The sequence below is a fragment of the Gordonia sp. UBA7860 genome (assembly GCF_002500165.1).
GTDB lineage: Bacteria > Actinomycetota > Actinomycetes > Mycobacteriales > Mycobacteriaceae > Gordonia > Gordonia sputi.
This window is the reverse complement of the sequence record NZ_DLSO01000206.1, coordinates 1,105-58,775: the sequence shown is the minus strand read 5'-3', so window position 1 is coordinate 58,775 and position 57,671 is coordinate 1,105. Positions and strand designations below refer to the sequence as shown.

General features: G+C 65.2%; 55 protein-coding genes, 1 tRNA gene and 1 riboswitch (1 of these 57 running past the window's edge). Of the genes, 27 read left to right on the top strand and 29 right to left on the bottom strand.

Annotated elements, in window-relative coordinates; all coding sequences use genetic code 11:
* The 6 genes from B3T59_RS24405 to B3T59_RS24380 form a co-directional block, all read left to right on the top strand.
* Positions 1–192, top strand: the 3' portion of a protein-coding gene (locus tag B3T59_RS24405) for a GuaB1 family IMP dehydrogenase-related protein (protein ID WP_287005350.1). 1,248 nt of this gene lie to the left of the window's left edge; 192 of the gene's 1,440 nt are visible here — the last part of the coding sequence; its start codon lies beyond the left edge, outside the window; the stop codon is at positions 190–192.
* Between the two features lie 150 nt (positions 193–342).
* Positions 343–1,749: a hemolysin family protein gene (locus tag B3T59_RS24400; protein WP_251723503.1), complete on the top strand. Its 1,407-nt coding sequence runs from the start codon at positions 343–345 to the stop codon at positions 1,747–1,749.
* Entirely contained in the window at positions 1,742–2,818 is a 1,077-nt protein-coding gene (locus B3T59_RS24395; protein ID WP_251723501.1) for a hemolysin family protein, read from the top strand. Before B3T59_RS24400 ends, B3T59_RS24395 begins: the two co-directional genes overlap by 8 nt.
* On the top strand, positions 2,815–3,780 hold the full coding sequence (locus tag B3T59_RS24390; RefSeq protein ID WP_251723500.1) for a 3-methyladenine DNA glycosylase: 966 nt from the start codon (positions 2,815–2,817) through the stop codon (positions 3,778–3,780). Before B3T59_RS24395 ends, B3T59_RS24390 begins: the two co-directional genes overlap by 4 nt.
* A 141-nt stretch (positions 3,781–3,921) precedes the next feature.
* Positions 3,922–6,138, top strand: a complete 2,217-nt coding sequence (locus tag B3T59_RS24385) for a malate synthase G (RefSeq protein WP_287005349.1) — start codon at positions 3,922–3,924, stop codon at positions 6,136–6,138.
* 67 nt (positions 6,139–6,205) lie between these two features.
* A complete protein-coding gene (locus B3T59_RS24380) occupies positions 6,206–7,405 on the top strand; it encodes a substrate-binding domain-containing protein (RefSeq protein WP_287005348.1) in 1,200 nt (399 codons plus the stop codon).
* 10 nt (positions 7,406–7,415) lie between these two features.
* Here B3T59_RS24380 and gcvP read toward each other — a convergent pair whose 3' ends face one another.
* The 8 genes from gcvP to secA2 all read right to left on the bottom strand — a co-directional run bounded on the left by gcvP (position 7,416) and on the right by secA2 (position 17,059).
* Positions 7,416–10,310: an aminomethyl-transferring glycine dehydrogenase gene (gene gcvP, locus B3T59_RS24375; protein WP_287005347.1), complete on the bottom strand. Its 2,895-nt coding sequence runs from the start codon at positions 10,308–10,310 to the stop codon at positions 7,416–7,418.
* 167 nt (positions 10,311–10,477) lie between these two features.
* Positions 10,478–10,569: riboswitch (glycine riboswitch) on the bottom strand.
* 26 nt (positions 10,570–10,595) lie between these two features.
* Entirely contained in the window at positions 10,596–11,276 is a 681-nt protein-coding gene (locus tag B3T59_RS24370; protein ID WP_287005346.1) for a MerR family transcriptional regulator, read from the bottom strand.
* A gap of 264 nt (positions 11,277–11,540) precedes the next feature.
* The gene (locus B3T59_RS24365) at positions 11,541–12,041 is read right to left on the bottom strand and encodes a bifunctional nuclease family protein (protein ID WP_287005345.1); all 501 of its coding nucleotides are present in this window, start codon (positions 12,039–12,041) and stop codon (positions 11,541–11,543) included.
* 117 nt (positions 12,042–12,158) lie between these two features.
* On the bottom strand, positions 12,159–12,845 hold the full coding sequence (locus B3T59_RS24360; RefSeq protein ID WP_064865221.1) for a MerR family transcriptional regulator: 687 nt from the start codon (positions 12,843–12,845) through the stop codon (positions 12,159–12,161).
* Between the two features lie 43 nt (positions 12,846–12,888).
* Entirely contained in the window at positions 12,889–13,338 is a 450-nt protein-coding gene (garA, locus tag B3T59_RS24355; RefSeq protein ID WP_005206869.1) for a glycogen accumulation regulator GarA, read from the bottom strand.
* Positions 13,339–13,550: 212 nt separating this feature from the next.
* The gene (gcvH, locus tag B3T59_RS24350) at positions 13,551–13,955 is read right to left on the bottom strand and encodes a glycine cleavage system protein GcvH (RefSeq protein WP_251723492.1); all 405 of its coding nucleotides are present in this window, start codon (positions 13,953–13,955) and stop codon (positions 13,551–13,553) included.
* Positions 13,956–13,983: 28 nt separating this feature from the next.
* Positions 13,984–14,574 (bottom strand): CDP-alcohol phosphatidyltransferase family protein, encoded by a 591-nt coding sequence (locus B3T59_RS24345; RefSeq protein ID WP_251723517.1) that lies wholly within the window; start codon positions 14,572–14,574, stop codon positions 13,984–13,986.
* 31 nt (positions 14,575–14,605) lie between these two features.
* Positions 14,606–17,059 (bottom strand): accessory Sec system translocase SecA2, encoded by a 2,454-nt coding sequence (secA2, locus tag B3T59_RS24340; protein WP_287005344.1) that lies wholly within the window; start codon positions 17,057–17,059, stop codon positions 14,606–14,608.
* A 131-nt stretch (positions 17,060–17,190) separates the two neighbouring features.
* Here secA2 and B3T59_RS24335 point away from each other — a divergent pair, with 131 nt between their 5' ends.
* The 4 genes from B3T59_RS24335 to B3T59_RS24320 all read left to right on the top strand — a co-directional run bounded on the left by B3T59_RS24335 (position 17,191) and on the right by B3T59_RS24320 (position 20,052).
* Complete coding sequence (locus tag B3T59_RS24335; RefSeq protein ID WP_287005343.1) at positions 17,191–17,685, top strand: META domain-containing protein; 495 nt, start codon at positions 17,191–17,193, stop codon at positions 17,683–17,685.
* A gap of 95 nt (positions 17,686–17,780) precedes the next feature.
* Positions 17,781–18,767 carry a malate dehydrogenase gene (locus B3T59_RS24330; protein ID WP_287005342.1) on the top strand — a complete coding sequence of 329 codons (987 nt, stop codon included), beginning with the start codon at positions 17,781–17,783 and terminating at the stop codon, positions 18,765–18,767.
* 94 nt (positions 18,768–18,861) lie between these two features.
* Entirely contained in the window at positions 18,862–19,716 is an 855-nt protein-coding gene (ppk2, locus tag B3T59_RS24325; protein ID WP_251723486.1) for a polyphosphate kinase 2, read from the top strand.
* Between the two features lie 39 nt (positions 19,717–19,755).
* A complete protein-coding gene (locus B3T59_RS24320) occupies positions 19,756–20,052 on the top strand; it encodes a DUF503 domain-containing protein (protein ID WP_251723485.1) in 297 nt (98 codons plus the stop codon).
* Positions 20,053–20,121: 69 nt separating this feature from the next.
* On the opposite strand, the gene mug is transcribed toward B3T59_RS24320, so the two are convergent.
* Positions 20,122–20,691, bottom strand: coding sequence for a G/U mismatch-specific DNA glycosylase (mug, locus tag B3T59_RS24315; RefSeq protein ID WP_251723483.1), 570 nt, complete (start codon positions 20,689–20,691; stop codon positions 20,122–20,124).
* A gap of 56 nt (positions 20,692–20,747) precedes the next feature.
* On the opposite strand from mug, the gene B3T59_RS24310 reads away from it, so the two are divergent.
* The 3 genes from B3T59_RS24310 (at position 20,748) to poxB (ending at position 24,224) form a co-directional block, all read left to right on the top strand.
* Complete coding sequence (locus tag B3T59_RS24310) at positions 20,748–21,125, top strand: hypothetical protein (protein WP_251723481.1); 378 nt, start codon at positions 20,748–20,750, stop codon at positions 21,123–21,125.
* A gap of 92 nt (positions 21,126–21,217) precedes the next feature.
* Entirely contained in the window at positions 21,218–22,354 is a 1,137-nt protein-coding gene (locus B3T59_RS24305; protein ID WP_287005341.1) for a hypothetical protein, read from the top strand.
* 136 nt (positions 22,355–22,490) lie between these two features.
* Positions 22,491–24,224: a ubiquinone-dependent pyruvate dehydrogenase gene (gene poxB / locus B3T59_RS24300; RefSeq protein ID WP_251723478.1), complete on the top strand. Its 1,734-nt coding sequence runs from the start codon at positions 22,491–22,493 to the stop codon at positions 24,222–24,224.
* A 12-nt stretch (positions 24,225–24,236) separates the two neighbouring features.
* On the opposite strand, the gene B3T59_RS24295 is transcribed toward poxB, so the two are convergent.
* Together B3T59_RS24295 and B3T59_RS24290 are read right to left on the bottom strand one after the other, a co-directional pair.
* Positions 24,237–25,604, bottom strand: coding sequence for a DUF4185 domain-containing protein (locus tag B3T59_RS24295; protein WP_251723477.1), 1,368 nt, complete (start codon positions 25,602–25,604; stop codon positions 24,237–24,239).
* Positions 25,605–25,737: 133 nt separating this feature from the next.
* A complete protein-coding gene (locus B3T59_RS24290; RefSeq protein WP_251723475.1) occupies positions 25,738–26,550 on the bottom strand; it encodes a shikimate 5-dehydrogenase in 813 nt (270 codons plus the stop codon).
* Between the two features lie 118 nt (positions 26,551–26,668).
* On the opposite strand from B3T59_RS24290, the gene B3T59_RS24285 reads away from it, so the two are divergent.
* Positions 26,669–27,472 carry an SGNH/GDSL hydrolase family protein gene (locus B3T59_RS24285; RefSeq protein ID WP_251723473.1) on the top strand — a complete coding sequence of 268 codons (804 nt, stop codon included), beginning with the start codon at positions 26,669–26,671 and terminating at the stop codon, positions 27,470–27,472.
* Here the strand turns inward: B3T59_RS24285 and B3T59_RS24280 are convergent.
* The gene (locus B3T59_RS24280) at positions 27,444–27,860 is read right to left on the bottom strand and encodes an NUDIX hydrolase (protein WP_251723471.1); all 417 of its coding nucleotides are present in this window, start codon (positions 27,858–27,860) and stop codon (positions 27,444–27,446) included. The genes B3T59_RS24285 and B3T59_RS24280 overlap by 29 nt on opposite strands.
* Positions 27,861–27,946: 86 nt before the next feature.
* Positions 27,947–30,415 (bottom strand): Tex family protein, encoded by a 2,469-nt coding sequence (locus B3T59_RS24275; RefSeq protein WP_251723469.1) that lies wholly within the window; start codon positions 30,413–30,415, stop codon positions 27,947–27,949.
* 175 nt (positions 30,416–30,590) lie between these two features.
* Here B3T59_RS24275 and B3T59_RS24270 point away from each other — a divergent pair, with 175 nt between their 5' ends.
* Positions 30,591–32,483, top strand: a complete 1,893-nt coding sequence (locus B3T59_RS24270) for an acyl-CoA thioester hydrolase/BAAT C-terminal domain-containing protein (RefSeq protein ID WP_287005340.1) — start codon at positions 30,591–30,593, stop codon at positions 32,481–32,483.
* A 59-nt stretch (positions 32,484–32,542) separates the two neighbouring features.
* On the opposite strand, the gene B3T59_RS24265 is transcribed toward B3T59_RS24270, so the two are convergent.
* Positions 32,543–33,574, bottom strand: coding sequence for an LLM class flavin-dependent oxidoreductase (locus tag B3T59_RS24265; RefSeq protein WP_287005339.1), 1,032 nt, complete (start codon positions 33,572–33,574; stop codon positions 32,543–32,545).
* A gap of 178 nt (positions 33,575–33,752) precedes the next feature.
* Between B3T59_RS24265 and B3T59_RS24260 the strand changes: the two genes are divergently transcribed.
* The 6 genes from B3T59_RS24260 (at position 33,753) to B3T59_RS24235 (ending at position 41,100) form a co-directional block, all read left to right on the top strand.
* Positions 33,753–35,711, top strand: a complete 1,959-nt coding sequence (locus B3T59_RS24260; RefSeq protein WP_287005338.1) for a sphingolipid ceramide N-deacylase — start codon at positions 33,753–33,755, stop codon at positions 35,709–35,711.
* On the top strand, positions 35,704–37,092 hold the full coding sequence (locus B3T59_RS24255; RefSeq protein ID WP_251723462.1) for an MFS transporter: 1,389 nt from the start codon (positions 35,704–35,706) through the stop codon (positions 37,090–37,092). Before B3T59_RS24260 ends, B3T59_RS24255 begins: the two co-directional genes overlap by 8 nt.
* 18 nt (positions 37,093–37,110) lie before the next feature.
* Complete coding sequence (locus tag B3T59_RS24250) at positions 37,111–38,640, top strand: pyridoxal phosphate-dependent decarboxylase family protein (protein ID WP_251723460.1); 1,530 nt, start codon at positions 37,111–37,113, stop codon at positions 38,638–38,640.
* A 37-nt stretch (positions 38,641–38,677) separates the two neighbouring features.
* Entirely contained in the window at positions 38,678–39,754 is a 1,077-nt protein-coding gene (locus B3T59_RS24245; protein ID WP_287005337.1) for a threonine aldolase family protein, read from the top strand.
* Positions 39,755–39,896: 142 nt separating this feature from the next.
* Positions 39,897–40,751, top strand: a complete 855-nt coding sequence (locus B3T59_RS24240) for a sigma-70 family RNA polymerase sigma factor (RefSeq protein ID WP_251723457.1) — start codon at positions 39,897–39,899, stop codon at positions 40,749–40,751.
* A gap of 112 nt (positions 40,752–40,863) precedes the next feature.
* Positions 40,864–41,100 (top strand): hypothetical protein, encoded by a 237-nt coding sequence (locus B3T59_RS24235; protein ID WP_005206920.1) that lies wholly within the window; start codon positions 40,864–40,866, stop codon positions 41,098–41,100.
* On the opposite strand, the gene B3T59_RS24230 is transcribed toward B3T59_RS24235, so the two are convergent.
* Positions 41,101–41,598, bottom strand: a complete 498-nt coding sequence (locus B3T59_RS24230; RefSeq protein ID WP_251723455.1) for a flavin reductase family protein — start codon at positions 41,596–41,598, stop codon at positions 41,101–41,103.
* A gap of 80 nt (positions 41,599–41,678) precedes the next feature.
* Positions 41,679–42,101, bottom strand: a complete 423-nt coding sequence (locus tag B3T59_RS24225; protein ID WP_005206924.1) for a nitroreductase family deazaflavin-dependent oxidoreductase — start codon at positions 42,099–42,101, stop codon at positions 41,679–41,681.
* A 104-nt stretch (positions 42,102–42,205) separates the two neighbouring features.
* Between B3T59_RS24225 and B3T59_RS24220 the strand changes: the two genes are divergently transcribed.
* Positions 42,206–43,579: an NADP-dependent succinic semialdehyde dehydrogenase gene (locus B3T59_RS24220; protein ID WP_251723453.1), complete on the top strand. Its 1,374-nt coding sequence runs from the start codon at positions 42,206–42,208 to the stop codon at positions 43,577–43,579.
* Between the two features lie 106 nt (positions 43,580–43,685).
* Positions 43,686–44,498, top strand: coding sequence for a bifunctional hydroxymethylpyrimidine kinase/phosphomethylpyrimidine kinase (gene thiD / locus B3T59_RS24215; protein WP_251723452.1), 813 nt, complete (start codon positions 43,686–43,688; stop codon positions 44,496–44,498).
* A 5-nt stretch (positions 44,499–44,503) separates the two neighbouring features.
* Here the strand turns inward: thiD and B3T59_RS24210 are convergent, their stop codons facing one another.
* Entirely contained in the window at positions 44,504–45,262 is a 759-nt protein-coding gene (locus B3T59_RS24210) for a ferritin-like domain-containing protein (protein WP_287005336.1), read from the bottom strand.
* Between the two features lie 195 nt (positions 45,263–45,457).
* Between B3T59_RS24210 and B3T59_RS24205 the strand changes: the two genes are divergently transcribed.
* Positions 45,458–46,276, top strand: a complete 819-nt coding sequence (locus tag B3T59_RS24205) for a DUF1684 domain-containing protein (protein ID WP_251723449.1) — start codon at positions 45,458–45,460, stop codon at positions 46,274–46,276.
* Here B3T59_RS24205 and B3T59_RS24200 read toward each other — a convergent pair.
* The 3 genes from B3T59_RS24200 to B3T59_RS24190 are packed head-to-tail and all read right to left on the bottom strand — an operon-like array spanning position 46,270 to position 48,744.
* Positions 46,270–46,878 carry an MSMEG_1061 family FMN-dependent PPOX-type flavoprotein gene (locus tag B3T59_RS24200; RefSeq protein ID WP_251723448.1) on the bottom strand — a complete coding sequence of 203 codons (609 nt, stop codon included), beginning with the start codon at positions 46,876–46,878 and terminating at the stop codon, positions 46,270–46,272. The genes B3T59_RS24205 and B3T59_RS24200 overlap by 7 nt on opposite strands.
* 34 nt (positions 46,879–46,912) lie before the next feature.
* Entirely contained in the window at positions 46,913–48,055 is a 1,143-nt protein-coding gene (locus B3T59_RS24195; protein WP_251723447.1) for a sensor histidine kinase, read from the bottom strand.
* The gene (locus tag B3T59_RS24190; RefSeq protein ID WP_005206937.1) at positions 48,055–48,744 is read right to left on the bottom strand and encodes a response regulator transcription factor; all 690 of its coding nucleotides are present in this window, start codon (positions 48,742–48,744) and stop codon (positions 48,055–48,057) included. Before B3T59_RS24190 ends, B3T59_RS24195 begins: the two co-directional genes overlap by 1 nt.
* A gap of 177 nt (positions 48,745–48,921) precedes the next feature.
* Here B3T59_RS24190 and B3T59_RS24185 point away from each other — a divergent pair, with 177 nt between their 5' ends.
* Both B3T59_RS24185 and B3T59_RS24180 read left to right on the top strand, forming a co-directional pair.
* Positions 48,922–49,386 carry a DM13 domain-containing protein gene (locus B3T59_RS24185; RefSeq protein WP_251723446.1) on the top strand — a complete coding sequence of 155 codons (465 nt, stop codon included), beginning with the start codon at positions 48,922–48,924 and terminating at the stop codon, positions 49,384–49,386.
* Between the two features lie 68 nt (positions 49,387–49,454).
* Positions 49,455–49,943, top strand: a complete 489-nt coding sequence (locus tag B3T59_RS24180) for a hypothetical protein (RefSeq protein ID WP_251723445.1) — start codon at positions 49,455–49,457, stop codon at positions 49,941–49,943.
* On the opposite strand, the gene B3T59_RS24175 is transcribed toward B3T59_RS24180, so the two are convergent.
* Genes B3T59_RS24175 through B3T59_RS24160 form a run of 4 tightly spaced genes read right to left on the bottom strand, consistent with a single transcriptional unit; the run spans position 49,908 to position 52,219 of the window.
* On the bottom strand, positions 49,908–50,801 hold the full coding sequence (locus B3T59_RS24175) for an exodeoxyribonuclease III (protein WP_251723444.1): 894 nt from the start codon (positions 50,799–50,801) through the stop codon (positions 49,908–49,910). The genes B3T59_RS24180 and B3T59_RS24175 overlap by 36 nt on opposite strands.
* A complete protein-coding gene (locus B3T59_RS24170) occupies positions 50,798–51,145 on the bottom strand; it encodes a VOC family protein (RefSeq protein ID WP_251723443.1) in 348 nt (115 codons plus the stop codon). The genes B3T59_RS24175 and B3T59_RS24170 overlap by 4 nt, the downstream gene beginning before the upstream one ends.
* Positions 51,146–51,192: 47 nt before the next feature.
* Positions 51,193–51,774 (bottom strand): dihydrofolate reductase family protein, encoded by a 582-nt coding sequence (locus B3T59_RS24165; protein WP_251723442.1) that lies wholly within the window; start codon positions 51,772–51,774, stop codon positions 51,193–51,195.
* Positions 51,775–51,823: 49 nt separating this feature from the next.
* Positions 51,824–52,219 carry a tautomerase family protein gene (locus B3T59_RS24160; protein WP_251723441.1) on the bottom strand — a complete coding sequence of 132 codons (396 nt, stop codon included), beginning with the start codon at positions 52,217–52,219 and terminating at the stop codon, positions 51,824–51,826.
* A gap of 76 nt (positions 52,220–52,295) precedes the next feature.
* Here B3T59_RS24160 and B3T59_RS24155 point away from each other — a divergent pair, with 76 nt between their 5' ends.
* Entirely contained in the window at positions 52,296–53,960 is a 1,665-nt protein-coding gene (locus B3T59_RS24155) for an ABC-F family ATP-binding cassette domain-containing protein (RefSeq protein ID WP_251723440.1), read from the top strand.
* A 167-nt stretch (positions 53,961–54,127) separates the two neighbouring features.
* Here B3T59_RS24155 and B3T59_RS24150 read toward each other — a convergent pair.
* From B3T59_RS24150 to B3T59_RS24130, 5 genes are all read right to left on the bottom strand, one after another.
* Positions 54,128–54,201 (bottom strand) — tRNA-Pro (locus B3T59_RS24150).
* 87 nt (positions 54,202–54,288) lie between these two features.
* On the bottom strand, positions 54,289–54,555 hold the full coding sequence (locus tag B3T59_RS24145; protein ID WP_064863775.1) for a GlsB/YeaQ/YmgE family stress response membrane protein: 267 nt from the start codon (positions 54,553–54,555) through the stop codon (positions 54,289–54,291).
* A gap of 143 nt (positions 54,556–54,698) precedes the next feature.
* A complete protein-coding gene (gene der / locus B3T59_RS24140; protein ID WP_251724019.1) occupies positions 54,699–56,147 on the bottom strand; it encodes a ribosome biogenesis GTPase Der in 1,449 nt (482 codons plus the stop codon).
* Positions 56,144–56,827, bottom strand: a complete 684-nt coding sequence (gene cmk, locus B3T59_RS24135; RefSeq protein ID WP_064863785.1) for a (d)CMP kinase — start codon at positions 56,825–56,827, stop codon at positions 56,144–56,146. Before cmk ends, der begins: the two co-directional genes overlap by 4 nt.
* 11 nt (positions 56,828–56,838) lie before the next feature.
* Positions 56,839–57,671: pseudouridine synthase (locus tag B3T59_RS24130; RefSeq protein WP_287005333.1), on the bottom strand; the 833-nt coding region annotated here is incomplete at its 5' end.

Below are 57,671 nucleotides of genomic sequence, written 5' to 3'. Positions count from 1 at the left end.
AGTTCGCGGATCAAGCTCGACGCCGAGCGCCCGAGCGTCGAGGACCTCATCGACCACATCTGTTCGGGTGTGCGCAGCACGGCGACCTACACCGGCGCGCGATCTCTCGGCGAACTGCGCGAGCGCGTTGTTCTCGGAGTGCAGTCGCCCGCAGGCTTCGCCGAGGGCAAACCGCTACCGACAGGTTGGTGAGCCCTCGCCGTCGACGCGGCACCTAGAATGGTCTGCATTGCCCACGGAGCGCACCGACTCCGTGGCGCTGTCCCCAGCCACTCGGTGCGTCATGGAGGGATCGCCTGTGCCACAGGCACCGGACGCTCTGTCTCGACACGAAGGTGACACGTGCAGGCGCTGATCATCGTCGCCAGCCTGATCGGGTTCATCGCGCTGACCCTCGGTACCGCGATCTTCGTCGCAGCCGAGTTCTCCCTCACCGCGCTTGAACGGTCAGCCGTCGAATCCGAGGTCGCCACGCGTGGCGACCGTCGTTCACGCATCGTGCAGCGCGCGCACCGGACGCTGTCGTTCCAGCTCTCGGGCGCACAGCTCGGTATCACGATCACGACGCTGATCACCGGCTACATCGCCGAGCCGGTGCTGGCACAGATCCTCGGCCCCGTGTTCCGCGCGATGGGTGTGAGCGAATCGGTCGCGTCGGTCCTCTCACTCGTTTTCGCGCTGCTCATCGCGACGTCGCTGTCGATGGTGCTCGGCGAGCTGGTCCCCAAGAACATCGCCATCGCGCGCCCGATGGCGGTGGCACGCGCCACCGCGGCCCCTCTCGCCTACTTCTCGCTGGCGTTCCGCTGGGTCATTCGAGGTCTCAACGGTGCCGCAAACTGGATCGTCCGTCGGATGGGTATCGAACCCGCCGAGGAACTACGGTCAGCGCGGTCACCATCGGAGTTCGGTTCGCTCGTACGCAACTCGGCCAAGCAGGGGTCGATCGACCCGGAGACGGCGATGCTCGTCGATCGGTCACTCAAGTTCGGTGAACTCACCGCAGAAGATCTGATGACACCGCGCGTCACGGTCGAATACCTCGACCGCGACGACACGATTCGCGACCTCGTCATGGCGACGTCGCGGACCGGACACTCACGCTTCCCGATCGTCAACGACGGCGATCTCGACGACATGATCGGGGTCGTCCACATCAAACAGGCGTTCACCGTCGCCCCGGAAGAACAACTCTCGACGTCCCTCTCGTCGATAGCACGCTCGGTGCCCACCGTCCCGACGACTCTCGACGGCGACGCGCTGATGGAGCAGATCCGCGCCGACGGCATGGAGGTCTGCGTGGTGATCGACGAGTACGGCGGCACTGCCGGAATCGTGACGACCGAGGACCTCATCGAAGAGATTCTCGGCGACGTCACCGACGAGCACGACGACGAGCGCGCCGACGTCCAGGTCGACGCCAACGGATACCTGCTGTCGGGACTGCTCCGCATCGACGAGGTCGCAGACGCCACCGGCTACCGCGCTCCCGATGGCCCGTATGACACGCTCGGCGGGCTGGTCATGAACGAACTCGGTCGCATCCCGGCAGCAGGCGACTCCGTCGACCTCCCGTTGGTGGTGTCTCTGCGCGACGACGACGAAGACGAATCCGACGAGGAGTTCGACACCACCCCGTGGAATGCGACCGTCGTCGCGATGGACGGTCGACGCGTCGACGTCGTGCGACTGACACCCACTACCTCCGACGACGCAACGAGCGACAGCCCGGGAGTTCACGGTGAGTGACGCATGGGCAATCGTTCTCACCGTGGTGTTGCTCGCGGGCAACGCATTTTTCGTCGGCGCTGAATTCTCCCTCATCTCGGCACGTCGCGACCGACTGGAAGCGCTCGCCGAGAGTGGAAAATCACGGGCCCGCACGGTGATCCGCGCGAGCGAGCATCTCTCGCTGATGCTGGCAGGCGCCCAATTGGGCATCACGATCTGTTCGATCCTGCTCGGCCGGGTCGGCGAGCCGGCCGTCGCACACATCCTCGAGCTACCACTCGAGGTCGCACACGTGCCCGATTCCCTGCTGCACCCGATCTCGTTCGCCGTGGCACTCGGACTCGTTGCGGTGCTGCACATCCTGCTCGGTGAGATGGTGCCCAAGAACATCGCGCTCGCCGGTCCGGAACGCGCAGCCATGCTGCTCGTCCCCGTTCACCTCGGCTTCATCAAGATCGTCCGCCCGCTCATCGCGTTCTACAACTGGCTGGCGAACATCACGCTTCGCGCATTGCGCGTCGAGCCGAAGGACGAGCTCGATTCGACGGTCTCGCCCGTCGAACTCGCGCAGATGCTCGGCGAGTCCCGTGAGGAAGGCCTGATCGACGCGGAGGAGCACGAGCGTCTGACCCGCGCACTACGGTCGGTCGCCCGCACGGTGTCTGAGGTGATGATCCCGCTCGATCGGATGCGCAGCGTCGACGTCGAGGTCGATCCGGTGACCGGTGGCGTCGGCCCCACCCTCGGGTCGGTCGAGCGAGCGGTCAGCGACACCGGTTTCTCCCGGTTCCCGGTGCGCGGCCTCGATGGCACCTTCACCGGTTACCTCCACCTGAAGGACGTGCTCGACGACATCCTCGACGACAACGTCGGTCAAGAGACGATCATCGGCGTCGACAAGATCCGTCCACTTCCGGTGATCGGCATCGACACCCCACTCGACGACGCGACGCGCGCCCTGCGCCGCACCAGCTCGCACCTCGGTGCGGTGGTCGACGATTCGGGACGCACCGTCGGCATCGTGGCGCTCGCCGACCTCGTGGAGGAGTTCGTCGGCACCGTCCGCGACGAGACGCATCGGGTATGACCGTGGCGCACGCGACTCCCGGCCGCCACGTCGAGCTCTCGAACCCTGTCCTCTCCCCCGACGTCTTATCCCCTGACGTCTTATCTCCCGACGTCTGGCAGGCGCGTCGCGCCGAACACGAGTCGCGCGTCGAAGATCTCGCCGGGCCCTACCTGCGGTCGAGGGCGCAGGGCGAAAAGCACCCCGTCCTCGACTTCTTGTTCACCTACTACTCGGCACGGCCCTCACACATACGCCGTTGGCATCCCGGCTACGGCGTCGTGCTGGCGGCGCCGGGTCTTACGGGCGACCGCGGCCAAGCGCGCGTCCTCGACGAACTGTCGACCCTTCGCGGCTACACCCGAACTCCCGACGGTGGCGTGACCGTCGACCCCGCATTCTTGAACGAGCGTCGCGGCGCGCTGCTCGCCACCTGTGCACTTCTCGACGCCACTGCATCCCGCCCCGCCCGCCTGGGGTGCTTCGGTCTGCACGAGTGGGCGATGGTCTACCGCACCGACGCTCCCCGACATTCCGTCCCGCTGCGGCTCGGACCGGCCGCCACCGACGCCGTCGTCGAATCGATGCCGTTGCGGTGCACACACTTCGACGCTTTCCGCTTCTTCACCGACGCGGCTCGTCCACGAAACGAGTCGCCGTTGTCGCGGCAGACGCAGATCGAGCATGAACAACCCGGCTGTCTGCACGCGACCATGGACCTGTACCGCGCCTGCATCAACCTCGCACCGCTGATGCCCGCGGAGCTGACCCTCGAGGCGTTCGAGCTCGCACTCACCGCCCGCGAGCTCGACATGCGAGCGAGCCCCTACGACCTGCGAGACCTCGGCTACGCGCCAGTCGAGATCGAGACGCCCGCGGGGCGCGCCGAGTACGTACGCGAGCAGTCGGCCATCGCCGATCGTGGCGCCGAGCTGCGTGGCACGCTGCGTTCTCACCTCGGCGTGCTGCTCGACGCCTGCTGACGACGCGATTTACCTCGCGGGTAACATGGAGCGCGTTCACGATCGCCCCTGTTGTCCCGATGAGGGCTGATGACGTGCGCGGATTCGACACCGAAGCCGCAACGCCACCGGCTTCCGGGCCACCGGAGAAGGAAGGCTCTTATGTCGGACCAGACCCCTGCCGTTGACTCCACCGCCCGCACGAATGTGGAGGGCCTTCAGGTCGCCACCGTCCTCTACGACTTCATCAACAACGAGGCGCTTCCGGGCTCGGGTGTCGACAAGGACGCCTTCTGGAAGGGCGCCGCTGCCGTCATCAACGACCTCGCACCCCGCAACCGTGAGCTGCTCGCAGTGCGTGACGACCTGCAGAGCAAGATCGACGAGTGGCACCGCGACCACAAGGGCGTCGACTTCTCCGACCCCGCGGTGTTCGGCGAGTACAAGCAGTTCCTCACCGATGTCGGCTACCTCGCCGAGGTGCCCGCCGACTTCCAGATCGGCACCACCAACGTCGACCGTGAGATCTCCGAGACGGCCGGACCTCAGCTCGTCGTGCCGATCCTCAACGCGCGATTCGCGCTGAACGCGTCCAACGCACGCTGGGGCTCGCTCTACGACGCCCTGTACGGCACCGACGTCATCAGCGACGAGGGCGGCGCCGAGAAGGGCAAGGGCTACAACAAGGTTCGCGGCGACAAGGTCATCGCGTACGCAAAGGGCTTCCTGGACAAGGCTGTTCCGCTCGAGCAGTGCAGCTACACCGACGTCACCAAGATCGCCGTGGTCGACGGTGCCGTCCAGGTGACGCTCGCCGACGGCACGACGTCGACCCTCACAGATCCCTCAGCGTTCGCCGGCTACACCGGCGACGCGGCGTCGCCCGCGTCGGTCCTGTTGCGCCACAACGGCTTGTACCTCGACATCGAGATCGACCCGTCGTCGCCGATCGGGCAGACCGACCCGGCAGGCATCAAGGACGTCGTGATGGAGTCGGCGATCACCACGATCATGGACTTCGAGGACTCGGTCGCCGCAGTCGACGCCGACGACAAGGTCCTCGGCTACCGCAACTGGCTCGGACTCAACAAGGGCGACCTATCCGAAGAGGTCAGCAAGGGCGGCAAGACGTTCACCCGCGTACTCAACCCCAACCGGACCTACACCGCGCCCGACGGTACGGGCTTCGACCTGCACGGTCGTTCGCTGCTGTTCGTGCGCAACGTCGGCCACCTGATGACCAACCCCGCTGTTCTCGACGCCGAGGGCAATGAAGTGCCCGAGGGTATCCTCGACGCTCTGGTCACCTCGCTCGCGGGCATTCACGGATTGAGCGAAGACGGTCTGCAGAACTCGCGCACGGGTTCGATCTACATCGTCAAGCCCAAGATGCACGGACCCGACGAGGCCGCATTCACCGTCGAGTTGTTCGGCCGCGTGGAGAAGGTTCTCGGCCTGCCGGAGAACACCCTCAAGGTCGGCATCATGGACGAGGAGCGCCGTACCTCGGTCAACCTCAAGGCCTCGATCAAGGCCGCAGAAGACCGTGTGGTGTTCATCAACACCGGCTTCCTCGACCGCACCGGCGACGAGATCCACACCTCCATGGAGGCGGGTGCGATGATCCGCAAGGGCGAGATGAAGAAGGCCAAGTGGATGGTCACCTACGAGGACTCCAACGTCGACATCGGTCTGCATGCCGGTCTTCAGCACAAGGCGCAGATCGGTAAGGGCATGTGGGCCATGACCGACCTGATGGCCGACATGGTCGAGCAGAAGATCGCGCAGCCCGAGGCCGGCGCGAGCACCGCGTGGGTGCCCTCACCCACCGGCGCCACACTGCACGCAATGCACTACCACCTCGTCGATGTGTTCGAGCGCCAGGACGAGATCGCCAAGCGCGACCCGGCATCGGTCGACGACATCCTGACCATTCCGTTGGCACCGAAGACCGACTGGTCCGATGCGGAGAAGAAGGAAGAGCTCGACAACAACTGCCAGTCGATCCTGGGCTACGTGGTGCGCTGGATCGACCACGGCGTCGGCTGTTCCAAGGTTCCCGACATCCACGACGTCGCGCTCATGGAAGACCGCGCAACGCTGCGCATCTCCAGCCAGCTCCTCGCCAACTGGATTCATCACGGGATCGTCACCGCCGACGACGTCGTCGCTGCCCTCGAGCGGATGGCCCCGGTGGTCGATCGGCAGAACGCGGACGATCCGACCTATTCGCCGATGGCTCCGGATTTCGACACGAATATCGCATTCCAGGCCGCCAAGGAACTTATCCTCGAGGGAGCGAAGCAGCCGAGCGGCTACACCGAGCCGATCCTGCATCGCAAGCGCCGCGAGTACAAGGCTGCCGCGGCCAAGGCGTGAACACGCGTGAGGTCCCGGACGGACGCCCTGTCTGTCCGGGACCTCGCACGCGACAACGGAGGCGGTAGTGGCGCATCATCGGGTAACCGGTGGCGGAAGCGGAATCAGGCAGCGTGGGGTCAGCCGCGGGCTGGTGTTCGTATTACTCGCTCTCGTGCTGATAGCCGCCGTGATCGTGGCATGGCAGCAACTCGGCGACCACCTCGACAAGCAGGCTGATTCTGCCGCTGCCTCGTGCATCGAGGGGCCCGCGACAGTCGATGTCGTAGCCGACCCCGACGTCGCTCCGGCACTGATCGCGATCGCTCGCGAGTTCGGTGCGAGCAAACCCGTCGTCCGCGACCACTGCATCACCGTCGCCGTACGTGCGGGCGACGCGAAGACCACCCTGGACGGACTGGCCGGAAACTGGGATGCCGCGTCGATGGGAGCGTTTCCCGCCGCGTGGATTCCGCAGTCGTCGGTATGGGCCGCAGAGTTGGCTCAGGCAAAACCGTCGGCACTCGAGGGCACACCGACATCGTTGGTGACCTCACCGGTGGTTCTCGCGACGTCAGCAGAACTGGGCAGCAAGATCGATGGCAAGATCGACTGGGGCCAGGTCCCGACGCTGCAGCAACGCGACGACAGCCTCCGCGACTTCGACATCACGGGCTGGGGTTCACTGCGCATGGCGATGCCGCTCGGCACGCAGTCCGACGCCTCCTCGCTCGCCGCACAGGCGGTGGCCATGCGCGTCATGCGCACCACCGGGCCACTGACCAACGACGACGCCGCATCCGATCGCGTCGCGTCGAGCGTCGGTGCGATGCTCGGCGGCGCGCCCCAATCACCCGACGGCAGTCCCGTCGGCGCGGCGACGGTCATGCGCGACGCCACCGACGCGAAAACCTCGCCCATTCACGCTGTTCCGATCACCGAGCAGCAGCTCTACAAACTCACCCGCGAGGATTCGACGGCCCGTCTCGCCGAGATCGTGCCGAGCGGCCCGACTCCGTTTGCCGATTTCCCGATCATCCGGCTCGCCGCTGATCAGGTCACGCCCGTGGCGAGCGCCGCGATCGCCGACTTCTTCCGCTTCGCCCAGGACCAGAAGCACCTGTCGTTACTGACGTCGCAGGGATTCCGCGGCAACGCACCACTTCCGCCCGCGACCAAGACCGTCGGATTCCCGATCACCAAGGAGCCGATGCCGCAGCCCGAGAACTCGGCCATCGTGACGATCAACAAACTCGTCTACGGACGCGACTTCGGCCCCTCCGCCTGAACCAAGGCGGTCAGTCCGCGAACGCCTCGATCGGCGGGCACGAGCAGACGAGGTTGCGGTCTCCGTAGGTGCCGTCGATACGTCGCACCGCCGGGAAGACCTTGGCCCGCGCACCCGCGGACGGCAATCCCTGGGGATAAACCGCTTCTTCGCGTGAGTACGCGTGATCCCACTCGGCGACAAGGCATTCCGCGGTGTGCGGTGCTCCGCGCAGCGGGTTGTCGTCGACCGTCCAGGTGCCGTCGCCCACCTTGTCGATCTCGGCACGAATGGCGATCATCGCGTCGCAGAAGGCGTCGATCTCGTCGAGATTCTCACTCTCGGTCGGCTCGACCATCAGGGTGCCCGCCACCGGGAAGCTCATCGTCGGCGCGTGGAACCCGTAGTCGGCCAATCGCTTTGCGACGTCGTCGACGGTCACGCCGGTTTCCTTCGTCAGCCCGCGAAGATCCAGGATGCACTCGTGCGCGACCCATCCACCGTCGCCGGTGTAGAGCACCGGGTAGTGATCACCGAGGCGTCGGGCGATGTAGTTTGCCGACGCAATCGCGGTCAGGGTGGCGCGACGCAGCCCCTCGGCGCCCATCATGGCGATGTAGGCGTAGGTGATCGGCAGGATCGACGCCGAGCCGTACGGCGCCGCCGAAATAGTTGCCGCACCCGGCAGTTCGTCGGCCAGGGGATGTCCGGGCAGGAACGGTGCCAGGTGTGAGCGCACCGCGATCGGCCCGACGCCCGGACCACCGCCACCGTGCGGAATGCAGAAGGTCTTGTGCAGATTCAGGTGACTGACATCGCCGCCGAACCGACCCGGCCGCGCAACACCCACCAGCGCGTTGAGGTTTGCGCCGTCGATGTAGACCTGACCGCCTGCATCGTGGACTGCCGCGCAGATGTCGCGGATGTCGTGCTCGAACACACCGTGGGTCGACGGGTAGGTGATCATGATCGCGGCCAGCGACTCGCCATGAGCGTCGATCTTGGCGCGCAGGTCATCAACGTCGACATCACCGTTCTCGCGGCATGCGACGACCACGACGCGCATGCCCGCCATCACCGCGGATGCCGCGTTGGTGCCGTGCGCGCTCGACGGGATCAAGCAGATGTCACGAGCGGCGTCGTCCCGGCTGAGGTGATACTGGCGAATCGCGAGCAGGCCGGCGAACTCACCCTGCGAACCTGCGTTCGGCTGAAGGCTCACGCTGTCGTAGCCGGTGATCGTCACCAGCCACTGTTCGAGGTTGGCGATCAGTTCTCGAATGCCTGCGCCGTCGCTGCCCGGCGCGAAGGGGTGCAGCCGGGTGAATTCGGGCCAGGTGATGGGTTCCATCTCGGTGGTGGCATTGAGCTTCATAGTGCATGATCCGAGTGGAATCATGCTGCGGTCGAGCGCGATGTCCTTGTCCGACAGGGCGCGAAGGTAGCGCAACATCGACGTCTCTGTGCGGTACCTGTTGAATGCCGGATGCGTCAGGAACTCGCTCGTCCGAGTCTCGATCGACTGCGCGAAGCCGCGGGGCATCACACCTGCCACCTCGAACACCTCCAGCACCCCGTCGACGTCTGCGGCCGAGGTGGTCTCGTCGCACGCGATCGACACCGTGTCGGCATCAACCCTGCGCAGATTGATTCCGGCGCGGTGGGCATCGGCGACGATCGCGTCTGCACGACCGTCCACGCGGACCTGCACCGTGTCGAAGAAGGTCGCGTGTTCGACGCTGAATCCGGCAGCGCTCAGACTGTCGGCCAGCGTCACGGCATGTGCGTGTACCCGACGTGCGATGGCGCGCAAGCCTTCTGGTCCGTGGTACGCGGCATACATCGCGGCCACGATGGCCAGCAGCACCTGCGCGGTGCAGATGTTGCTTGTCGCCTTCTCGCGGCGGATGTGCTGCTCACGCGTCTGCAGCGCCAATCGGTATGCGAGGTTGTCGTCGGCGTCCTTGGAGACACCGACGAGACGCCCGGGGAGCTGACGAGAAAGCTTGGCGCGCACCGACAAGTAGCCTGCGTGCGGTCCACCGAAGCCCATCGGAACGCCGAATCGCTGGGTGGTCCCGAAGCACACGTCGGCACCCTGCTCTCCGGGTGGCGTGATGAGGGTCAGTGCGAGGAGATCGGCCCCGACCGTGACCAGTGCACCGGCCTCGTGCGCGGCGTCGATGATCGGCGCGACGTCGAGGATTCGACCCGACGCTCCCGGCGTCTGGAGGATGACACCGAAATAGTCGCCGTCGGGCAGCCCACATCCCGGCAGCCCCGGATTCAGCGTCGCCTCGACGACCTCGATACCGAGCGGCAGTGCGCGGGTGTCGATGACAGCCCTGGTCTGCGGGAAGAGATCGGAGTCGACGACGAGCCGATTCGACTTCGACTTTCCGGCGCGCCGCATAAGTGTCATGGCTTCGGCGGCGGCGGTGGCCTCGTCGAGCATCGACGCGTTCGCCACCTCCATGGCCGTGAGGTCGGAGACCATCGTCTGGAAGTTCAGCAGTGCCTCGAGCCTGCCCTGGCTGATCTCCGGCTGGTAGGGCGTGTACGCGGTGTACCAGGCCGGATTCTCGACGACGTTGCGCAGGATCACGCCGGGCGTGATGGTGTCGTAGTAGCCGAGACCGATCATCGACCGGTTGACGGTGTTCTTCGATGCCAGCGCCGACAGACGCTCGAGCGCCTCCTGCTCGGTCAGCGGGGCGTCGAGTGCCGACAGCCCGTTGTCCGACGGATCGTCGAGGATCAGCGACGGCACGACCTGCCGAGCGAGCTCGTCGAGTGACTCGACGCCGAGGAGCGCGAGGATTCTGGCGGTCTCGTCCGCATCCGGCCCCACGTGGCGGTCGACGAAGGCAGCAGACGTGAACTCGGAGCCGCGGATCTCAGGGGTTGAGGCATCGACGGATGTCATGGGGGTGGAACCTCTCGCGCGCACCGGTCGTACCGGCGGGTCGGCCCTCCCCCTCTGTCATGCCGCGGGGCGGCGCCTGAGAGATTCAGTCATCGTGTCAGCGATGACACGAGACCTTTCACCGTGGGCGGGTAACGGCTTGGCCGTCACCACTTTCCAGAGACGCCGTCGACAGTACGGTCCGGGTGCCTGAGAGTTTGACGAGGAGGTGTTGCTCCTTCGGCGGCCATTCGAGATGACGCTCTCCCGTACTGCAGCGACGCGTTCCTCAGTCTACCCGTACGCTCATCCGGTTCGGCGAGTGCGGTTCTTGCGACGCGCTGCGAGTTCGTCTTCGGGGGCCGACTCGGTGACCCCACCGTCGGCTCGCTCGCCGGGGAAATCGGCGATGGCGCCGGTCAGCTCTCGCATGGCACCGTTCACCGCGATGCCGAACACACCCTGTCCGCCCTGCAGCAGGTCGACGACCTCTTCGGCAGACGTGCACTCATAGACGGTGGTGCCGTCGGAGAACAGGGTGATTCCGGCGAGATCCTCGACGCCACGCTGGCGCAGGTGATCGACGGCGACGCGGATGTTCTGCAGCGAGATACCCGTGTCGAGCAGACGCTTGACGATCTTGAGGACGAGGATGTCCTTGAAGGAGTACAAACGCTGACTGCCCGAGCCCGCCGCACCGCGGATGGAGGGCACGACAAGCGATGTGCGTGCCCAGTAATCGAGTTGTCGGTAGGTGATTCCGGCGATCTGGCACGCGCTCGGCACCCGGTAGCCGACGAGTTCGTCGGGAACGGTGTCGTTGGGGAAGAGTCCCGGCGCAATGTCGTCGAGACTGCCCTGGGTAGCCCTGCGACGCGGGGTCGGGTTGTCCGACGGGTGCTCGGCTTCCACGCCGACGCTGCCGTCGGTCGCCGTCTCGCTGTCTGACGGCTGACCATCTTCACCGTCGAACGGCATATCGCCCACTGCAGACTCCCTCGCCACGCTCGGATCGGACCGGTGCGGACCTGCAACCACGATACGCCGCCGAACCCGATCTGCTCTCCACCATCGGGTGTGTCCCCGACGATCACGTGCGTGACCGTATGTCGCGGCGATGCGCCGAATCAATGCGACGCGCCCTAAGACTCAACCTCAACTTGAGATCGAGACAAACGGTGATCTTCAGGATACGGAACCGTGACGTGTCGCTGCAGCGCTATACAGAAAGGTACGAAACCGTCCGCCGAGTCAGGCTCCGCCGCTGGCCTTGAAGTCGTCGGGCGAAACGTTGTCGAGAAATTCGCGGAACTTCTCCACCTCGTCCTCTTTCGCCTCGGGACCGTCTTCGAATTCTTCGTCGGGAATCAACAGGCCCGCCTCGGCGAGGACTTCCTCATCGGCGATGATCGGCACCTCGGCGCGCATCGCGACCGCGATCGAATCCGACGGTCTCGCCGACACCCGCACATCGCCGGAGAAGACCATCTCGGCGTAGAACGTGCCCTCCTGCATGTCGACGATGCGCACCTCGACGAGTGTCTGCCCGAACTCTTCGATGAGGTTCACGATGAGGTCATGGGTGAGCGGCCGGGGCGGCTCGATCCCTTTTTGGCGCAACGCGATCGACGCCGCCTCGCTCTGCCCGATCCAGATGGGCAGGTAGCGCTCGCCGTCTACTTCACGCAGAAGCAGAACCGGCTGACTCTGCGGCGGCTCGACTCGAATGCCCACCACACGCATCTCGCTCATCTCGCACCTCCCGAGCCGTCAATGATTGCCATCGACGCTACACCGACTGGACCCGCAGCGGCGTCGTGGCGAGATACACAGCACCGGCGCGCCGTGTCGCAATCGTCGAGAAGGACGTCAATCGAGCACGCCGCGCACGGCCTGCTTGACCAGTTGCGTGTGCAGGGTCACCGAGAGTGCGGCGATTTCGCGGATGAGTTCCTCGGCACGGTCACGGGCACCGGTGCCCTTGCCCTTCGCGATCGGGTTGGCGATCTGAGCGACGAGTCCTGCCTCACGATCCGCGGACACCTTGAACGCGCGCAGATGTCTGGTCTCCACGCCGTAGTTGGCGAGGGCCGCTGCGGCTTCGACGAGCCGTACCGCGTCCTCGTCGAAGAATCCTGCAGGTCCGGATGTCAGTAGACCGTTGCGCTGGAGTTCGGTCACGAACGCCGAATCGACTCCGGTTCGCTCGATGAGAGTCTCGCGGGAGACGCGACCACCACGCGCCGAGAAGTCGGTGGCCGGTGCGACGACGCTGCGCGCCGTCGACAGTGCAGGTGTGCCACCTGCGCCGAATCCCCCGTCGCCGTGGTCGATGGCGTCGAGTTGCTCTTTGATGACCTTGAGCGGCAGGTAGCGATCGCGCTGTGCCGTGAGCACGAAACGCAGGCGCTCACAGTCGGACTGACTGAATCGCCGGTAGCCCGACGGCGCGCGTTCGGGCGTGACAAGCCCTTCGGCTTCGAGGAAACGAATCTTTGAGATCGTCACATCGGGAAAGTCCTCGCGCAGCAGCGCGAGGACCGACCCGATGGACATCGATCCCCCGCCGCGCGCGTCCGCAGTCGAGGCCGGCACGGTGTCAGGCGCCGGAACCGTCGCGCGGACCACTCAGGAAGACCAACCGGAACTTTCCGATCTGGACCTCGTCACCATTGCTGAGAGCCGCGCTGTCGACGGGCTCGCGATTGACGTAGGTGCCGTTGAGGCTGCCGACGTCGACAACCTGGAACTCGTTGTCTCCCAACCGGAATTCGGCATGTCGACGGCTCACCGTGACGTCGTCGAGGAAGATGTCGCTGTCGGGGTGCCGCCCCGCCGATGTGGTCGGCTGGTCGAGCAGGAAGCGAGAACCGGCGTTCGGGCCACGCTTCACGACGAGCAATGCGGTACCGGGCGACAACCGCTCGACACCCGTGTCGGCCGGCTCGCTCGAGGTCGCCGCGCCCGCGTCGAGTTCATTGATGAACTCTTCGCGAAACACCGATGTGGTTTCCACCGGCGCCTCGTAGCCGTTGTCGTTATCGCTCACCGCTTCTCCTTCGTCCTCATCCGTTCGTCACCTTGAGTGCACTCACCGTCGGCGTCCGCGCTCACGCGCTGCGAGGTCTCGCACCAGGCCACCCGACGCCGCAGATGCGACGTCGATTTCCGTTGGCTAAACCGTACCGCCTGTGCCGAACGCAACCACGTGCGACTCGGCCACGACAACGACGATCATACTTTCCCATACCCCGGGAATGGTCAGCCTTCGATCACGGCCCGGTAGCCATCTGCATCGAGCATGTCGGCCAGTTGCGCGTCGAGGACCGATGCGTCGTCGAGGCTGATCTCGACGAGCCAACCGGAGTCGTAGGGCTCCGAGTTGACCAGGTCGGGCGACGAGTCGAGTTCGTCGTTGACCTTCGAGATCGTCCCGTTGAGCGGCCCGAAGATATCCGAGACGCTCTTGGTCGATTCGACCTCGGCAAACGACTCGCCCACCTCGACCTCACTGTCGATCTCCGGGAGCTGCACGAACACGACGTCGCCGAGCTGCCCCTGCGCGTAGTCGGTGATCCCCACTCGGACCGTGGTCGGATCGACCTTGCGCACCCACTCGTGTTCGGGGGTGTAGCTCAGTTCAGCCGGCACATTGGTATCGGTCACGTCGACCCCTTTCTAGTCCACCGAGACTTTAGGCCATGTCCCTGCCGGTCGGCACGCCAGCACGCGGCATCTTCGTTACCACTGCAATCGTCTGCGCCCAGTACAGCAGGAATGACCACACGTACAGCGCTACGCCCCAGATCAGGAACGCCCAACCGATCGGATAACAGATCGTGCCGATCACCGAATCCAATTGTCCCGCAAGCAACCACGGGAACGCACTCATCAACGCGAATGTCGCTGCCTTGCCGATGTAGAGCACCGGTAAAGCCAGCAGTCCCCGACTGCGCAGCAGCGGACCGGACGCGAACAGCAGCACGTCACGCGCCACGATGATGCCGATGATCCACCACGGGATGATCCCCCTGATCGCAAAGGCGACCGGAATGATCACGATGTAGAGCCGGTCGGCCAGCGGATCGAGCAGTTCACCGAGACGCGACGACTGATTGAGCAGGCGAGCCAGCTTGCCGTCGGCCCAGTCGGTGAAGCCCGACAACATGAGTACCCAGAACGCCCAGGCATCGGCCTTGACGTCGAGCAACAGCCACAGGAACACCGGGATGAGCGCCAGACGCAGCACGCTCAGCACGTTCGGAACCGTGACGATCCGCGACATCGAGCTCACGGACTCGGGGTGGTCGTCCACGTCAGCGGAAGATGCCGATGACGCCCTGCAGGGTCTTGGCCCCGCCCGACGCGAACAGGTTGTCGTGGACCATGTAGGTCCACGTCGTCGTCGATCGGTGGAGGTCGGCGGAACCGAGGTCGACGCCGTCAGCGGTGATCGCAACGTCACGGAACGTTGTACGCGCATTCTCGACGGCCTCGTTCGGCAGTTCGCCGAACTCGGCGAGGATCAGCCGATGGAACTCGTCGAGCGGGCTCTCCTTGCCGATCGCCCGCAGGTGGATGCTTGCGCGCACATCCGAGACGAAGGCGAGGTGATCGGCCCAGGCGCGGTCGAGGTGGTAGAGCATGATCTCGCGGGCCGCCTGGACGAGAACATCGCGGTCGACCGGCTCGACGGGTGTCGCGGGGGTGGATTCAGCCTCGTCGGTCGTGTCGGCCACCGCGTCGTCCGGGTCCTTGTCAGCCGCCGACTCTTTCGCCGCCGCCTTGTCGGGCTTGTCTGCCTTGTCTGCCGTGTCTTCGCGGTCTGCCGACGGGCTCGCGGTCCCGGTCAGTTCGGCGTAGCGCTCCGGCTCGAGTTCGGCGAGCTCCTCGAGGGCGGTGTCCGTCGTGAGCAGCTTCATCCGACGTGCGACGACGATCTCACGCTGCTGATTGACCAGCTTGTTGTAGCGCCAGGTGTTGGCGTGGAGTTCGAGCATCACGCCCTCGGCGACACGCTGAGCCTGCTCGATCAGGTCGATACCCTTCTGTCCCATCGATCCGTCGGGTTCCGACGAGACCGGGTCCCGCTTGAACGCCAGGTTCTTGGTGACGACCGGATCCTCGAGACTGCTGAAGAACACCGCAGAACCCGGGTCTCCCTGACGGCCTGCACGGCCGCGGAGCTGATTGTCGAGCCGTTCGGTGTCGTGACGGCCGGTTCCCACCACACACAGGCCGCCGAGTTCGACGACCTCCTCACGTGCCGCCGGATCGTCGTCGGAACCGCCGAGCCTGATGTCGGTGCCTCGGCCTGCCATCTGGGTCGACACGGTGACCGCGCCCTTCACACCCGCCTCCGCGATGATCTTCGCCTCCTCGACGTCGTTCTTCGCGTTGAGGACGACGCTCGGGACACCTGCTTTCTCGAGGAAGTAGGCCAGCTCCTCCGATTCGGCGACGTCGTGGGTTCCGATCAGCACCGGTTGCCCGGTCTCGTGGATCTCCTTGACGTAGTTGACCACCGCTTCGACCTTGTTGGCCTTCGTGTCGTACACACGATCGGGAAGGTCGGTACGGATGTTGGCGGTGTTCGGCGGGATCTGCGAGACGCGCAATTCGTAGAACTGGCGCAACTGCTCGCCTGCGGCGAGCGCTGTACCGGTCATGCCGCACACTCGCGGGTAGCGGCCGATGAGCGCCTGCACGGTGAGCGTGTCGATGACCTCGCCCGAATCCGTCTGTGCGAGTCCTTCTTTGATCTCGACCGCGGCCTGCACGCCGTCGGGCCACCGCTGCAACTGCGCGACGCGACCACGCGAGGCGTTGATGAGATGGACACCGCCGTCGCGAACGATGTAGTGGACGTCGCGCTCGAGCAGGTAGTGCGCGTGCATCGCGATGTTCACGTGGACGAGCGTGGTGCCGACGTGTTCTTCGTCGTAGAGGTTGATGCTGCCGAGTTCCTCTTCGACGAAGGCAGCACCCTCGTCGGTGAGAGTCACGTTCCGGCCTTCGGCGTCGATGTCGTAGTGCTTGTTCTTCAACCGCCCGACGACCTCGTGGATCGCCTGATCGGGAACCTCGGCCTCGGTCGAGCCTGCGAGCACCAGCGGAATGAGCGCCTCGTCGACCAGCACGGAGTCGGCCTCGTCGATGATTGCGACGTCGGGCGTCGGCGAGACCAGATCATCCTCTGACTGTGCGAGCTGGTCGCGCAGCACGTCGAACCCGATCTCGTTGACCGATCCGTAGGTGATGTCGCCCGCGTAGGCCCGCTTGCGTTCTTCGCGAGTCGAGTTCTCCGACACCGCGCCTGCGACGATTCCGAACGAATCGAACAGCGGTTTCATCCACTCCGCGTCACGAGTGGCCAGGTAGTCGTTGACCGAGATGACGTGCACCTGATGGCCGTCGAGGACATAGCCGACGGCAGCGATCGCGCCGGCGAGGGTCTTGCCCTCACCCGTACCCATCTCGATGACGTCGCCCTCGAGCAGACGTAGCGCGCCCTGGAGCTGGACGTCGAACGGCCTCAGGCCCAGTGTGCGATCGGCAGCCTCCCGAGCCAACGCGAGAAACTTGGCTCGGTCCTTCTCGTGGGCACTGATCTCGAGTTTCTCGGCCTCTTCACGGAAGTGCTCGGTGTCCAAGCCCGCGGCCCAGTCGGTGTAGTTGTCAGCCTCTTTGATCAACCCGACCGACTTGGACTGGTTACGTGAGGACTGGGCTCCCAGCAACCGCCACATGCTGTTCGTCAGCTTTCCCACCGAACGATTCTCCTACCTCGTCGTTTCATCCGAACTCCGACGTCACGGCCCGGATCGACAACCACGGTACGCGGCCACGCGGCCGCGAATTACGACGCATCCAACAGACGCTTTCGACTACCGTGAATCACGTGAGCATCCGACGCCGGGGTTCGACGTGTCAGTACCGACCAGCACCGTCTCGTTCACCGGTGGGACTGCCCGTCGCGTCGTTGGGCGCTGCATGTGTCCTCATCCTCGCCGCCTGTGGTGGGAGCACGGACTCGGCATCACGAGAGGTCGACCCTGGCGTGCTGGTGGGCAAGAACTACTCGTCGACGTCGGTGACCGGTGCACCGATTCCCGGCGACGGGCCGATGCAGGTCTCGTTCCCCGAAACCGGGCGAATTTCGGCAACGGCCGGCTGCAATCGCCACAATGGTGCGCTGACCTTCGTCGACAACACGTTCCGAACCGACAAGCTTGCCACCACGATGATGGCGTGTCCCCCGCCGCGTGACGGCGCAGACAAGTGGCTGACCGACTTCCTCTCCGATTCGGTCACCTGGGATCTGCAGGGTAATACGTTGACCCTCACCCACGGCGACACGAAAGTCGTTCTGAACGAGGGTTATCCACAGACCTGACGTATTCGCGCAGATCTGACCCTCCCCACAGACCTGACCGGCGACGCCTCGAGTACACATCGACACGTCACCTACAACGAGACAGGAAATCGAAGATGACAGACACCACCCCCGTGGTCGTCACCGTGACCGGTGCCGCCGGCAGCATCGGGTACGCAGCCGTGTTCCGGATCGCAGCAGGCGACATGCTCGGGCCCGACCGCCCGATCAAGCTCCGGCTCCTCGAACTCCCCCAGGCGGTCTCCGCGGCACACGGCACGGCCATGGAGTTGCAGGACGGAGCATTTCCGCTGCTGACCTCCGTCGACATCTTCGACGACGCGCGTGCGGCCTTCGACGGCACCGACTTCGGGCTCCTCGTCGGCGCGAAGCCGCGCTCCAAAGGTATGGAACGTGCGGATCTACTGTCGGCGAACTCGGCCATCTTCGCCGAGCAGGGTGCTGTCATCAACGACGTCGCGGCCGACGACATCCGCGTCATCGTTGTCGGCAATCCGGCGAACACCAATGCGGCGGTCGCGGCGGCGAGCGGCCCCGACGTTCCCGCCGAACGATTCACTGCACTGACACGTCTCGACCACAACAGGGCCATCGCGCAACTCGCGGCACACACCGGAGCACCCGTGCGCGACATCAGTAGGGTGAGCATCTGGGGTAATCACTCGGCGACGCAATACCCCGACATCTTCCACGCGCGCGTCGGAGATCGCAGTGGAGCCGACGTCGCCGCGGACACCGACTGGCTCGTCGACGACTTCATCCCGACGGTCGCCGCGCGAGGCACCGCCATCATCGAGGCTCGGGGCGCGTCGTCCGCGGCGTCGGCCGCCAATGCGGCAATCGATCACGTACGCGATTGGGTCCTGGGTACTCCCGCCGACGACTGGACGTCGGCCGCGGTCAGTTCGCCGGGTGCGTATGGAGTTCCCGAAGGCCTGATGTGCTCGTTCCCCGTCCGATCGGTCGACGGCGCGTGGCAGATCGTCGACGGACTCGAGATCAATGAGTTCTCGCGAGCCCGCATCGACGCGTCGGTGGCCGAATTGCAGTCAGAACTCGACGCGGTCGCCGCACGGCGCTGAGGCGGGGGCCGCTGAGTACAACGCCGGGTACCACTAGGTCTCCTGTTGGTCACTCTTGACCACCCAATCGTTCACGGCAGCTTAAACTTCCGACATGTCAAAGAAGTCGACGTCGAAAAAGTCGCAGTCGGTCGAGCTTAAGCAGAAGAAGATCTCCAACAAGGTGTATGAGGCCGAGCTCTTCCGGCTGCAGACCGAAATGGTCAAGCTGCAGGAGTGGGTACGCGAGACGGGTGCTCGCGTGGTCGTCGTCTTCGAGGGCCGCGACGCCGCAGGTAAAGGCGGCACCATCAAGCGCATCACCGAGTACCTCAGCCCTCGGATCGCGCGCGTGGCCGCTCTGCCCGCCCCCACCGATCGTGAACGCGGCCAGTGGTATTACCAGCGCTACGTGGCTCAGCTGCCCGCTCCCGGCGAGATCGTTCTGTTCGACAGGTCCTGGTACAACCGTGCAGGAGTCGAAAAGGTGATGGGCTTCTGCACTCCCGAAGAACACACCCGCTTCCTCCGACAGACTCCGATCTTCGAACAGATGCTGATCGACGACGGCATCCTGCTGCGCAAGTACTGGTTCTCTGTGTCCGACGACGAACAGCTCCGACGATTCCGTGCGCGGATGAACGACCCTGTGCGGCAATGGAAGTTGAGTCCCATGGACCTCGAGTCGGTCTATCGGTGGGAGGAGTACTCCCGCGCCAAGGACGAAATGATGGTGCACACCGACACCGCGCTGAGTCCCTGGTATGTAGTCGAGTCCGACATCAAGAAGCATGCTCGACTCAACATGATGTCGCACCTGCTCTCCACGATCGACTACCACGAGGTGCCGCGGCCCCAGGTGTCATTGCCGAAGAAGCCGGTCGAGAGCGGAAACTATCACCGCCCGCCGCGGTCATTGTCGAAATACGTTCCCGACCACGTCGCAGAACTCCTGACCCACGACGACTGATCTTTCTCTCCGCCTGCGGCGGCGGTAGCATGACCCGCGATGTGGATCGGTATCGCTGAATTCGAGTTCCTGCTCGGTGATGTGCACTCCCTGAAATCCAAACGGTCGCTTGTCCGGCCAATCGTTGCCGAATGCCGTCGGCGATTCGGCGTCTCCGTGGCCGAGGTCGACCACCTCGACGTGCACCGTCGCACGACGGTGGGAGTGAGTCTCGTGGCACCCGACCGTGCGCATCTCGTCGAGGTCCTCGACTCGGTGGAGCGGTTTGCCGCGGCGCGCCCTGAGGTCGAGTTGCTGTCTGTGCGTCGACGCGAACTGTCATCGACCGACATCTGACGGGTCCCGACATTCGAGAGGTCAGGCGTCGCTGCCCGACCGGCGCCCCCGTGCGAACCGGACATCCCGTCAGTCGTCGACGATCCCTGCCGCACCGGCCACTTCACGGTAGGCGGCGGCGAGTGTGTCGACAGTCTCGTGCGCGTTGAGCCCGCTCGGGTTGGGCACGACCCACACCCTTGCGTCGCCCCATCGGTCGGGTTGCTCACCCGGAGTTGCACGCCGCTCGCCGAATGCACTGCGGTAGGCGGTGATTCCGGCGACCGCCACGACGACGGGACCGATCCTCTCCACGCGGTCGCGCAGTTGCACACCGCCTGCCGCGAGTTCGGCGACGCTCAGTTCCGCGGCCGTCGCCGTCGCCCTGGCGACCACATTGGTGATGCCCACCCCGCGGCCGATCAGGTAGTCCTGGTCGGCGTCACTCATTCCCGACGACGCGTCGACGAGATGGTCGGTGATACCTGCTCGATAAAGCGCCGGCCAGAATCGGTTTCCCGGGCGGGCGAAGTGGGCGCCGGTCGCCGCACTCCACAAACCCGGATTGATGCCGACGAACAGCAACCTGCAATTCGGCCCCAGCAGGTCGGAAACCAGGCGGTCGCTGCACGCAGCCAACTCAGCTCGGGTGAAACGCATCCGTCACACGGTACCCGCGGTTGACACGCGCGACTATGAGCCCATTCGATAGACACGTGAGTGCAGACGACATACCGCTGCTGGTGATCGATGCCGCCAACGTCGTCGGTTCGGTTCCCGACGGATGGTGGCGTGATCGACGGGCCGCCACCGAGCGGCTCCTCGACAGCATCGTGGAGCTGCCCGCTACGGGGCTAACCGACCTACCCGGCCCCCTTGATGTCTCCGTTGTCGTCGAGGGCGCGGCCCGCGGCGTGTCCCCGCGGGAGGGCATCCGTGTCATCGAGGCGCCCGGATCGGGTGACGACACGATCGTCGAGGTGGTGTCCGACAATATCGGTAAAGCTGTCACCGTCGTCACCTCTGACCGTGAATTGCGTTCACGCGTAGCAGATCTGGGCGCCGACTCGATGGGGCCGCACACCATCCGCTGAGCGTGGTCGACTCTGGCGATCCGGCGGTTTCCGCCGACAACGTGCATAGGATGGTCACCAGAGGGGACGCTGGGGGCGACGAGAGGATGACAATGGCCCGTTATGACCTGCCCACGCTGGAGGACCTTCGTGAGCTCGGGACGCGACGAGAGAACGCGATCACGATCTACGCCGAGACCTCACCTGCACCGGATGCACGCGAAGGCAGCTACCTCAAGGCGAAGAGCGCGTTCGATCGCGCGATCCGCGAGCTCCGCGAGGAGGGCATCCGGCACGCGACCGAGACCGCGCTGCGCGATCAGTGGGAGAAGGTTCGCACGGACGAGGCGTGGACGCGCCTGTCGAGTTCAGTGGCCATCTTCCTCTCACCTGACCAACTGCAGCTGTTCGTCCTGCCCAATCGGCTCGAGAACCAGATGCAGACCGGCGGGCACTTCGACCTGGGGCAGATCGTTCGTGCGGTGACCACACCCCAGAGTGCGTTCGCGTTGACACTGTCGGCGAACGGCTGGAATCTCTGGCAGGCGACGCCGACGACAGTGGCGACCGAGCTGGAGCTCCAGGGCGATCACGGCACGGATGTGGCCGACGCCACCAACAGGGCGACCATCCGCGACCGCGGTCACGTCCGCAGACTCGTCGGAGACGAGGGCAAGAAGGTTCTGCTCGAGCAGTACGCCAATCGTGTTGCCGAAGCGGTGCGCGCCGAACTTGCATTGGTCGACCGCAACGCAGAGCGCCCACTGTTCCTCTTCGCCACCGACCCGCTACTCGACATGTTCCAGGCCGCGTACACCGACCGCACGGTGGTGACGGTGCCCGGCGCACCCGACGAGCTGCGCGCCGACGAGATCGACACCGCGATCCGGGCCGAGCTGCCTGCGCTGAACGCCGCGCAGAACAATGCTGTCGTCGCGCGTCTGTCCGACGGAGTGAATCGCGGCTTGGTCGCCACCGACCTCGCCGAGATCAGCAAGGCTGCCTCCGCCGGCGCCGTGGCGACACTCGTCTACGACTTCACTCGCGACATCCCCGGCGACATCGACTCGGAGACAGGCGAATTGACCTATGACGACAACGGATACGACGTCATGTCGTCGATCGTGGTCACCGTGCTCGACCGCGGCGGAGAAGTGATCGCCGTCCGAGCCGACGAAATCGACTCGCCGCTGTGGAACGACACGGCCATCGCTGGCCTGCGATTCTCGCTGATCGACACCGCACAGTAGGTAGTAGTTCCACCGACGCCGTCGCACGGCCTGTAGAGCACACTGCAGATTTGTTCCGTGCGGCGGGCGTCGCCCGCATCGCCGCCGTACCACGCGCGTGAGGTTGGACGCGTGTGCCGAACAAGGAGTGTGCACCATGGCACGAACCGTGGCCGACAACATCATCGAAACGCTCGATCGATCCGGAGTGCAGAGGGTCTACGGCATCCCCGGCGACTCGTTGAACGGATTCACCGATGCGTTACGCAAGGATCAGCGGATCGAGTGGGTCCACGCACGCCACGAGGAAGGTGCCGCATTCGCCGCCTCCGCGGAGGCGGCACTCACCGGCGAACTCGCGGTGTGCGTCGGAAGCTGCGGGCCGGGAAATCTGCACCTGATCAACGGTTTGTTCGACGCGCAGCGCAGTCGCGTTCCGGTGCTCGCGATCGCTGCTCATATACCGGCCGCGGAGATCGGCAGCGGGTACTTCCAGGAGACGCACCCCGAGCAGTTGTTCGTCGAGTGCAGCGACTTTTGTGAAATGGTCAGCACCCCAGCACAATTGCCCCGCCTGCTCGACATCGCGATCCGCACCGCCGTCGAACGACGCGGTGTTGCCGTGCTCGTGATCCCCGGTGAGAACTTCCTCGAGAAGGAGCATCAGCGTCGGGGTGGCGCGGCGATCCGCGCCATCGACAGGATCGTCCGCCCCACCGACGCCCAATTACACGACGTCGCGGCCGCGCTGAATGCTGCCGAGAAGGTCACCATCCTGGGAGGCGCAGGCACTGCGGGCGCCCACGACGCCGTCGTCGAATTGGCAGGAGCTCTCCAGGCACCTGTTGTCCACGCACTGCGCGGCAAGGAGTTTCTGGAGTACGACAACCCGTACGACGTGGGGATGACCGGACTGCTCGGCTTCAGCTCGGGGTATCGCGCCATCGAGAAGTGCGACACGTTGTTGATGCTGGGCACCGACTTTCCGTATCAACAGTTCTTCCCCTCCAAGGCGACGATCATCCAACTCGACATCCGCGGCGAGCAGATCGGTCGACGCACACCGGTCGACGTCGGGCTCGTCGGGTCCGTCGCCGATACGATCCCTGCCCTGCTCCCCCTCATCGACCGGAACCGCAGCTCAGAACATCTACGTTCGTCGCGTGAGCACTACATCAAGGCGCGCGCGTCGCTGAACGACCTCGCCGTGAACGATGGCAAGACGCCGATCCATCCGCAGTATCTGGCCAGACTGCTCTCCGACCACGCCACCGACGACGCAGTGTTCATCCCGGACGTCGGCTCGCCGGTCGTCTGGGCGGCGCGATACCTCGAGATGAACGGGAAACGGCGACTGATCGGCTCGTTCACGCACGGGTCGATGGCGAACGCGGTGTCTCAGGGAGTCGGTGCACAGGCGAGCTACCCGGGTAGGCAAGTCATCGCCATGGCGGGCGACGGCGGGCTCGCCATGTTGCTCGGCGAGTTGCTGACGCTCACGCAGAACGCCCTGCCGGTGAAGATCGTCGTCTTCAACAATTCGTCGCTGAACTTCGTCGAGTTGGAGATGAAGGCCGCGGGGTTCGTGAACTTCGGTACCGACCTGGAGAACCCCGACTTCGCCGCACTGGCGCGTGCGATCGGGATCAAGGGCGACCGCGTCGAGAATCCCGGCGACCTCGATTCCGCGGTACGCGAGTTCCTCGCTCACGACGGGCCTGCGCTGCTCGATGTCGTCACTGCGCGACAGGAGTTGTCGATCCCGCCAACGGTATCGGCAGCGCAGGCGAAGGGATTCACGCTGTATGCGATTCGGACCGTTCTCTCCGGACGCGGCGACGAACTGATGGACCTGGCCGAAACGAACGTCTTCCGCAGGCTCTTCGACTGAGGCCCGCAGCGCTCAGTGCGGCACCTTGCTGAGGTCGGCGCGCAGCAGCATCACGTTGTAGTCGCTCCAGCGCGAGGCGTTGAAGAACAGTTCGGGCGATGACCCGACGACTGCGGGCGAGTGCGGTTGGATCATGGGTCCGTACAGGACGACGGCACCCTTCTCCACGAGGTAGGTCGGCGCGCTCCACGGACCTTCTGGTCGATCCGCTGTGCGGATGCGAATCCCGTTGTCGCCGTCGAGCATCATGTACTTGTTCAGGTACGGACTCCACGCCACCGACAGTTCCGTGACGGGAGCTGGCACGACGATCGCCGATCCGTCGTCGGGAACGTCGGCGATGTTGTCGACCCACTTGCGATCGCGACCTGCCCAGTACTGGTACTTGGTCACGTCAAGGATGTCGGTCGGCTTGAACCGTGCGAGGAAGCCCGCGCCGAATCGTCCGTTGGGCGTACCGAATTGGTACACATAGTCGCTCTGCGCACCGTGCCCGCGTACGTAGGCGTTCTGCTGAAACTTTCCGTTGTTGGGTTCCGCAGGCGGCAGATCGAACGGAAGGGCTGCGGCCACAGGCGAGTTCACCAGGATGGTGTCGCGATCGACCGTCCAGTTCTGTCCGTCGTCGTCAGAGTGCGCGACGGCTGAATAGTTGGTCACCCAGTGACCGGCGGAGCCCCATGACCGTACCGACATGAAGTTGATGAACTGCCGGTACCCCGTTCCCCAGGGCAGCGATATGGCAGCGGTGGGGATGGTGGTCGTCTCGATGGGACTGACACCGAGTGCCGGGATCAGTTCGCGCGCAAAGGTGGGACGGGCAGCGTCGACGGGACTGCCTGACTGCACGTCGCCGGGCACGCCGGGCGGGACGCTCACGCCGTCGTCGAACTTGGTGTCGCGTGTCCGCATGAGCGTGTTGTGTCGCCACTCCTGACCGGCTGCGTTGCAGTCGCCGAAGGTGTCGCCGAACGCCATCAGAGTCTGCCCGGAGCCGTTGTCCCAGGAGATGCCGAGGTCGGTCCCACTGATCGTGAACCGACTGAACGTGCGGTTGATGCTGCGTGGCCCGGTCAGCCACGACACCGTCCGGGCGCGTGGGGTGATGTAGATCGGCAGGGGGCCTTGGGTTCCGAGGCCAGGTCGCGCACCCGACGAGCCAGAACCCAGGGAACCCGACCCCAATGACCCGGTTCCCAGAGAGCCCGTCCCACCCAGCGACCCGGATGCGCTGCCGAGATCGGGAAGCGAGCCGTTACTCGCATTCGCGCAGGGTGCCGCAGTCGCGCGTCCCTCACCAGCGACGAGAAAAGCGCCCACGGAGGTCGCCACGAGCGCCGCGACAACGAGTCTGCGTGCACCTGCTCGTATTCGGAGCATGGTCGATGGTCCTCTCGATGAACGGTCCGACTGCGGGTCGGCTGCAGCACATCTGTCACGTGTGTGGCAGATGTGATTCAAGAGGCCATTGTGGCGTATGGGTATTACCGTCCACACATGGGAACGGTCACGATCACGTTTCGGAGCGCGAGAACTCTGACGCTCGGGCGACCTGATCCGCAGTCAGTACCCTGCCGGTGTACTTCTCGAACTGCGCCGCCGCCTGCAGTGCGATCACCTGCGCACCGGTGACCACCGGTGTCCCCGCTGCCGAGGACGCGCGGATCAGGGGCGTCTGTGCCGGCAGCGCGACGACGTCGAATACGAGATCAGCAGCGGCGATCGCGTCGTCGTCGAACGACTGCACGTTCTCGTCGGCGCCCTGCATGCCCAGCGGGGTCACGTTGACCAGGATCTGCGTTCCCGGGGCTTGCGCGCTATCGATGGCTCGGTAGCCGTACTTCGACGCCAACTCCTCGCCCGCAGTAGCGTTACGAGCCCACACTGTCAGATCGTCGAAACCTGCGCCACGAAACGCGGCCACCACGGCTTTCGCCATTCCACCAGATCCCCGCACCACGACCGACGACGCGGGATCGATGTCGGCGATGAGCGTGGCCACCGCCTCGTAGTCGGTGTTCGACGCCCTGAGATAGCCGTCGTCGTTGACGATCGTGTTCACCGAGTCGATCGCCGCCGCAGACTTCTCCACCTCGTCGACGAGGTCGATCACAGCCTCTTTGAACGGCATCGACACCGAACACCCACGAATGCCGAGCGCGCGAACACCGGCAATCGCGCCGTGGATGTCGGTGGTGGTGAATGCCTTGTAGATGTAGTTCAGACCGAGCTCGTCGTAGAGATAGTTGTGAAACCGCGTGCCGATGTTCGACGGCCGCGCGGCGAGCGAGATGCACAGGGTCATGTCCTTGTTGAGAATCGGCATGCGCGCCACGCTACTGCCCGCATCGCCACTTCGATCGACAGAACGACGATGTGACAGCACGACGAGTCGCGTCGTAGCCTCGTCGTTGGTCGCACCGAGACTTCAGGAGGTCGATTCTGTGGGCTGGAACACATATGTGGCACTTGGTGATTCGTTCACGGAGGGGGTCGGCGATACGGATCCCACCCGCCCCAACGGGTTACGCGGATGGGCCGATCGTGTCGCGGAACAGCTCGCCGTCGATAACCCCGCGCTGCGCTACGCCAACCTTGCGATCCGTGGCCGCCTGCTCGATCAGGTGCTCGACGAGCAGATCGACCGCGCCTTATCGCTGCAACCCGATCTGATCACCATCTACGCGGGTGGGAATGATCTGATGCGTGGCTCGATCGACCTCGACGCCATGATGTCCCGCTACGAGAAGGCTTTGGCCCGACTGCGCTCGACGGGTGCAACGGTCATCGTGTTCACCGCGTACGACGCCGGCTGGGCTCCCATTTTCCGGCTCACGCGAGGTCGGAGCGCCATCTACAACGAGCTGCTGCGGGCGATTGCTGAGCGCCAAGGCGCCCGCATCCTCGACTTCTGGCGGCTCGCCGGATACGACGACTACCGGATGTGGGACACCGACCGACTGCACATGTCGTCGCTCGGACACGCGCGCATGGCATGCGAGGTACTCGACCTGATCGGCGCACCGCACACTATCGACGTACCCTCACTGGCCCCGCCACCAGTGCAGACACGTGAGCAACGGCGACGCGACAACGTCGAGTGGGCGCGCACATTTCTCTATCCCTGGATCGTGCGTCGCGTGCGTGGGGTGTCGTCGGGTGACAGCATCAGTCCGCGGTGGCCTGAGCCGGTCGTCGCTGCCGACGCGCTCGGTGAAGTCAGCGCCGAGCCAGCAACAGCGGGATGATGTGGTCGGCGAGCAGCGGCGCCAGCGGGACATCCGCCGACCCGACGTCGATCCACTGAAGTTCCGCGATCTCGGCGGCAGGCGCGTCGACGCGGACGTACGGGTGCTCGAACACCGTGGCTTCGACGAGATGACCGACCTCGTTGGCGGCGTCGGCGCGGAACACACCCAGTTCGACGAGGTCGTCGGCGCGTAGCTCGACCGCCAGTTCCTCTCGGGACTCGCGCAGCGCCGTACGTCGACGATTCTCCCCCGGTTCGGGCTTACCGCCGGGCAGCATGAATCTGACGGCCCCCTTTTTCCGGACCGTCAGCAACCGGCCGTCGTCGTCGCGGATGGCGACCGCGGCAACCATGATGACCGGGGCGGGCCCGCCGGGCGACGTCATCGGCTCGCTGCGCTCATGTGTGACCACTCACGGTGCGACGTAAGCGAAGTCGTTCCCCGAGCTCGCGTCATGTCCACACACCCGCGTCATTTTCCGAAGCCCGCGTCGCGCAGCGCCTGGGCCATCGATCCGTTGATCGGCTGGGCCTCTCGTCGGTCCCGTCCCTTGCCGTCACGTCCCTTCCCCCCGCGCGGTTGACCGCCACGAGCCTGCCCGTTTCCGGCGCGGCCTCGATCGGCGCGGCCGTCGTTTCCGCCGCGTCCGTTCGCTGCCCCGCCACGAGGGGCTTGGCGCGAATCCTGACCCGTGCGGGCGTCGTTGCGGCGCGCGCCACGATCGCCGCGCGGAGTACGTACCTCATCGTCGAGCCGAAGGCTCAGTCCGATCCGCTGTCGATCGACGTCGACCTCGACGACCTTCACCTTGACCACCTGGCCGGACTTGACCACCTCGTGGGGGTCGGAGACGAACCGAGTCGACATGGCGGACACGTGGACCAGCCCGTCCTGATGCACGCCGACATCGACGAACGCGCCGAACGCGGCGACGTTGGTGACGACACCTTCGAGGACCATGCCGGGCTGGAGGTCGGAGACCTTCTCGACGCCCGCGGCGAAGGTCGCGGTGGTGAAGGCGGGACGCGGATCGCGTCCCGGCTTCTCGAGCTCGCCGAGGATGTCGGTGACCGTCGGCACGCCGAACCTCTCGTCGGCGAATTCTGCGGGCTTCAACGACTTCAGTGAGCGCTCGTCGCCGATGAGTTCTGCGAGTTCGAGGCCTGTGCGGTCGAGGATGCGACGCACCACGGGATACGCCTCAGGGTGCACGCCGGACGCGTCGAGCGGGTCGTCGCCATCGGTGATCCGCAGGAATCCCGCACACTGCTCAAATGCCTTGGGCCCCAATCGAGGAACCTCGAGCAGTGCCGCTCGACTGCGGAATCGGCCCGCGGCATCCCGATGTCCGACGATGGCCTCGGCGAGTGTCGGTGTCACACCCGACACCCGGGCCAGCAGCGGCACCGACGCGGTGTTGAGGTCGACGCCGACGGCGTTCACCGCGTCCTCGACCACTGCGTCGAGGCTGCGTGCGAGAGTGCCCGGCGTGACGTCGTGTTGATACTGACCGACACCGATCGACTTCGGGTCGATCTTCACCAGTTCTGCGAGCGGGTCCTGAAGGCGGCGCGCGATCGACACCGCGCCACGGATCGAGACGTCGAGGTCGGGTAGCTCACCCGACGCGTACTCCGACGCCGAGTAGACCGATGCTCCCGCTTCGCTCACCGTCGCCTTGATCGGCGGCCGTGCCCCCGACGCCGAGATATCCGAGATGAGTTCGGCGGCAAGTGAATCCGTCTCCCTCGACGCCGTGCCGTTTCCGATTGCGATCAATTCGACGCCATGGCGCGCCACCAACGCGGCCAACGTCGCCTTCGCCGTGTCCCACTGTTTTTGCGGCTGATGCGGAAAGATCGCGCACGTGTCGAGCACCTTTCCGGTTCCGTCGACCACGGCGACCTTGACGCCTGTCCGGAACCCCGGGTCGAGGCCCAGAGTGGTGCGGTTGCCCGCGGGTGCTGCGAGGAGCAGGTCTTTCAGGTTCTTGGCGAACACCGCGACGGCGTCGTCCTCGGCGCGCTGACGCAGACGGACCCGAGCGTCGACGGCCGTAGAGATCATGAGTTTGGTACGCCATGCCCAGCGCACGGTGGTGGCCAGCCAGGTCGACGCCGCGCCCTTCCCGGACAGGTCGACGCCGAGGCTCGCCGCGACCATCGCCTGATAGCCCTCGTCGTCGCCTCCGGTGAGGTCGACGGCGAGGACGCCCTCCTTCTCACCGCGCAACACGGCGAGCACTCGGTGCGACGGCATCTCGTCGAGCGGTTCCGCGAAGTCGAAGTAGTCGCGGAACTTCTGTCCCGCAGCGCTTTTCGCAATCTCCTCCGAGCGCGGGGCGCTGACGCACGACCCCTGTCGCCAGAACGTCTCGCGCACCTCGCCGACGAGTTGTGCATCTTCACTGGCCCGCTCGATGAGGATGTGTCGGGCACCCTCGAGTGCCGCAGCGGCGTCGGTCACCGCGTCGGAGACGAATTCGGCTCCGATGGCAGCGGGATCGAGCGATGGGTCGCTGAGCAATCGGTCGGCGAGTGGTTCGAGGCCTGCCTCGCGCGCGATCTGCGCCTTGGTTCGACGCTTGGGCTTGTACGGCAGGTAGATGTCCTCGACGCGCGACTTGGTCTCCGCCGTCAGCAGAGCGTTCCGCAACTCGTCGGTGAGTTTGCCCTGTTCCTCGATCGACGCGAGTACAGCGGCCCGTCGTTCATCGAGTTCGCGCAGGTAACGCAGCCGTTCGTCGAGAAGCCGCAGTTGCGCGTCGTCGAGCGAGCCGGTCACCTCCTTGCGGTAGCGCGCGATGAACGGAACCGTCGAACCCTCGTCGAGGAGTCTGACCGCCGCAGCCACCTGATGCTCGCCGACCTGGAGTTCGTCCGCCAGGCGTGCGTTGACCGACTTGATTCCGGAAACCGTCTCGGATGCACTCGAAGTCACCCGGAGCACCCTACCGAAGCGCGCCGACAACGATCCGTGCGGTGGATGTGCGTGTCGCCGACGGCATCGTCGCGGATGCCGCACGCGATTCCGTCCCGCACCTCCGAGACCAGCCGTAAGATCGGCCGGTGGGGGTCACCACCATTGGGTCCGCTATCCGAGAATCGAGTGCCACATGGGATTCCTGATCGGCTTCTCCCCCTGGATCATCTACTGGATTCTGGTCGGCAACACCTCGTTTCGCGTCGCCGTGATCGTCGCCCTCTGCCTGGCCGTGCTCGCTGTCGCGGTGCAGCGGCTGCGTCGACAGCCCTGGCACACACTCGAGGCCGGTGCTGTGTTGGTTTTCGCGATGTTCACCGTCCTCGCATTCACCGTCAGCGACTCGTTTCTGGAGCGCTGGCTACAACCACTGGGCAACGCCGCGATCTTCCTCATCGCCCTCGTCGGCATGGTGATCGGTCGACCGTTCGTCCGCGAGTACGCGCGTGCGTCCGTCACTGATGACGTCGCGCGGAGCGACGGATTCCGCGTGATCACCTCTGCGATGACGTGGATGTGGATCGCGGTCTTCGGTGTGATGACCGTGGTGTCGCTGATCCCGCCCCTCGTACAGGGCGACGCGACGATCCGCGACGGCGCGTCGACATTGTCGATTGTCTGCTACTGGGTTGTGCCGTTCACGCTCCTGGGTGTCGCGGGCACCGTCTCCGGGGTCTTCCCCGCGTGGTTCTCGTCGCACACCGATGCGATCAGCAAGCGACAGGACGCGACGCGCCCGGGTGATCCGGTCGCCCAACCCGACGCTCCTGCCGACGATCAGGACCCCCGCGTCGTCGTACGCGCGCCGTCGACCAGCCGCCACGACGAACCGTTCTCCATCGGCGTCGACGCCCCCGGCATCCCCGACATCGCGGTGTCGGTGTCCGGCCAAGATCTCTACGGCCGACTCTGGCGGTGGCAGGGCCGCCTGGCCGGCACCGGGCAATCCGTCGACGACATCCTCTGGGCAATGGCATTCACCGGCGAACCCGACCGCGCTGACTTGTTCATTCCTCCCGCGGAACCGTGGCAGCTTCGTATCGAGGCCAGCGGAGGCCAGCATCGCTCCGTCGTCACGCGGCTCCGGTCCGCAACAGCTCTCGGCGTTCGCGTCAGCGAGGTCGACGTCGACGGCAGACCCGGCCTCCTCGCACTGCCGGCCGATGGCCATGCCCGACGCGCCGTGGTCTGTTTCGGTGGTTCGGAGGGCGGATACGACTCCCAGCGGGCGACGATCTGCGCACTGGCATCGCGCGGCATCGTCGCCCTTGCCTATGACTGGCTCGACGCCGACCCGGAAGCAGTTCCGGTCGCAGGCATTCCACTCGAGCGCTTCGCCACCGCGATCTCGTGGCTGTCGCGGCGGCCAGAGGTTGATTCGACCACGGTTGCCGCGCTGGGCATCTCCCGTGGAGCCGAAGGCGTGGCGGCCACCCTCGCGCGCGAACCCGACCTTCCCGTCGGAGCCCTTGTCTTGTTGAGTCCGAGTTCGGTGACCTGGCAGGCGATCGGCGACGGCGGCGAGATACCCGACACCTCGTCGTGGAGTTACCGGGGCCAATCGTGCTCGTACGCGCCGCTGCCGAGCGGAGTCCTCATGCCCCAATTGATCAGCAACGCATGGCATCTCTCGCGAGATGTCGCGCGCAACAAGCCGAGGTTGCTGAGGTTGGCACCCGCATACAGTGCGGGCCTCGACACCGTGTCACGAAACCGCTCGCAGACGGCAGATGCGGTCATCGCGTCGGAGAAGATCGCGTGCCCGATCCTGTGTGTGAGCGGCTCCGACGATCACCTGTGGCCATCGGAGCAGATGGCTGACGCGCTGCTCGGCCGCCGACAGTCGAAGTCCGATACTCATATCCGCTACGACGGCGCGGGGCACCTCCTGCGTCCGGGTCTCTACCCGTCGCAGGTCCAGGTGGTCGGCGGCATCGATCTCGGTGGCCAACCACGAGAACACGGCATGGCCTGCTTGGCGCTGACAGACGAGATCACCGCGTTCCTCGACTCCGCCCTGGCGTGAACCCGACTGCCCATGGCCCCCAACTACCTACGGCCCCCGACTGCCTATGACCCGACCGCCTATGACTCGGTGGTCTTGGGTGTCCAACCCAGCGCTGGTCCGAGACGCTGCGCCATGTCGGTGATGATCTGCTCGTAGTCTGCGGCGTCGAAGGTGAAGGGCAGCGCGAACGCCACCTCGGTCGCTCGTTGAAAGCCCTTGTGTGAGAACAGCTTCTCAGCCAACTCAGCGGAACTTCCGACGTAGTCCGGCGAGAACATCATTCCGCGCGGACCCTGCGGGCTGCGCGTCCGCTCGAAGCGAGACCGTGCGTATGCCTCGTATTTGCGTACCTGGTCGGGTGTCGCGGAGTCCGTCGGGATGACCACGAGCCCTTGTGACACCCGCGCCGACGACGGATCGGGATGGTTCGCCCGATAGGCGTCGATGTGTTCGGCCTGAATCGTCGCGAAGTCCCGCGACGTCGTGCCCTCGATGCTGACCACCGAGGAGGTCAGGTAGTTCAGTCCGTGCTGAGCGGCCCACTTCGCCGATTCGAGTCCGCCGCCGTACCAGACGCGGCCGGCAAGGCCCGGTGACTGCGGCTGAACGCTTCGGGAGAAGGTCTCGATCCCGACGGTGCCTTCGAACTCACTCACCGGTTCACCCCGCAGATGCGACAGCAGCCGCAGCACCCGGTTCTTGGAGAAGTCCTCACGGTCGTAGGTGTCCGGATAAAGCGCGGTCTTGAAATCGTCGTATCTCATCGGAGTACCCACGGACACACCGGGATTGATACGACCGCCGGAGAGAAGATCGACTGTGGCGAGGTCTTCGGCGAGGCGGAACGGATTCTCGAGTCCGAGCGGTATCACCGCCGTACCGAGTTCGATCCGCGTCGTCCGCATCGACGCCGCCGCCAGCATCGCGACCGGCGACGAGATGCCGTGCTGCAGGTGCCGGTCACGCAACCACACGCTGTCGAAGCCAAGCTCTTCTGCCGCCTCTATCGTGCGCAGCGTCTCGAGGTGACCAGCCCTCGGGTCGGACTCGTCGAACCGACCTATCGTGAGGAACCCCATCTTCTGTAGTGATTCGCCTTCGCGCGGCATCACATCTCCCGTCGTGATTCTGCTCTCCTGTCAGTGATACCCCGTCCATCCCTGCCGCGCGTCACGGAGCGTCGTCGCAGGAAACGCACGTCGGTGCGAGGACCTGACCACGTCCGAGTTTGGCTCAGCGGTATCGAAAAGTCGGCGCGTACAAGCGCGCTCGGTTACCGTGCCGGGAATGACCAGAACGGCGACGCCTCGCCTATACAACCGCGTTCGCGTCGCACCGACCGCATTCATCCTCGCGTGCTGCCTCGCCGTCGGCACCCTCACCGTCCTTCGCCCTGCACGTGCGGGTGCGGTCACGGGCGACGTCTACGGCCTGGCTAACACCTGCGTGCAGATCACCGATCGAGGTGGGAAGAACGCGGGCGGGCAGTCAGGGCCGTTCACCGCCAAGGCTGCCGGCCTCGGCAGCTATCTGTTCTCCGGTAGGGACAGACGTCTACTCACCGCGACTGCGGGCACGCCGACACTCACGGCCACCGTCAGCCCCCGCGCCCAGTGGACTGTGACAGGCGGCGGTCGCGACTTCACACTGACACCCGCCGTCGCAGGAAGTGGCGGACCTCGAGAAGTGCATCTCACTCCTGCGACGGGATGTCGACCGTTTCCCGAACCGGAGATCGACGTGACCGGTCCCGTCATGCGTGGCACCGACGCCCAGGGCAACCTCCGCGGCTTCGTCGACTCGCACGCGCATCTGCTTTCCGAACAGTTCCTCGGCGGAGAACTGCACTGCGGCAAGCCTTTTGATCCGCTGGGTGTGACCGTTGCGTTGCGCGACTGCCCCGACCACGAGCCCGACGGCATTCCCGCGGTGTCCGAGCAGGTGCTGTCGCGGCCCGGCCCGCACGCCACCGACGGCTGGCCGACGTTCTCGCAGTGGCCGAGGTGGGATTCACTGACGCACGAGCAGACCTACTACCGCTGGATCGAACGTTCCTGGCGATCAGGACTGCGCATGATCCAGAACTACTACGTGCAGAACCGCGTGCTGTGCGAGAAGTACTGGCGCGGCGATCAGCCGTGCAACGAGATGGAATCGGTGCGCATCCAACATCGGCTGTTACACCAGCTCGTCGACTACGTCGACGCCCAAAATGGTGGCCCCGGAAAGGGGTTCCTGCGCATCGTGTCCTCGGCGGCAGACGCCCGTCGAGTCATCGCAGACGGCAAGGTGGCCGTGACTCTCGGCATCGAGATCTCCGAGCCGTTCGGGTGCCGCGAGGTCTCCGGTCGTTCACTGTGCTCGCGCACCGATATCGATCGAGGACTCGACGAACTGAAGTCGATGGGTATTCGCCAGGTGATCCTCACGCACAAATTCGACAACGCACTCGGCGGAACGCGATTCGACCAGGGCGTCACCGGAACCGCCGTCAACACCGGCGAGCAGTTGTCCAACGGGCATCCGTGGCAGGTCGAGAAGTGCCAGACCGACGAGAAGGACAACCCGGTCCTTGGCTACCCGCGCGGGCAGCGGTGCAACGTTCGCGGGCTGACGACGTTGGGCGTGTACGCGGTCAACGGACTCATCGACCGCAACATGGCCATCGACATCGACCACTTCAGCGCCAAATCGGCCGAAGCCGTCCTCGACATCATCTCCAGGCGTCACTATCCAGGAGTGATCTCGTCGCACACGTGGACCGATCCGCGCAACTATGGCCGCATCCTCTCCGCCGGCGGCATCGTCGGATTGTTCGCGACACCTGCCGAGGGGAAACCGGGTGAGAAGGGGCGACACGGCGACCTGCCACCCGACTACCTCTCCGCGTGGCGTGTGCTGCGCGAGCAGCGCAGTCCCGACTATTTCTTCGGCGTCGGGTTCGGCCCTGACATGGGTGGTCTCGGCGCCCAGGCACACCCGCGACCGTCAGCGAGTCGCAACCCGGTGAGATATCCGTTCCGCGGAGCCGACGGTGTCACCGAGATCAGCAGGCAGGTCTCCGGGAAACGCGTCTTCGACGTGAACGTCGACGGCACAGCACATTACGGACTTCTGCCGGACTGGATCGAGAGCCTTCGCGTCCAGGCGGGGCCGGTCGACGGCCCCCGCGTCGTCGACGACCTGTTCGCCGCCGCGGAGGCGTACACCCGAATGTGGGAACGGGTCGAGGTATACCGTGGCTGACCGGCCCGCGCCACCTGCAGCCGTGCTCGGACGTCGAACGCTGCTGTCGTACGCCGCGGGCAGTGTCGGTACGGGTGGTTTCGGCACGCTGCCCGGATTGGTACTGGCGTACTACCTCACCGACACGCTTGCGGTTGCGGCGACGGTTGCCTCGATAGTCGTGGTCGCACCGAAGATCATCGACGTCGTGGTCAACCCGATCATCGGCGCCCGCTCGGACGCACGCGCAGCCCGCACCGGGAGCCGACGCTCCTTCATGGTCTTCGGGGCGCTGGCACTCGTCCCGTTGTTCGTACTCACGTTCCTCGTCCCACCGAGCGCGTCCCCTGCGCTGGCCGCCACCTGGGTGTTCGTGTTCTTCACGTTGACGGCTATCGCCTACGGCTTCTTCCAGGTGCCCTACGTCGCGTTACCCGCAGAGATCACGCACGACTATCACCAACGGACCCGCCTCATCACCACACGAATCGCGGTACTGGCGCTCGCTATTCTGCTGGTCGGCGCGGGCGGTCCGGCGATTCGCGACGCGGCGGGCGGCGGCCACGTGGGGTACGCGGTCATGGCTGTCGTGGCAGCACTGGTCCTGGGCACCGGGATGCTCATCGCGACGTTCGGCGCAGCGCCCCGATCCGCTGCGCCGTCACGAGTCGTCGAACCGCCCAGAACCCGCCTGCGCGATGGTGTCGCAGCGCTGACACAGGTACGCAACTTCCGACTTCTCGTCGCACTCTTCGTGATTCAGGCACTCGCGAGCGCGGTCATGCTCGGTGGCGCGCAATACGTAGCGACGTATCTCCTCGGCAACAAGTCGGCGCTGACCTACATGTTCGTCGCGCTGGTCGGACCCGCGCTGATCGTGATGCCGCTCTGGTATCGACTCGGACACCGATTCGGGAAGGTGGCCGGGCTGGTCCTGGCGTCAGTGCTGTTCATCGCCGCAACGGCGTCGTTGCTGGTGGCAGCGTGGGCCCCTGGCTGGTGGATGCTGGCTTCTGTGGCGGTCGCAGGCGTCGGATATGCGGGGATGCAGGCATTCCCGCTCGCGATGCTGCCCGACATCATCGAATCGGATCGCCGCACCACCGGCCACGACCGGGGCGGTGCCATGTCCGGGGTGTGGACCGCCTGTGAGACGGTTGGCCTCGCTCTCGGACCGGGGGTGTTCCTGCTGATTCTGGCGATCGGCGGGTTCGTGTCTTCGAGCGGCGATACCGCAGTCGGACAACCGGATTCGGCGCTCACCGCTATCGCACTCGCCTTCTCGCTGGTACCGGCGCTACTCGTCGCATTCAGTCTGCTCTTCCTCCGCGGCTACCGCGACGACGCCGGCGTCGACGCTCTGTCAGCTCACCCCAGCCCGACGGGGCACCCCACTCAGTGACCCGAAAGGACGATGTCGATGACCGCTCCCGAACCCGAGGCAACCGACCCGGTGGCTCCACGAGCTCAGGAACCACCGAACCTGAAGGATCGAGCCGACGCGGCTCTGCAGGTGCTGGCTGACTATCGATCGGCGGATGCTCCGACCCACGGCGGACATGTGCTGTCGTACGTCTACGATTCCGGACTCGGGGTGCTCGACGAGGTCGCGGCATCGGCAGCACGAATGGTGCAGTCGGTCAACGGACTCGACCCGACGGTCTTCGGCTCCGTGGCGGCAATGGAACGCGATCTGATCGAGTTCGGCCGCACTACTTTCCACGGTCCGGACGCCGTCGGGTCGGTCACCTCCGGTGGCACCGAGAGCTGCCTGCTCGCCGTGAAGGCTGCCCGCGATCGCGCGGGCGCCGCACCCGGGCAGTCGTCGATGGTCGTGCCGACGACCGCACACGCAGCGTTCCTCAAAGCCGCCGCGTTGTTCGGTGTCGAGGCGATTCGGGTGCCCGTGCCGACGGCATCGACTGCGGTGCGCGCCAACGACATCGCCGATGCCATTCGGGACGACACGATTCTCGTTGTGGCCTCGGCACCCAACTACCCGACGGGAGCGCTCGATCCGATCGCCGAGATCGCCGAGATCACCCGGTCGCGCGATCTCGCCTTCCACGTCGACGCCTGCCTCGGCGGTTTCGCACTGGCGTGGTGGGATGGTCTGCCTCCCTGGGATTTTCGAGTAGACGGAGTCACCAGCCTCTCCGCCGACCTGCACAAGTACGGCTACGCGCCAAAAGGCTCGTCGCTTCTGCTGCACCGCGACCGCGACCGACACCGCGCCCAGTTCTTCTCCATCACCGACTGGCCCGGCTACCCGATCGTCAATCCGACGCTGCTCGGCTCGCGCTCCGCCGCGGGACTCGCCTCGGCATGGGCGGTCAGCCGAACCCTGGGTGCCGACGGGTACGCCGCATTGACGCGACGAATCCGACACGCCTTCGATGACGTCGTCACAGCCATAGATGGGATCGACGGGCTATGCGTCGTCGGCGCGCCGTCGGGACCGGTTCTCGCCGTACGCACCGACCCTGAGGCATCCGAACCCGTCGACACCCACCTGTGGGGCTCCGCGGTGTCGGCCCGCGGATTCGCACTACAGGCTCAGCCCGCCTTCACGCAGCCGGACGGCACAGTCCTGCCTGCCACCACACACCTGACGATCACACCGGTTACCGATTCCGTCGTCGACGAACTCGTCGAGGTGCTCGCGCTCGCGGCAGAAGAGGTCCGCGGCGCGCCCGCCCGGCCGGCGCCCGAGGCCCTACGTGAAGTGGCCGGAGCATTCGACAGCGGCGCCGTCACTCTCGACCAGGCGCTCGCATTGCCCAGTGCGGCAGCGGAAGAGGTTCTGATTGCTGCCGGGATCGACCCGCGTCGGCATGGTGGCGCGTCAGACCTGGACATGCCCGCGATCATCGCGGCCGTCGAGTCATTGCCACGCCCCGTCACCGCCCGCCTGCTGGCCGAGTTCCTCGCCGCGTATTGCAGCCCGTAGATTGAGCCGGCTCGCCGAGAGTGACAACGTGGACAGCGTGACCATCTCTTCGCTACACGACGACAACCACCGCTCCTTCGCCAGCGACAACTACGCGGGAATCCATCCCGACGTGCTCGCAGCGCTCGCAGCCGCCAACGGCGGACACCAGTCTCCGTATGGCGCAGACGAGTACACGCGCAGTCTCCGCGACGTGGTCCGTGGTCAGTTCGGCGATCGTGCCGAGGTCTACCCACTCTTCAACGGCACGGGCGCGAACGTCGTCGCACTCTCGGCACTTCTTCCACGGTGGGGTGCTGTCATCGCGCCATCCAGCGCACACATCAACACCTCTGAAGGCGCTGCGCCCGAGCGTCTTTCGGGCATCAAGGTGATCGGCATGAGCACCGGCGACGGCAAGCTCACTCCGTCGCAGATCGAAGCAGGAGCTGACGCGCTCGGCGATGAGCAGCTCGCACAGCCTCTGGCGGTCAGCATCACACAGGTCACCGAACTCGGAACCCTGTACACCGCAGCAGAAATCGCCGACCTCAGTGAGACGGCACACCGATTCGGAATGGCGGTCCACGTCGACGGGTCGCGGCTCTGGAACGCCGCCGCCGCTCTGCGGCAACCGTTTCGAGAGTTCCTCACCGACGCCGGTGTCGACATCGTGAGCCTCGGCGGGACGAAGAACGGAACCATGGCCGCCGAGGCGGTCGTGGTGATCGACCCCGACCGCGCTCCCGGCGCCGGATTCCTCCGCAAATCGACCACCCAACTGTCGAGCAAGATGCGGTTCACCTCCGCACAGCTGCTCGCGCTGTTCGACGACGACCTCGGTCTCCGAAACGCCGCGCACGCCAACGCCCTGGCGGCCCGGCTGCGCGCCGAGCTGGAGAAGGGCATCGACGACGGCTCACTCGCCGGGCTCACGTTGACCCAGAAGACTGAGTCCAACACCGTCTTCGCCCGACTGCCGGTCGACATCGCCGACCGCATCCGCGAACGCGTGCACTTCTACGACTGGGACCGAAGCGTCGGCGAGGTGCGCTGGATGACCGCCTGGGACACGACCACCGACGATGTCGACCGCTTCGTCGACGCGATCCGCTGGGGATTCGCGACGACGTGACCCGTCCTCGCCGCGGAGCTGTCACATCTGCGTGCTGTCACATCTGCGTGCTGTGAACCGTCAACAAGGTGTGAGTCAACAACAAGACACTGGGACTGGACACAACGGGCTGGGACAAGCCAGCCAGAGACGAGGTGGTGACATGGTTCTGAACTCGGATGATCGCGCCCACCAATTCGACGCGGAGCGCCCACGCCTGATCCGCGTGGCCGGCCGCATTCTGGGCGACGACGCCGAAGCCCAGGATGTTGTGCAGCAGGCCTGGCTGCGAATGAACGCGACCGAGACCGACATCGAAGATCTGCCGGCTTGGCTGACCACCGTCACCAGCAGGCTGTGTCTCGACCGACTGCGGGCCCGAATCCCCGAGGCCGCAGAACCCGCGATCGACGAACACTCCGAGGATCCCGATCCCGCTGACGTGATCGCGCTGTCGGATTCAGTGGGGATCGCGCTCACCGTGGTTCTCGACCGCCTGTCACCCGCCGAACGCGTCGCGTTCGTCATGCATGACACCTTCGGTTTCGACTTCGCGACCATCGCGTCAGCACTCGACATCACGCCCACGGCCGCACGCAAACTCGCCTCGAGGGCCAGGGCAAAAGTACGCCAACCCGCGGCCGACCACACCCTCGCCGACTGGGAGGTCGTCGACGCGTTCATGGCTGCAGCCCGCGACGGTGACTTCGAGCGTCTTCTCGAGCTCCTGGCTCCCGACGCCCAGGTCAGAGCCGACGACGTTGCGATAGCCACCGGCACCCCCGCCCAGATCGACGGCCGACGCAGCATCGCCGATTTCTTCAACGGGAGCGCCAAGGGCGCGCTGGCGGTCTTCGTCGACGACCGCCCGGCGTCGGCGTGGTTCCATCGCGGCGCCGCGATGGTCCTGTTCGACTTCGACGTGGTCGACGGCATGGTCGCCCGGATCACGTTCCGCGCCGATCAGGACGTTCTCGGCCGTGTTGTCCGACGCGAGAAGAACGAGTACCGCGCCTGACCTCGTTCGGTCACATTCGAGGCCGCCGATTCGTCATCCCTGTGCAGCACCAAGAAATCTATGACCAAGAACCGCCCGTGCACAAAGCACGGCCCTTTATTGAGGAGATCCGATGAAAACCATGACCTGCACGCAACTCGGCGGCCCCTGCGAACTGGCGCACCACGGCGCGACCGCCGACGAGATCATCAAAGCGCAGGACCAGCATCTCAAGGATGCCGAAAAAGCCGGTGACACGACACATCAGGACGCGCGCGACGCGATGAAGGGTCGCTGGCGTCACCCTCGTCAGTCGATAGGTTGGTACAAGGGCGTCAAGCAGACGTTCGCAGGGCTGCCCGAGGACTGATCAGGTGAGCCTGTGGAAAGCGCGGTCGCGGTAGACCATCGGCGGTTGCGTCGACGAACCGAGCCGCGTCTCGAGTACCTCGGCAACGACGAGGGTCGACGATCCCACCGCAATCGTTTCGACGACGACACACCGCAGCGCAGCGGTTGCATCACGCAGGACCGGCTCGCCCGACTCGAAACTGGTCCAGCCCTGATTCGTCGTGAATCTGGGTGCCCCTGGACGGGCAAAGGCGTCGGCAACGTCGACGTGTCGGGCGTCGAGCAAACTGATTCCGATGGTGTCGGCGCCGAGCACCGCGCCGGCGCTCCCTCGCGAACTGGTCACAGAGAACGAGACGGCGAGCGGGTCGACGGACACCGACGCCAGGCTCGAGACCGTCAGACCCGCGAGACCCCCAGAGGTCTCGGCGGCGACAATGGCAACTCCCGCGGGGTGAAGACGAAACGCGGTGGTGAAGGCAGTGCGCGCATCCACCGCGTCAGAAAGCGACTGCATACCGTCGACGATAAAACCTCAACAGCACTTCAAGTCCATGAGATGGGAGGCAAATCACCCCGCGGGAGCTGCCGATATCGTCATTCGAGCACGAACACCGGGATCTGACGATCGGTCTTGGTCTGGTATTCGGCGTAGGGCGGGTATGCGGCCACCGCAAGCTCCCACCAGTGCTCACGCTCATCGCCCTCGACCTCGCGGGCGGTGAGTTCGTACACCTTGTCGCCGTCCTGGACTGTGATCTGCGGATTCGCCTTGACGTTGAAGTACCACGCCGGATGTTCGGGAGCGCCACCCTTCGACGCGACCATGGCGTACTTGCCGTTCTCCTCGACGCGCATCAATGGTGTGTAGCGCTTCTTCCCCGACTTGGCACCCGTCGTGGTGAACAGCACGACGGGACGATCGGCAACCAGCACACCGTCGGTCGTCCCCTGCTCGAGGATCTTCTTGGTCTGATCACGTACCCAGTCGCTCGGGCTCAATTCCGGTTGTTCGCTCATGGGTCGCACAACGCCCTCCGCGCCGCGCTGATTCCGCATCGACGCAACGTTTCGATCACGAGTGGTAGGCATGAGAGGGGACCCGACGCGGAAGGACCAGCGACATGGCCATTGCCACCACCAATCCGGCGACCGGAGAGATCGTCCGGGAGTTCGATTCCCTGACAGAAGACCAAGTCGACGAGGCGCTCGACCGAGCGGTCAGTGGTTTCGCGAGCTATCGCACCACCTCGTTCGAGCAGCGCGCGACCTGGCTGCGCGCCACCGCCGACCTACTCGAAGCCGAAGCCGACGGCGTCGCAGCCATGATGACCGAGGAGATGGGCAAGACCCTCGCCTCAGCCAAGGCAGAAACACTGAAGTGCGCGAAGGGCTTTCGCTACTACGCCGACCACGGCGCCGCCATGCTCGCCGACGAGCAGGCCGACGCCGAAGCTGTTGGCGCCAGTCGCGCATATATGCGCTATCAACCACTCGGCGTCGTACTGGCGATCATGCCGTGGAACTTCCCGCTCTGGCAGGCGGTGCGCTTCGCGGCACCCGCGCTGATGGCGGGCAACGTCGGCATTCTCAAGCACGCCTCCAACGTTCCGCAATCAGCCCTGTATCTCGAAGACGTCCTGCATCGAGCCGGTTTTCCGGAGGGCTGCTTCCAGACGCTCCTGATCGGTTCGGGAATGATCGAGTCGATCCTGCGTGATCCACGGGTCGCCGCGGCGACACTGACCGGAAGCGAACCCGCGGGTCGGTCGGTGGCCGCGATCGCGGGAGACGAGGTCAAGCACACCGTGCTCGAACTCGGAGGGAGCGACCCCTTCATCGTCATGCCCAGCGCCGACATCGCGGCCGCCGCGAAGACCGCCGTCACGGCACGAGTGCAGAACAACGGCCAATCCTGTATCGCCGCAAAACGATTCATCATCCACGCCGACGTGTACGACCAGTTCGTCGACCATTTCACCGAGGGATTCCGCGGCCTCGTCATCGGAGATCCCACCGACGACGCCACCGACGTCGGACCGCTCGCCACCGAACAGGGGCGCACCGATCTCGAAGAACTTGTCGACGACGCTGTCGGCAAGGGCGCGAAGGTACTCATCGGTGGCAGCAGAGTCGAGCGGCCCGGATGGTTCTACGAACCGACGATCCTCGCCGACATCACCGACGACATGGAGATCTACTCCGCCGAAGCGTTCGGTCCGGTAGCAGCGCTGTACCGCGTCGAGGACATCGACGAGGCGATTGCGATCGCCAACGACACCACCTTCGGCCTCGGCGGAAACGCCTGGACCACCGACGAGGCCGAACAGGATCAGTTCATCGACCGGATCGATTCGGGCCAGGTGTTCATCAACGGCATGACCACCTCGTATCCCGAACTGGGATTCGGCGGGATCAAGCGATCAGGCAATGGCCGCGAACTGACCTCCCACGGCATCCACGAGTTCTGCAACATCAAGACGGTATGGATTGCCTGATCGGAGCCTGATCGTCAAACAAGTCGACGGCCTCGCGCTCGAGCTTCACTGCCGCCTCGTGAAAGGCGACTCCAGGCCCCACTTCATCGAGTCGTAGGCTTGATGTGTGGTTGATTTTGCATATGTCATCGCCGGTTCGGAAGCGACTGGCGGCGCCGGGATTCAAGTCGATCTGAAGACCTTCCAGGAGCTGGGTGTCTACGGAGTCGGCACCATCACCTGCATCGTCTCGTTCGATCCGAAGAACGGGTGGGCGCACCGGTTCGTCCCCGTCGAACCGGACGTCATCGCCGACCAGATCGAGGCGGCCACAGCGACCCACGACCTCGACGTGGTCAAGGTCGGCATGCTCGGGACTCCCGCGACCATCGACGTCGTCGCCGACGCTCTTGCCGCGCGACAGTGGCGGCATGTCGTCGTCGATCCCGTCCTCATCTGCAAGGGCCAAGAGCCGGGCGCCGCACTCGACACCGATACGGCGTTGCGCGAGAAGGTCATTCCGCTCGCGACGGTGGTCACCCCGAATCTCTTCGAGGCGCAGACCCTGTCCGGCATGGACGAGATCACCAGCGTCGACGATCTCGCTGAGGCCGCGCGCCGCATCGCCGATCTCGGGCCGAAGTACGTCATCGCGAAGGGCGGCGTCGAACTTCCCGGGGACGACGCCGTCGACGTGCTGTTCGACGGGTCCGACGTGACAGTCCTTGCCGCGCCGAAAGTCGGGTCCGAGCGAGTCTCCGGGGCCGGATGCACGCTCGCCGCCGCCATCACGGCCGAGTTGGCGAAGGGCGCCGAGATCGGTGAGGCTGTGGCATTCGCCAAGGAATTCACCACGGCGGGCATCAACGGCCGCGTGTCGGGGCACACCCCGTTCGACACGGTGTGGCAGGGCGCTTTCGTGGACGCGCTCGAGGCCTGATCGCTTCAGCCCGCGTGGACCCCGGCGGGTTGTCTGGACGTCGGCAAGCCGTCGCCCGCGAGTTCGCGGGCCTGACCGAACGCCGCGTCGGATGCGTCGGCGAACAACCGTCGGGTCTCGAGGACGAACCGCCATTTCCCGACACCCAGGTCCCTGAGCGCACCACCGTGGTCGACGGCGACAAGCGCAGAGACCGCCAGCGCCAGCCCACGCCAGGCCGCAGCGATACCGGCGCGCTGCCACGTCGGAGTGCGCGCAAATGCCACGCGCAGGCGGTGGCACTGAAACGGCACGTGGCGCACCTCGTCGGCGAGAATCCGCTCGGCAACCTCGGTGAGAAGAGCGTCGTCCCCCTCCGCGAGCGCACGGTAGTAGCGCAGCGCGATCACCTCGGCGATCGCGAGGATCATGATCTCCATCCGCAGCCCCATCGAGCGTCGGAGTCGCACGAACACGGCATCCGACCAGTGTTGATCGATTGGAACAGCGCCAGCGGCACATAGCAGTTCCTCGAGCATTCGCGCGTGATCGCGCTCCTCTGCGACGAAAAGCCGCACCGCGTGTGCGTAATCCGTGTCGCCGGTCGAGTCCGCTTTGGCAATCAGGTGCGCACCGTCACCGCTTTCCCCGACCTGGAACTTCTGCAGACTCTTGACCACCGAGCGCGGCAGTTTCGAACCGCGGCCCCAGTCGGGTTCGCCTGCGCGCACGCGTCGTGGGATGGCATCGTCGAAGTCGTTACGCCAGTATCGGGACGGGTTCATCCGGCCGGGCTAGCGTCTGCTGTCCGATGCTCATTCGGACAAACGATGCCAGCCCGGTGAGCGCGTGCACGAGGGGCTGCAGGGGCGGCCGACGCCGAGTCAAGGATTGGACCCAGCGGGCGTCTGTGGGCACGACGGTCTACTCCTCGTCGTTGCAGTGGACGTCAGTAACGCGAACGATCCAGGGAGCATCGAATGACCCGAACAGTGTCCACATCGGCAACGTCTGCCGAGGATGGCTTCGCTGAGGAATGGCAGCAGTGGCACGCCGCACGCGAGCGTGATCTCGCGGCTCCGCTCGGTTGGCTGTCGATCAACCGCCTCGAATGGCTCGACACCGAACCGTCGCGTTTCGAGGGGCTGCCGGGAACCTGGTGGTTCGACGGCCCGACCGCCCACCTTCGACCGGGCGACGGCGAGTCCTTCGACACCCGCGATTTCGACCTCGAACCGACCGGGCCGGGTGAGGTCGTGGACATCGAAAACGTACACATCGAAGTAGCACGACGCGGCGACGGCTATCTGATCCGCGTGCACGACGAGAACGCACCCACGGTGCGCAATTTTCGTGGCGTTCCGGCTTATGACGCCGATCCCGCGTGGGTCGTCGAAGCGCGGTTCGAGCCGTACGAACAGCCGCGGCCGGTGACCGTCGGCGCCGTCGCGGAGGGTTTGGCCCACGTGTACGTCTCCCCCGGTGAGCTGGTCTTTGACCACGACGGGCAGCAGCGTCGACTCATTGCCTTCAACGGCAAGCAGGGCGGGCTGAGCGTGCTGTTCACAGATACAACCTCGGGAATCACCACGTATGCGGCGAATCGAAGCCTGGCCGTCGACGCCGCCGACGAGGTGCTGCGCAACGGCGGACGTGTGGTGCTCGACTTCAATCGCGCGACCAATCTGCCGTGCGCGTTCATCGACTTCGCCACGTGCCCGCTACCGCCCGCGGGCAATCACCTCGATGTCGAGGTCACCGCAGGCGAGAAGACGCCGTACGAGCGCTCATCTCAGTAGAGCCACGGTCGGTACGCTTCGTCGCCGAACTCCTCGTCCGGAATGTCGTCGAGGCCCGCCATCACCTGTTTGGCGAGCTTCGCGGTGCTCGGCACCTTGGTGGGGTCCCACGTTTCCGGCTTCCAGAGTTCGGCCCGCATGAACGCCTTCGAGCAGTGGAAAAACACCTCCTCGACGTCGACCTCGACGGCGAGGATGGGTCGCTTGCCGCGGACCGCGAGCTGGTCGAAGTACCGACCATCGTCGACGATGCGTGCCGATCCGTTGACCCGCAACGTGTCGCCACGCCCCGGGATCACCGCGATCGCGCCGACGTGCGGATTGGCGAGGATGTTCTCGTAACCGTCCACGCGTCGATTACCTGGGCGCTCGGGGATCGCGATGGTGTGTTCGTCGATGACGTGCACCACCTTGCCCGCGGGGTCGCCCTTGGGTGATACATCCACGCGTCCCGACGCGTCCGATGTGGCCAGAAAGATCATCGGTGTCGCGGCGAGCCATTCGACGTGCGCCGCCAGCAGCTGCGGCATGGCCTTGTTCGCGATGATCTCTGCCGGATGCCCGACGATCTCCCGCAACTGTGCCTGCGTGGTGATCTGCATACCCTCCATGATGCCCAGCCAGCACGATATGAGGTCAACCGGCTGCGGCGGTCGGCAGTTCCAGATCCAGTTGAAAGCCGGCGGCCGTGCGTTGCGCCCGAATGCTTCCACCGTGCGCTTCGACGATGCCTCGCACAATAGCGAGACCCAGACCGGCCCCCGTCGTCGCAGAGTCGACGCGGTCAGACGTGCGCGCGGTGTCTGCGCGCCATCCGATGTCGAAGATCGACCCGAGGTCTTCCGACGACACTCCCTCGCCCTGATCGACGACGCTGAGCACCAGCGTCTCGTCGCCTTCGACTGCACGGACGGTGATCGTGCTCTCATCCGGCGCATGCCGTACGGCGTTGCTCAGCAGGTTGCCGATCGCGCGTGTGATCTCGCGGGGATCCGCCCAGACGACGTGACCGTCAATTCCATCGTCGACAATGCGTATACCTCGACCGGTCGCGATCGCCTGAACGTCCGCCACGGCATCGCTGACAAGATCGCGTAGGACAACAGGCTCGCAACACAGCTCCAACGAACCGGTCTGGAGCTTGGACAGCTGGAACAGGTCGTCGACCATTTTGTTGATTGTGTCGACCTTCGTGCGAATCGTTGCGATGTAGAGTCCCGGCTCGGCTGCCGTGCCATCCTCGAGTGCCTCAGCCATCGCCCTCATTCCGGCGAGAGGTGTTCGCAGATCATGCGAGATCCAGGCGAAGAACTGCCGTCGCGCGGCATCCAATTCGGCAATCTGTGCGCGGGCGTCTGCCAGGCGTCGCGATGTCTCGGCCAATTCTGCTGACACCTCGTCGAATTCGCGCCATCCTGTGAGCGACGCGGTAACAACGTCACCGTCGCCGACCCGGCGGGCATCGGCGACGAGCGCCTCAACCGGCGATCGAATGGCGCGCCCCGTCACCGCCCAGCCGGCGATCATGCTCATCAGCGCCGAGATTCCGATGACATACGCGAGCACGACGACGTCGTGCCCGGACAGGTACATCTCCGCGGCAACCGCCAGGGTGGACACCACGATCGACACCAACGATCCCGCGAGGACGACAGCGCATCGCAGGGCAATACCGCTGTGCGGCGTGAGCCTGAGGACCAGCACCGTAAGGATGGTCACCAGCGCGGTCGCCGCGAACGTGGTGCCCGCGATCAGCAGGACTTCATAAGGGCCCAACATCATTCGCCCCGTGCGGTGAATCGGTATCCGGCGCCCCACTCGGTGTGCAGAAAGCGCGGAAAGCGAGGCTCTGGTTCGATCTTCTCGCGCAACCGTCGCACGTGAACTGTCACCGTCGATGCGTCGCCGAAGGCCCACTGCCACACTTCGCGCAGGATCTCCTCCCGGCTGACAACCCGATCCGGAGTGCGCACCAGATAGAGCAGGAGTTCGTACTCGCGGGCTGTCAACGCGATCTCCTTTCCGTCGACCCACACTCTGCGATGAGCGGGATCGACGCGGAACAGCCCCGCGGTGAATGTCAACGGCGCACTGGTGTTGGCGCTGCGGCGCAACAACGAGTTCACTCGAAGCTGCAACTCCCTCAACGCGAATGGCTTGCCGAGATAATCGTCGGCGCCTCGCTCGAGTCCGGCTATTCGATGGTCGGGTCCATCGAGCGCCGTCAACATGATGATCGGTACCTCAGACACTGCGCGCACCCGACGACACAATTCATCGCCGTCGATCAGTGGGATCATCCGATCCAGAATCAGCAGATCGGGCATCTCCGCGCTGAGCGCAACCCATGCCTTCTCTCCATCGGCGTGCATCGCGACCTCGCACCCCGCAGCACGAAGGTGATCAGCGACGACGGTTCGGACCGCCGGGTCGTCCTCGACGACCATCACTCGTGCGCCTTGCTGCATCAGTCGAGCGTAACCGCGAAATCGCGTGTCCCCCAGCTTCAGCTATTGCGGTGCTGAAATCATTACGGCGCTGAAATGTGGGCTTACGACGCTGAAATGATCGCCGATTGCGCCCTCCGCGATTGCTGTAATTCCTGTCGTGCCGAGTCGGCACATCCACCACGTCAGGAGAAACACATGCGGATCAAGACCTTCGTCGCCAGCGCCTTCGCAGCCTTCGTCGTCGTCGGCGCCATCGCTGGATGCAGCGATCAGAGCACATCTGCGACGACGACCTCGGCGGCCCCGATGTCCGCATCGGCCGAGATGTCGATGGCCCCCATGAGCTCGACGGCTGCAGCACACGGAGCGTTCGCGGGACTCAACGACAAAAAGGTGTCGGGTACCGTCGCAGTGGCCTCAGGCAAGGTGGACCTCGCGGGGTTCGAGTCGGATGAAGGGCCGGATCTACACCTCTACCTAGCCAAGGGGACGTCGGAAGCTGACATCGACGCGGGCGTCGAGCTCGGTAAGGTCGCCTACGACAAGGCTTCTCAGTCGTTCACGGTGCCCGCAGGTGTCGACACCGCCGACTACACCGATGTGGTGGTGCATTGTGACAAGGCCAAAGCCGTATTCGGTGCCGCAGAGCTGATGAAGTGACGACAACGGATTCACGCGTCGCGCGCAGTGCGAGGGTGGCAACAGTTGTCGCCGCCACCCTCGCACGCGTGGCACTTGGCGCGCTCTGGCTGCACGAAGGGATCGTCAAGTATCACGCCGGTTTCGGGCGGGCCGACATTCTTCTCGTCGTGCAGAGTGCAGCAAGCAACGAGCGAGTACCCGGCTTCTACCGCGCGTTCACCCGCGACGTCGTCGGACATATCCCTGCTGCCTTCGGCGTTGGCGTCCCGCTGCTCGAAGTGGCACTGGGTATTGCGCTGATCCTCGGAATCGCCACATTGCCTGTGGCGCTGCTGTCAGCGTTTCAGCTCTGCAACTACTGGTCGGCGGATCAGCTCATCACCCAATACCCGGTCATGCTCGTGCTGTCAGTGGTAGTTGCCACTTTTGCTACAGGAGTCTCACAAATCAACCTCCGTGCAATTGTGATGGCATTTCAACACACAGGAACTGCTGCACCACAACGTCTTTCCGCAAGCGGCAGGGAGGGTCGGTCGATCCTATCGATAGGCCACCACCAGCGGGGCGTGATCTGACAGGCGCCGCGCTGGCGACGATTCCTTGTCCACTGTCGCCGCCACCGCACTGCGAGCCAGACCTGGTGTGGCGAGCTGATGGTCGACGCGCCAGCCGACGTCCTTTGAGAACGACTCCCCTGCCCAGCTCCACCAGGTCAGCGGTCCGGGTCGGTCGCCGTGCACCTGCCGGACCACGTCCACGAGCCGTCGCGACCCCAGGACCGAATCGAACCAGGCGCGGTCCTCAGGCAGGAAGCCATCCATCGACCGGGCAGCGCGCCAATTGGTCACGTCGTATTCAGTATGCGCGATGTTCAGATCCCCGACAAGCAGAAACTCACGGCCTTTCCGCAACGCCGCCAGACGATTTCGGTTCAGCTCGCGGCCGAAAGCACTCAGGAATCGTTGCTTACGTTCGTACTTCGCCCCACCGTCGGGTGCGTCGCGGATGGCTCCTGCTCTCTGTCGATGTGCGGGCAGTCCGCCCTTCGGTAGGTAGAGGCACCCGACGGTCACAGGCCGGTCGGCGAGATCGACCTCGATGTACCTTCCATGAGTGGCGAACTCACTGAGGCCGCGCGCTTTTGGCGGATCGCTCAGCCAGGTCCGCACTGCGGTCGGTGGTGTCTTGGTCAGAATTGCCACGCCGTTGCGTCCGGCAATCGATCCGACGTCGAGAGCGGCCGAGTACCCGGGAAAACCGCCGACTTCCGCTGCTGGAGAACGTAATTCCTGAAGCGCCAGAACATCGGGGTTTCGTTCTGCCAACCACGCGTCGAATCCTCGACGACGCGCCGCTCGGATGCCGTTGACGTTGAACGACACAACAGTGAACGGCTCGGGCCGGTCGTCGGACGTGGGCTCGACGCCGTTCACCGCGTGTGGGTGCCGACGTTGATCACGCGACCGTCGGATGCCCGGTAGAAGAATCGTGTGACGCCCCACGGTTCGTCGGTCAGCGGATGCACGATCTCCGCGCCCGCGGCATGCGCCTGGGCGAGCGCTTCTCGGACGTCGTCGACGAAGATCGAGACGTCGGGGTTGACGGGCGCGGACGCGTCGGCGGTCATGATGCTGAGCTGATGCCCGTCGTCGTCCCCCAGTGTGACGATCCACCCGTGGTCCATGAGGACGTGCAAGCCCAGGATCGCAGAATGCTCAGCAACGGCCTGGCCGAGATCCGAGACGGTGAGATTGGGAACCACGCGATCAACATGCATGCTCCCACTCTCTCACCGACTGCCCGGCCCCACGGCCAGGGCCGCCGTCAACGGCGGTCGTAGGTGAGCACCCGTACACCGCCGGGCAGATCTGTCTCGTCCACCGGGGTGAACAGGGTCGGCGCGAATGGCCCGTTGAACAGGGGCACGCCACTGCCGATGATCGACGGGTTCACTTTGAGCACCAGCCGGTCGATCTCGGGGAGCAACGCATGTGCCAATGTTCCGCCGCCGACGAGCCAAATGTCGAGTCCCTCTTCGCGTTTGAGTTCGCGTACGGTTGCGGCGGGTCTTTCGCGCACGATCTCCACGGCACCGGAGTTGTTCCCGGGAAGAGTCGTCGAGAACACCAGGTGACGAAGATGTGGGTATGCGTCGTCCATACCCGCGGCAAGACTGAGTTCGTACGATCCACGCCCCTCGACGACTGTGTCGAAAACTGTTCCCGCACCGTCGATTCCGAGCGCTGTGCGCGCCGGCGCCGGTAGCGTCTCGGGATAGTTCTCGACGATGAACTGCACAACCGCGTCGGTGATCGGGAAGAAGTCAGCGCCGGAAGGGTCACCATCGCCGGGTCCTGCGATGAATCCGTCAAGCGTCGTTGCCACGTAGTAGACGAGTCTGCGCATCGGTTGATTCTCCCATAACGGACATGAGTCGACGGGGCGTGCGGTTCACTCACACGTTGACGTCGAAACCCAAGTCCACATCGCAGGCAGCCTGCCCGCCTCGAATACCCCAATTTGCGGTCTCGATATCACGAACGATGACCGTGATGTGGTCGGCCGGGATGCCGAGCACTCCCAGCCGTCGTGAAACCTCTCGGTAGAGAGCACGTTTGGCGTCGACGCTCCGGCCGGCAAAGCAGTCGACGACAACAAGGGTGTACGCCTCCGGAGACGACAGGGTCGGCGGTACCGCGAAGCGATGAGGCTCGTGCACAACAAGTCTCACGTGTTTGTCTTCGACAGGGATCGCGAACGCTGCGACCAAGGATTCGTGGACCGCGTCCAGAATCGCCGCCTCGGTCTCGGGGGCGTACGTTCGACGAACTTCGACCTGGGTGCTCGGCATCAAGAAACGATACCTCTGCACTCCACGGCCGGACTCGGCGAACATGCCGCAACGATGTGAGTGCGACGATATAGCAATGACCGCATCACTCGTCGCCAAGGACATCGCCGGCGGCTACGCCCATCGTGTGCTGTTCGATCATCTCGATCTGACAGTCGCGCCGGGCGACGTCGTCGGGGTCGTTGGCGCCAACGGCGCGGGCAAATCGACGTTGCTGGCGGTACTGTCGGGCAGCCTCGCTCCGCTCGAGGGCACCGTCAGCCGGGCGCCCGCCGACGCATTCGTCGGGTGGCTGCCACAGGAACACGAGCGCGTGCCGGGAGAGACTGTCGCACAGTACGTCGCTCGACGAACAGGATGCGCCGCGGCCAGCGAGGCCATGGAAGTAGCAGCCGCAGCTTTGGCCGACGAGGCGCCGGCGTCTGGCGCAGAGAATCCGTCCGATGTGTATTCGGCTGCACTCGACCACTGGCTGGCGACCGGTGCCGCCGATCTCGACGAGCGACTGCCTGCCGTACTCGCCGACGTCGGCCTTCGAACCGGCGACACTCCTCCCGAAGACGCACTCATGACTGGACTGTCGGGAGGCCAGGCAGCCCGCGTCGGGTTGGCCGCGCTGCTGTGTTCACGTTTCGACATCGCGCTCCTCGACGAACCCACGAACGACCTCGATCTCGATGGACTCGCACGACTCGAAGAAGTCGTCAGCGGCATGCGCGGCGGCGTAGTGCTGGTGAGTCACGACCGAGAGTTCATGGCGCGCTGCGTGACTCGCGTTATCGAACTCGACCTCGCCCAGCACACCAACACGGTCTACAACGGCGGCTACGAGAGCTTTCTGGAGGAGCGCGAGGTCGCGCGGCGCCATCGCCGCGAAGAGTACGAGGAGTTCGCCGAGAAGAAGGCCGACCTCGTGGCGCGGGCGCGCACTCAACGAGAGTGGTCGAGTCAGGGTGTGCGCAATGCGATGCGCAAGGCTCCCGACAACGACAAGATTCGACGCCGCGCGGCCAGCGAGTCCAGCGAGAAGCAGGCGCAGAAGGTGCGGCAGATGGAGAGTCGGATCGCTCGACTCGACGAAGTCGCCGAGCCTCGCAAGGAGTGGGTGCTGGATTTCACCATCGGATCGGCGCCGCGATCGAGCTCGGTGGTCGCCACCGTCGCCAATGCCGTCGTGCGACAGGGAGCCTTCACCCTCGGGCCGGTTTCGCTCCAGGTCAACGCCGGCGAGCGGATCGGCATCACCGGACCCAACGGAGCCGGAAAATCGACGCTCCTGCGCCTACTCACCGGGTCCGTGACGCCCGACGAGGGCACGGCCAGTCTCGGCGCAAGTGTGGCGATCGGCCACATCGATCAGGCGCGTGGACAATTCACCGGTTCACAACAGCTGGCCGACCGGTTCGAGCAACTCGTCGGCGACTATTCGACCGAGCAGGTGCGAACACTGCTGGCGAAGTTTGGCCTCCGCGCCGACCACGTCGACCGCGCCATCGGCGACCTGTCACCGGGCGAGCGCACACGCGCGGCGTTGGCGCTGCTTCAGGCGCGCGGAGTCAACGTACTCGTGCTCGACGAACCGACCAACCATCTCGACCTGCCGGCGATCGAACAGCTTGAAGCGGCACTCGAGTCGTTCGACGGCGCGCTGCTCCTGGTCACCCACGACCGTCGGATGCTCGAGAAGGTGCGTATCGATACGCGGTGGCACGTCGACGGCGGGCGGGTCAGCGTGCAGTGACCCCCCGCGACCGTCACGATGGTGGGGCATTTAGCGGTGTGGCCTTGCGGTTCCCCACCCGAGCGGTATCTGCGCCTCTGGGCAACCGCAACCCGGTTGGTCGCCAACCGTTGGTCCCGGAATCGAAAAAACCCCTTCCGACGCTTGTCGGAAGGGGTTTCACAGCGTCGGGCTGACAGGATTTGAACCTGCGACCACTTGACCCCCAGTCAAGTGCGCTACCAAACTGCGCCACAGCCCGTTGCCCTCTCGCGAGGGCCTCGACAACATTAGCCGACGGCGGCCGTTCGAGGCTAATCGCCTGGTCACGGCCGTGCCCGCCCACTGACTACGAGGTAGTCGAACGCTTCTTGTACCAGATCCACAAGCCGGTCACGATGAATGCGCTGACCAACGAGCCGATGATCCCGCTCGGCCGAAACGAGATGCCGTCGCCCGAGAGCAGGCTGACCAACAGTCCGCCGATGAACGAACCGACGATGCCGGCGACGATCGCCAACCCCCAGTCGATGTTCCACATGTTCTTGCCGCCGATGATCAACTGCGCGAGGGCGCCGATAACCATTCCGAATACGATGATCGCCAAGATAAGCACGCCTGGCGGTATGCCACGGCTCCCGGCGCGCTCCGTCTTCCGGGGCGGTCAGCGTTTTGCTTCTACCCGACCTGCGTGCAGCTACCTTCGACGCTGCCGAAGGTAGCTGCACACAGATGAGGTAAATCGACGCTTCGTCCGCCCTATTTCTTCCGACGGTCTCGCTTGTCGCGCACGCGCACGTTGATCCGGACCGGCGAGCCGTCGAAGTTGAATTCCTCGCGGAGGCGACGCTCCAGGAAGCGGCGGTAGCCCGCCTCCAGGAATCCGGTCGTGAACAGCACGAACGTCGGTGGTCGCACCGATGCCTGGGTCGCGAACATCACGCGCGGCTGCCGTCCTCCGCGAAGAGGAGGCGGATTTGACGCGATGACGTCTTTGAGCCAGTTGTTGAGCTGGCCGGTGGAGATGCGCTTGTCCCACGACTCCAGCGCACCTTCGAGGGCAGGCACCAGCTTTTGGACCGCGCGTCCGGTCATCGCCGAGATGTTCACACGCCGTGCCCACGGCACGCGGGCGAGTTCGCGGTCGATCTCCTTGTCGAGCTGGTAGCGACGATCCTCGTCGACCAGATCCCACTTGTTGAACGCGATCACCAAGGCACGTCCGGTCTCGATGATCAGCGACAGCACGCGTAGATCCTGCTCGGTGATCGGCTCCGACGCGTCGATCAGCAGGATCGCGACCTCGGCGGCCTCGAGCGCCGACCTCGTGCGCAGCGACGCGTAGTACTCATGCCCACTGGCGGTGTGCACCTTGCGGCGCAAGCCCGCGGTGTCGACGAACAGCCAGGGCCGTCCGTCTAGTTCGACGAGCTCGTCGACGGGGTCGACGGTGGTGCCCGCGACATTGTCGACGACCGAGCGATCAGAACCTGCGAGCTTGTTGAGCAGCGAACTCTTCCCGACGTTGGGCTTACCCACGAGCGCCACGCGACGGGGACCGCCGAACGCAGGCGCCGCATCCCGCGGGGTCTCGGGCATTTTCTCCAGGATCACGTCGAGAAGATCACCTGCTCCCCTGCCGTGCGCAGCGGAGACCGTATGCGGTTCACCGAGTCCCAGCGACCAGAGCGACGCAGCCTCGGCCTCGAGCTTCTCGCTGTCGACCTTGTTGGCAACGAGAATGACCGGCGTCTTCGACCGTCGAAGCACGCGCGCAACGGCCTCGTCTGTCGCGGTGGCGCCGACCGTGGCGTCGACGACGACCACGATGACGTCGGCAGTCTCCATCGCCGATTCGGCCTGTTTCGCAACAGCCTGCTGCAAACCCTTGGCATCGGGTTCCCAACCGCCCGTATCCACGACGGTGAATCGGTGCCCCGACCACGACGCCGAATACGACACACGGTCGCGGGTGACGCCGGGAATATCTTCGACGACGGCCTCACGACGGCCGAGGATGCGGTTGACCAACGTCGACTTGCCCACGTTGGGACGGCCGACGATCGCCACGACGGGGAGGCGCTCGGGTTCGCCGCCCTGCTCGCCGAGGTCGAATTCGCTCAGTTCCCAATCGGTTTCGTCCGACCAGATACCGTCGCCCGGTTGGGCGGTTACATCGGTAGTGATGAAGTCATCGTGCTCGGTCACACGGCACCTCCGGTTCGTGTCTGGACCAGTCCGGCGAGTTCGTCGAGAACCTGCTCGAGCGACAGGTCGCTGGTGTCGACGATGACCGCGTCGTCTGCTGGTCGCAGTGGCGATACGGTCCGCGTCGAGTCGAGATGATCGCGGCGGTTCACACTCTCGAGAACCTGCTCGAAATCGCTGTCACGACCGGCGGCAAGGTTCTGCCGATGTCGTCGTAGCGCCCGCGCTTCGGGCGTCGCGGTGAGAAAGATCTTGACCTGCGCGTCGGGAAAAACGACGGTCCCGATGTCTCGGCCCTCGACGACGACGAAATCGTCGACTGCGTGAAGCCGTTGCAGCGCAACCATCTTCGACCGCACGGCGGGTACCGCGGAGACCGCGGAGACCGCGTTGGTCACCTCGTCGGTGCGAATCGGCGCCGACACGTCGTCACCGTCGAGGAACACCCAGGATCCGCCCGATCCGTCTGCGCGCAGTTCGATCCGTGCGTCGGCAACGACCGCGGCTATCGCGTCGGGAGCCTCAGGCGAGACACCTGCCCGCTGCACGGCGAGCGTCGCGGCACGGTACATGGCCCCGGTGTCGAGGTAGTGCGCACCGACCCGCTGCGCGAGAAGCTTTGAGACAGTGGACTTTCCGGTCCCCGCGGGTCCGTCGATCGCGATCACGCGCGATGGCATGACGGACTCGCTCACATCCCCACCGCCTTGTACAGCGCACCGACCTCGTCACGCCCGAGTACTCGCAGCGTTCCGGGACGCTGCTCCCCGAGTGCCACGTTGCCGATGTGGGTGCGGACCAACGAGGTCACCGGGAACACGACGGATTCCATGAGTCGACGCACGATCCGATTTCGGCCCTCGTGCAGAGTGATTCGCACCAGCGACTGTCCGTCGTTGACGTCCATCACGGTGAATCCGTCGACGGACACCGGCCCGTCGTCGAGTTCGACGCCGTCGCGCAGCGTGCGCGAGAGACCACGCGGAACCTCGCCCTTGACCGTCGCGAGGTAGGTCTTGGGAACCTCGTAGGACGGGTGCATCAGCCGATGGGCGAGCTCTCCGTCGTTCGTCAGCAGCAGCAAACCCTCGGTCTCGGCGTCGAGTCGGCCGACGTGGAAGAGTCGCTGGCCCGCCATGACGCGTTCGGCGACGATGTCGCCGACGCAGGGGCGGCCCTGGTCGTCGGCCATTGTCGACTGCCAACCCTTGGGTTTGTTCAACGCGAGGTACTGCTTGGTCTCGTCGATGATGACGCGAGCACCGTCGACGCGAATGACCGCGGTGTCGGGGTCGATGCGCAGCCCCTGCTCGGTCACGACTTCGCCGTCGACCTCGACGCGACCGGCGGCGATCATCTCCTCCGCGCCACGACGCGACGCGACGCCGGCCTGTGCGAGAACCTTCTGAAGACGTACGCCGTCGTCGACATAGGTCGCGTGGCCACTCTCGTCGGAGCCGCCCTGGTGACGTGCTGGTCGCGCGTTGTTCAGCCTGATGCGCCCTGCCTCGACGTCGGGCGTCG

Bases quoted from the DNA above. Each gene is read 5' to 3' on its own strand.
- ppk2 (WP_251723486.1), top strand. From the start codon at position 18,862: ATGTCAAAGAAGTCGACGTCGAAAAAGTCGCAGTCGGTCGAGCTTAAG.
- B3T59_RS24265 (WP_287005339.1), bottom strand. From the start codon at position 33,574: ATGCCGCGCGAAGGCGAATCACTACAGAAGATGGGGTTCCTCACGATA.
- B3T59_RS24225 (WP_005206924.1), bottom strand. From the start codon at position 42,101: ATGAGCGAACAACCGGAATTGAGCCCGAGCGACTGGGTACGTGATCAG.
- B3T59_RS24345 (WP_251723517.1), bottom strand. From the start codon at position 14,574: ATGTCGCGGATCGTCACGGTTCCGAACGTGCTGAGCGTGCTGCGTCTG.
- B3T59_RS24185 (WP_251723446.1), top strand. From the start codon at position 48,922: ATGCGGATCAAGACCTTCGTCGCCAGCGCCTTCGCAGCCTTCGTCGTC.
- gcvP (WP_287005347.1), bottom strand. From the start codon at position 10,310: ATGACATCCGTCGATGCCTCAACCCCTGAGATCCGCGGCTCCGAGTTC.
- B3T59_RS24270 (WP_287005340.1), top strand. From the start codon at position 30,591: ATGGGATTCCTGATCGGCTTCTCCCCCTGGATCATCTACTGGATTCTG.
- B3T59_RS24235 (WP_005206920.1), top strand. From the start codon at position 40,864: ATGAAAACCATGACCTGCACGCAACTCGGCGGCCCCTGCGAACTGGCG.
- B3T59_RS24360 (WP_064865221.1), bottom strand. From the start codon at position 12,845: ATGTCCATCGGGTCGGTCCTCGCGCTGCTGCGCGAGGACTTTCCCGAT.
- B3T59_RS24165 (WP_251723442.1), bottom strand. From the start codon at position 51,774: ATGCGCAGACTCGTCTACTACGTGGCAACGACGCTTGACGGATTCATC.
- B3T59_RS24220 (WP_251723453.1), top strand. From the start codon at position 42,206: ATGGCCATTGCCACCACCAATCCGGCGACCGGAGAGATCGTCCGGGAG.
- B3T59_RS24280 (WP_251723471.1), bottom strand. From the start codon at position 27,860: ATGACGTCGCCCGGCGGGCCCGCCCCGGTCATCATGGTTGCCGCGGTC.
- B3T59_RS24385 (WP_287005349.1), top strand. From the start codon at position 3,922: ATGTCGGACCAGACCCCTGCCGTTGACTCCACCGCCCGCACGAATGTG.
- B3T59_RS24240 (WP_251723457.1), top strand. From the start codon at position 39,897: ATGGTTCTGAACTCGGATGATCGCGCCCACCAATTCGACGCGGAGCGC.
- B3T59_RS24200 (WP_251723448.1), bottom strand. From the start codon at position 46,878: ATGCAGATCACCACGCAGGCACAGTTGCGGGAGATCGTCGGGCATCCG.
- cmk (WP_064863785.1), bottom strand. From the start codon at position 56,827: ATGCCATCGCGCGTGATCGCGATCGACGGACCCGCGGGGACCGGAAAG.
- B3T59_RS24230 (WP_251723455.1), bottom strand. From the start codon at position 41,598: ATGCAGTCGCTTTCTGACGCGGTGGATGCGCGCACTGCCTTCACCACC.
- B3T59_RS24305 (WP_287005341.1), top strand. From the start codon at position 21,218: ATGGCCCGTTATGACCTGCCCACGCTGGAGGACCTTCGTGAGCTCGGG.
- poxB (WP_251723478.1), top strand. From the start codon at position 22,491: ATGGCACGAACCGTGGCCGACAACATCATCGAAACGCTCGATCGATCC.
- B3T59_RS24390 (WP_251723500.1), top strand. From the start codon at position 2,815: ATGACCGTGGCGCACGCGACTCCCGGCCGCCACGTCGAGCTCTCGAAC.
- B3T59_RS24205 (WP_251723449.1), top strand. From the start codon at position 45,458: ATGACCCGAACAGTGTCCACATCGGCAACGTCTGCCGAGGATGGCTTC.
- B3T59_RS24260 (WP_287005338.1), top strand. From the start codon at position 33,753: ATGACCAGAACGGCGACGCCTCGCCTATACAACCGCGTTCGCGTCGCA.
- mug (WP_251723483.1), bottom strand. From the start codon at position 20,691: ATGCGTTTCACCCGAGCTGAGTTGGCTGCGTGCAGCGACCGCCTGGTT.
- B3T59_RS24190 (WP_005206937.1), bottom strand. From the start codon at position 48,744: ATGCAGCAAGGCGCACGAGTGATGGTCGTCGAGGACGACCCGGCGGTC.
- B3T59_RS24210 (WP_287005336.1), bottom strand. From the start codon at position 45,262: ATGAACCCGTCCCGATACTGGCGTAACGACTTCGACGATGCCATCCCA.
- B3T59_RS24160 (WP_251723441.1), bottom strand. From the start codon at position 52,219: ATGCCGAGCACCCAGGTCGAAGTTCGTCGAACGTACGCCCCCGAGACC.
- B3T59_RS24170 (WP_251723443.1), bottom strand. From the start codon at position 51,145: ATGCATGTTGATCGCGTGGTTCCCAATCTCACCGTCTCGGATCTCGGC.
- B3T59_RS24195 (WP_251723447.1), bottom strand. From the start codon at position 48,055: ATGTTGGGCCCTTATGAAGTCCTGCTGATCGCGGGCACCACGTTCGCG.
- B3T59_RS24250 (WP_251723460.1), top strand. From the start codon at position 37,111: ATGACCGCTCCCGAACCCGAGGCAACCGACCCGGTGGCTCCACGAGCT.
- B3T59_RS24320 (WP_251723485.1), top strand. From the start codon at position 19,756: ATGTGGATCGGTATCGCTGAATTCGAGTTCCTGCTCGGTGATGTGCAC.
- B3T59_RS24365 (WP_287005345.1), bottom strand. From the start codon at position 12,041: ATGAGCGAGATGCGTGTGGTGGGCATTCGAGTCGAGCCGCCGCAGAGT.
- B3T59_RS24295 (WP_251723477.1), bottom strand. From the start codon at position 25,604: ATGCTCCGAATACGAGCAGGTGCACGCAGACTCGTTGTCGCGGCGCTC.
- B3T59_RS24155 (WP_251723440.1), top strand. From the start codon at position 52,296: ATGACCGCATCACTCGTCGCCAAGGACATCGCCGGCGGCTACGCCCAT.
- B3T59_RS24290 (WP_251723475.1), bottom strand. From the start codon at position 26,550: ATGCCGATTCTCAACAAGGACATGACCCTGTGCATCTCGCTCGCCGCG.
- B3T59_RS24330 (WP_287005342.1), top strand. From the start codon at position 17,781: ATGACAGACACCACCCCCGTGGTCGTCACCGTGACCGGTGCCGCCGGC.